Here is a 56997-nt window from a genome sequence, read left to right on the forward strand (position 1 = left end):
AGTACCGCTAGAAAAGCACCGAAAGTGGAAAAGATGTCGTTAATATTGAGTAGAAAATAAGGTGGCGTGTAAATTTTTTCGTATAACACCAAGAGCACATCACCAATGCCCCAAAGAATGACAAACACCATCAGTATCGCTAACACTCGAACCGCTTGCCGAATGATTTTGTGCAAGAAATTGATGATGGGATCCTGATTATTATAGGAAAAGTGGCCGTCATTCCCTCGCGAATCTGGGTCCAACATATTGTTCTCCTCAATGAATTTTGCTCTGATCCTCAATGGCGCCGGTTCACTTGAGCCCATTTGAGTGGTGTGTCAAAAAAGGTGGGTTTGAACCCCGAATCTTGCCTGATCAATCTGGGGCCAACATAGCAAGTTTTGCAGGTTGCGACAGTTCGCCGCGTTGGGATCGAGGTCGCAACGATTCGATGAGCCACACCGCGTGCGGATCCTAGAGAGGGTGGAAGACCGGGTTGCGAAGCGGCCGGAGTCGCTTGCGGACACGCGCGTTTCAGCGGGTCTCGACGATGGCCGTGATCCGTCACCGTACGACTCACCCGATTGCCGATTTGGTTTCCTCATGGAGGGCCGGTCGGACGGATCTTGCTACGAGGTGACCGCACGCGACGCGGCTGCGAGTGCGTGCGCGATCAGTTCCGCAACAGCCTCCTGACGAAACCGGGTCCCTGATAGATGAGACCAGTATAGACCTGCACCAGGTTTGCTCCAGCCGCGCGTTTCGCCGACACCCCCGCGGGGTCCATGATCCCGCCGACCCCGATGAGGACGGGGTCTGGCCCTACGGCCTCCCGGATGAGCGCGAGCAGGGCGGTACTGCGCGCGAGGATCGGGCGCCCCGAGAGTCCGCCGCTCATCCCCGTGGTCAGGCTGGTCAGTCCATCGAAGCGAATACTGGTATTGGTGAGGATGAACCCAGCGCAACCAGCAGCGAGGGCCGCGCGTGCGCACTCGACGGCCTCCGCGTCGGCGAGATCCGGTGCCAGCTTGATCAACAGCGGGCGTGGTTGCGTCAGGGCTTGGTTGGGTCCCTGGATGGCGTCGAGGATGCGGGTGACCTCCTCGACCCGCTGGAGATCGCGCAGCCCCGGGGTGTTCGGGCTCGAGATGTTGACCACCACATAGTCGGCCAGATGACCGACGCGCTCGAAGCTGCGCCGATAGTCCGCGGCTGCCTCGTCGGCCGGCGTCACCTTGGATTTGCCCAGATTCACCCCGAGCGGCACCTGCAGGATGGCGCGTTCGCGCAGCCGCTCTAGCCGCCGCGCCGCGACCTCCGCGCCGCTATTGTTGAAGCCCATGCGATTGATGAGGGCCTCATCCGCGGGCAGGCGAAAGAGGCGTGGTTGGGGGTTGCCGGGTTGAGGCAGGGCGGTGATGGTGCCGACCTCGATGAAGCCGAAACCGAGCGCCTGCCAAGCGGGAACGGCACGTGCATCCTTGTCCAATCCGGCGGCGAGTCCGATCGGGTTGGGGAAACGCAACCCCATCGCCTCGACCGCCAGAGCGGGGTCGCGCGCGACGTCGCCCTCTCGCAGCCCGCCGCTGAACCAGGCCGACCAGCGTGCGAGGACTCCTAACGTGAGGTCATGCGCGCGCTCCGGGTCCAAGCGGAAGAACAGCGGACGCACGACGGGCCAGAGGTCGAGGCGTGAAGGGTGAGGCATAAGGAGGTCCTATGTGCGCGAGCATGGTGGTCGAGCCTGACCAGAAGCGGTCGCCTCGCGCGCGAGGAGGCGCCGCTCCGCGCCGAGGCCATAGAGATTCCCGACCAGGATCAGTGCCGCCCCGGTCATGATCCAGGGGTCCAGCCCTTCGCCGTAGAAGAGCAGCCCCACGAGCGCGATCAGTGGCAGACGCAGGAAGTCCAGCGGCAGAACGAGTGTGGCGTCAGCATGCTGAAACGCCTTGGCGATGCCGAGATGCGCGCTGATGCCGGTCACCGCGGCGACGCCGAACCAGAGGGCATCGTCCCAGGACATGGGTTGCCACACCAGCAGGGCCGGTCCGAGACCGATCAGCAGTTGCATCACCAGCATCCAGAACAGGATGGTGAAGACTTGGTCGTGGCGCGTGAGCCCTTTGGTGGCGGTCAAGCTCACCGCGAACCCCATCGCCGCCGCCAGCCCGATCAGGATTCCGAGATCGAGGGGTTGCAGGCCGGGACGCGTCATGATCAGGACCCCGATCAGCCCCAGGATGAGCGCGGTGAGGCGACCGCGATGAAGACGCTCGCCGAGAAAGACGAGCGCCAGCAGGGCGGCCCAGACGGGTGCGGTGAACTCCAGCGCGAACACCATGGCGAGTGGCAGCATGCCGATCGCCGTGATCCAGCAGACCTGACCACCATAGTGAAAGAGGTTGCGCAACAGATGCAACGGCAACTGTTGCGTGCGATGGAAGCCGGGAGCCAACCAGAGCGCGAGCGGGATCAAGATGGGGAGTCCAAGCAGGGTGCGCACCCACAGGAATTGCACCGGCTCCATGCCCTGCAGTAACTCGCGCGCCGACACCGCCAAGAGTGCGAAGGAGATCAGGGCGACCCCCATCCATCCCGCCGCGCGCGGAAGATCCACCGAGGTGCGTGATGGCTCGGTCATCGAAAGGCCACGATCAAGGCCAGTATCAGGAGCCGCCATCATTCGCCACCGCGATGCCCCAGGTGTAGGCGGCACCCATGAGCCCGATCAGGGTCGTCGATGAGATGTTCGAGGCGAACAGCGAGAGCCCGACCGGGAGCCACCCCAGTCGGCGACCCGCTAGGAAGAGGTCATCGGCGCTGCGGATGCGGCGGGCGAGGTGGGCGCCGATCGCAAGGACGATCAGCAGATCGCCACCGATGATGGCGAGATCGAGTGGGGCGAGACGGGCGACGAAGGGATCCATGACAGGCGTGATCCGTGGGGCGCGTCGCGGTGGCGCGCGGGAACCGGGTGGGGTTCACCGGGCGCCGCGCGGGGCGCGCGATCGGTCCGAGCGGATTAGCGGGGTGCCAACTTCTCCAGCAGGAGACGGTTGACCTCTTGTGGGTTGGCCTTGCCTTGACTCGCCTTCATGGTCTGTCCGACGAAAAAGCCGAGCACCTTCTCCTTGCCGGCACGATACTGTTCGACCTGCTCGGGATTCGCCGTGATGATGCCGTCGATGATGGCCTCCAGCGCGCTGCTGTCGGTGATCTGACGCAAACCCCGATCCATGATGATGCTGTCGGCGTCGCCCTCGCCATGCCACATGGCCTCGAAGACCTGTTTGGCGAGCTTGCCCGAGATGGTGCCGTCCTGGATGCGATGAATCAGCCCCGCCAGCATCGCCGCGGAGACCGGGCTCTCGGTGATCTCCAACTCCGAGCGATTCAGCGCGGCACTGAGTTCGCCACTCACCCAGTTCGCGGCCAGCTTGGGTTCGCCGCTCGCCTGCGCCACCGCCTCGAAATACTGCGCCAACTCACGGGTCATGCTCAATTGGCTGGCATCGTATTCGGTCAGTCCGTACTGAACGTGGAAGCGCTCGCGCAAACTGTCCGGGAGTTCAGGCAGATCCGCGACCGCATCGACGATGAAGGCGACGTCCAACTCGACCGGCAGCAGGTCCGGGTCGGGGAAGTAGCGATAGTCGTTCGCCTCCTCCTTCGAACGCATGCTGCGCGTTTCATCGCGCTCGGCATCATAGAGGCGGGTCTCCTGCACCACGGTTCCGCCGCTCTCGAGGACGTCGATCTGTCGTTCGACCTCGAATTGGATCGCCCGCTCGAGGAAGCGGAATGAGTTGATGTTCTTGATTTCGGCGCGGGTACCAAAGGTCGTCTGACCCAGCGGGCGCACGGAGACGTTGGCATCGACCCGGAAGGACCCTTCCTGCATGTTGCCGTCGCTGATGCCGATCCAGCGCACCAACTGATGGATCTTGCGCGCATAGGCCACCGCCTCCTGCGCCGAGCGCAGGTCGGGCTCGGACACGATCTCGAGTAGCGGCGTTCCGGCGCGATTGAGATCGATCCCGGTGTAGCCGCCGCCGCGCAAGGATGCATCATGCAGAGACTTGCCCGCGTCCTCCTCGAGATGGGCCCGGGTCACGCCAACCGACTTCAGGGTCCCATCGTCGAGGACGATCTCGACCCACCCCTCGCCGACGATCGGTAACTCGTATTGACTGATTTGGTAGCCCTTGGGCAGATCCGGGTAGAAGTAGTTCTTGCGCGCGAATACCGAACGCGGGGCGATGGTCGCCCCGATCGCCTTGCCGAACCGTACCGCCAGCCGCACGGCCTCCTGATTCAGCACGGGCAAGACGCCGGGCAGGCCCAGGTCGATCGCGCACGCCTGGGTGTTGGGCGCGGCGCCGAAGCGGGTCGCGGCGCCCGAGAAGATCTTCGACTGGGTCGCGAGTTGGGTGTGGATCTCGAGACCAATCACGGTTTCCCATTGCATGCTACGTCACCTCTGTCGCGCGCCGGTTCGCACCGGGCGCCCTGATCGTCTGATCCGCGTGCCACGCCGGGTTGCGCGGCGCGACCTTCATTCGAAGCCCGTCGGTGCCTGTTGATGCCAATGCGTGACATGCTGGTAGCGATGCGCGACATTGAGCAGCCGGGCCTCCTGGAAGGCGTTGCCGATGATCTGTAAGCCGACCGGGAGCCCGGCGACCGGCGCGATCGGAATCGAGATCCCCGGCAGACCGGCCAGATTGGTTGCGATCGTGTAGATGTCGTTCAGATACATGGCCACCGGGTCATCCGTCTTGGCCCCGAGCGGGAAGGCGGTGGTGGGCGTGGTCGGACCCATGATGACATCGACCTGTTCGAAGGCGCGGGCGAAATCCCCCGCGATCAGTTGGCGGATGCGTTGGGCCTTCAAATAATAGGCATCGTAGTAACCCGCCGAGAGCACATAGGTCCCGATCATGATGCGACGCTGGACTTCCGTGCCGAAGCCCTCGGCGCGGCTGCGCTGGTAGAGGTCCTCGAGGTCGCGCGGCTCGGCGCAGCGATGCCCATAGCGCACGCCATCGAAGCGCGCGAGATTCGACGAACACTCGGCGGGTGCGACCACATAGTAGACCGGCACCGAGAGCGGGCTGTTGGGCAGACTGATCTCCTGCACCGTGGCGCCGAGACGCTCGTACTCCTTGATCGCATCCTGCACGGACGCGGCCACCCGGTCGTCGAGACCCGCGCCGAAGTACTCCTTTGGCAAGCCGATGCGCAGCCCCGCGATCTCATCATCGAGCGCGTCGACATAGTCCGGAACCTCCACATCCGCGCTCGTGGAGTCGCGCGGATCGAAGCCGGCCATCTCATCGAGCAGACAGGCCGCATCCGCCGCCGAGCGGGCCAGCACCCCGGCCTGATCGAGCGAGGAGGCGAAGGCGATCATCCCCCAGCGGGAGCACCGGCCATAGGTCGGCTTCAAGCCAGTGATGCCGCAGAGCGCGGCGGGTTGGCGGATCGAACCCCCCGTGTCGGTGCCGGTTGCCGCCGCGCACAGCCGCGCGGCGACCGCCGCGGCCGATCCCCCCGAGGAGCCGCCCGGAACGCGCGCCGCATCCCACGGGTTCTTCACGGGGCCATAGAAGCTCGTTTCGTTCGACGAGCCCATCGCGAATTCATCCATGTTGGTCTTGCCCAACACGATCGCACCGGCCGCGGCGAGCCGCTCGACCACCGTGGCATCGTAGGGCGCGACAAAGTTGTCGAGCATGCGCGACCCGCAGCTCGTCTTGAGCCCCTTGGTGCAAAAGATGTCCTTGTGAGCAATCGGGATTCCCGCCAAGGGTCCGGCGACACCCCGGGCGATGGCCTGATCGGCGCGCGCGGCGGCGGCCAGCGCCGATTCGCGCGCAACGCTGATGAAGCTATTCAAGCGTGGATCCAGGCGCGCGATGCGCTCCAGATAATGCTGGGTGAGTTCGACGCTGGAGTAGGTGCGCAGCCGCAACTCCGCCGCCATTTGCGCAATGGATTTGTTCTGCATCAGTCGATGACCTTCGGCACCAGATAGAGTCCATCCTCGGTCAAGGGGGCGTTCTCCTGGAACAATTCGCGCTGGTCCTGCTCGGTGACCCGGTCGGCACGCAGGCGCTGGCTCATGTGCAGCGGATGGGCCATCGGTTCGACACCCTTGGTCTCGACGGCATCCATCTGCGCGACCAGGTCGAGAATCCTCGACAGGTCCTCGGCATAGTGCTCGACGGCTTCGGGTGCAATCGCGAGCCGAGCCAAATGGGCGATCTTCTCAACGTCTGAGGCATCCAAGGACATGACCGATCCAGCTTGGGTTGACAAGCCGCGCAACATAGCACAGGCGCGCGCGGCGCGGAATGTGTGGGTTCCTGAAGGTCGGCGAGCGCATGAGTCGCGTGGCCGCATCAGCGCGCGAGAGGCAGGGCCAACAGGGATTCGATGCGGATGGTCCGACCTGCGAGGCCGCGTCGCGAACTATCCCCGCTCCCGCCCCTTTCGAGGCGTTCGGTCTTGACGTCCACACAACTTACGGATTTAATAAGCGGCCTGTCAGCCCTCGGGCTAACAGCGCTTAAGCCCAGGTAGCTCAGTTGGTAGAGCAGAGGACTGAAAATCCTCGTGTCGGTGGTTCGATTCCGCCCCTGGGCACCATCAAAACAAATAGTTAGCTCAGCCCACCCTGCCGTCCTCAAATTTGGGTCCTTTCCACTGCAGGATCCGCCCGCATCAAGCACCGGCCATTGGCCCCAGCCCGCTTGCGAGCACGGTGGGTCAAGCCGCCCCATATCTGCAGATTTCGCGGTACTATCACACCGCGACCGACCGAGACGGACTCGCGTTCCCCGAGCCAGCCATGCAGCGATGTGATGGAAGGGCTCACACCCGATGAACCCGATGACCCGCACCAGCGGAAAGCTCCGGATCCGGCACTTGAAGTACCCCGTGTCGGGACCTCGGTCAATCCGCGGCGGGTGACTCTGGACCGACTACCTCACGAGCCTGCGCGGCCAGCTGGTGTATGTGGAGACGCTGGGTTCGGCTGCAGCCTGGGTGGATCGGGGCGGGGCCGAGGCGCTGGACGCCCTCGCCGGCGACCTGCTGGCGCTCACCTACTTCGACGCCCGCCACGCTTTGCCGCTGCCCCTCTGGTACGCTCAGTCCGGGGTGGAGATCGTCAAGCGCAAGGAGCGCGGACGCGGGATCCTGGAGTTCTACAAGGCCGAGGCCCTACGCGCCATGCGCGAGGAGCAGGTCGATCAGGCCTGGCTCGCTGGCTGGGAGGAAGAGTAATGAGAACCCACACCAACTGGGTCGACGTTTCTGCCCTGGAAGGTCGTCTAGACAGCCGCTATGACTCTGCGACAGCCACTGCTTCGCGTGCGCGAGTTAGGAGCTACGGAGCGACCAAAAGACTCGGAAACCTCTGCAAACAGCTCGACTGCGGCCCGTTTGGATCGGCCCTCACCGAGGACGAGCATGACCGAGCGGGCGATGTCGTTCTAGTCCAGCCCACCGACATCACCTCGCCACTATTCACATCAGCGCCCGGCTGGCGCATATCTCGCGCGACGCAACAAGCGAAGTCTCTCAAACCGTACCCCGCCTCGACACTATTATTCGCACGAGTCGGGATCTATCCTCACACGGGCGTTCTTCCAAGTCACCTTGCGGGCTCGACGATCAGTTCGAAAATAATTGCGGCGGTTGTGAACGAGGAGAAGGTCGATCCCTACTTCCTGCACTCATTTCTCCGCAGCCAGCTTGGTCAGACCATTCTTATATCCATGCAGAAGGTCACAGCGCAGCCTACGCTTGGCACATCAGACCTGGCTCTGCTGGAGGTACCTTATCCCGACCCGGTCATCCAGCGCGCCATCGGCAACAAGGTCCGCAAGGCGGAGCGGCTGCGAGAAACGGGAGAACGAGCCCTTCGCCGTGCAGAGTCCACGATAGATGGATTGAAAGGGACATTCTCACGTTCGAAGCAGCGCACGTCCTGGCTAGACAGCGATGGCCTCCAGTTTGCGCGGTTGGACGCCGAATTCTACCAACCTCATTTCCTTGCCGCTGATGCGTGGATCGAGTCGCATCCGACGGAGTCACTCGCCAGCCTAATGCTTTCGGGTTCTTATGGTGTTCTTCCCGACAGCGCGGACTACGGTCCGGCGACCTGCGCTTCCTTCGGGCCATCGACATTAGGCATCTCTACGTTGAGGAGGAGAACGCCCTTCGAGTTCCACGGTCCTACGCCGACGCGAAGGGCATTGTGAGGACTGGTGATGTTCTATTGGAGGTGAAAGGGATGATCGCAGGCGGTGCAGTTTGCCCGGAGGAGGCTGATGGCTACCTGGTCAATGGCAGTGTCTTCCGCATTCGCCCTAAGCCGGAGATCGACCCGCACTTTCTAGCAGCGGTGCTTGTTGGACCAATCGGCGCTGTGCAAAAGAAGCGCGCTGCTTCCAACAGCGTTATTAGCTACGTCAGTCTCGACTTCGTGCGGGCACTGCAAATTCCTCGCTTCGGTGAAGAGACAGAAACTGGCATCGGCAACGACGTGCGTCGCTTTGATGCGAACCGACGGGAATCTCGCGGTCTGATCAGCGCGGCTCGCGCGGGCGTCGAGTCCCTCATCGACGGCACCCTAGACGAACCCGCCCTTCTCGCAGAGGGCGAGGCCATCGAGCAGTGGCTCTCGGAAAACCCGAGTCCGCACCCAACGGAGTAGCCATGACCACACGCGCTACCATCGACGACCTTGCCGTGAGCGTCCTGGTAACCTGATGATCCATTTCGATCAAGACAATAAGAGTACATACCATGCAAGTCATTCTCGATATACCCGATCGTTATCTTCTCGATACGACTACAGACGAATTGGCTGCACGCTTCAAGTTATATACCGCGCTGCTGATGTTTCAAATCGGGCAGTTATCCGCAGGCGGTGCCTGCGAATTTGCCGAGGTCGACCGCTACACCTTTCTGGCGGCCTGTCGGCGGCATCGCATCGATGTCATCGATTATGACGAGGATGAACTGGACGCCGATCTCGAGCATTTGAAAGACACGCGGCCTGCTGCTCATGCTGATTATCGCTGACAGTTCCGCCCTGGTTGCGCTGGTCGTTTGCGATGCTTTGCATCTGCTTGAGCAACTTTTTGATGACGTAAGCGTGCCGCAGGCGGTGTTCGACGAAGTGACGGTGGAAGGCAAGCCTGCGGCCGAGACGTTGCGGGGCTATCTTTCCGACAAAGTTCGTACCATTGACATAACGGACTTTGTAATTGCTGCCGAGGGACTCGGGCAGGGAGAGCTCGAGGCCATGGCACTGTATAAACATCTCCATGCCGATTACCTGCTCGTCGATGATAAACGCGCACGAAAAGTAGCACGTTACAATCAGATCGCAATTACCGGTAGTCAGGGCATCCTTTTGCTCGCCAAACACGCAGGAATCATTGAGCGTGTCGCACCATTTATCGCTCGCTTGCACGCTTCGGATATTCGCATCAGCGATCGTCTCACTCAACGAATGCTGGAACTGGCGGGGGAGAATGGATAAGAACCACCGGCGGCCCGTCTACCGGAGTCATCGACCATGACCACCGCCACCGACGACCTGGGCAAGCTCATCGGCAACACCGGCAGCCCGACCAACCTGCGCGTGGCCCTGCGCGGCTCCTTCTCCGCCCGCCGCGGCGAGTTCGTGCGCGTGCTCCACAGCGCGCGAGGTCATCGCCGCCGAGGTGCAATGGTATGCCCAGGAGGTCGTCTCCCAGGGCAAGGCAGCCGAACTCGCCGGGCTGAGCCGGGTGGAGTTCCTCGAGGAGTTGCCCTCCGCCGCGTTCCCGCCTGCCAGGTCACCCCCGACGAGTTGGCGGGCGAGATCCATGGCCTCTAGCCGCAGAGTCGTCCCGCAACCTTGCCGCTCCTTAGAGTGAGAATCATGCAAGGGTCATCAAGAATGTCAGGAGTCCTCGATGCAAGCCACCATCACCAGCAAAGGTCAGATCACCTTACCCAAGGCCCTGCGTGAGCAGCTGCACCTGGCCCCCGGGGACCGTGTGGAGCTCATCCTAGAGGAGAACAACGTCCTTCGCTTGGTGCCGCGGACCACGTCGGTGGTGCGCCTGAAGGGGATGCTCCCCAAGCCGGCGCGCCCGATCTCACTGGAGGAGATGTCTGAGGCCATCGCCCTGGGGGATGCGGGGACAGAGCCGTGACTGGCCCCATGATCGGATTGTCGAGATGGAGTACCACAGCGACCGGCTCCACTCGTCCCTGGGGTACATCACCCCACAGCAACATTTTTTAGCGGTTGCTGCTTAATCCGTGTCCGCTGCGACTTGACCAGAACACGGACTTCCGGAGGAGGCAAAGCCAGGGCGTGAAGGTTGACGCCGTTTCGGTTGGCCGAACTAGGCTTCTTCGGTACCGTCTATCTAGCGTCGCGCAGGCCAAGATGGCGCCCGGCTCATCGGTAAATCTCGCGCCGATGCCCGATCTCCAACACCAGGACCATACATCGGCCGTCTTCGATGCGACAGATCAACCGGTAATCGCCGACGCGGTAACGCCACAGCCCGGCCAAGGGCCCGCTCAATGGCCGACCGAGGTGTCGCGGGTCGGCTTCAGTCTCCAGGCGTTCGGACAGGAAGCGTCGAATTGGGTGCGTGCCGCCCGGTCCAGCCCGGCGAGGGTGCGGACCGCTCGCGGTGCGACTTCAACGCGCCAGGTCACGGTCGAGGTACGCGTCCAGCTCGTCCAATGTCAACGGCTTGCCCCCGCTCTCGATCTCGCGCAGGGATTCCTCGGCCGCGCGAATGTCCTCCACATCCTCCAGGTACGCCGCCACCGCTTCACGGAGAAGGTCGGTCTCCGGGCGTCCGGTCAGCGTTGCCAGGGCGTGCAGACGCGCCATCGTGGCCGGGTCAAGGCAAGCGTTGTGCATGGCGTGGCTCCTGGTTGATTGACGTGATCTTCACGTCGTGGTCCTCATGCACGGGACCGCGAGGCAGGGAGGCCGGTTGCTCGGCAGGCGCGTCGGTGCCCGAGTACAGGGTGACGACGTCGCCCTTGTTACCCTGCGCGAGCCCCTCCAATGCGTCGGAGATACGTTGAAGGTGCGGAGCAAGGTCGTTGGCGTCGAAGTTGATATAGCCGTCGTGGGCATCGCGCTGATTGACGACATGGCCGGTCAAGCGATGGACGGCCGATGTCGGCACGCTGATTGACTCGCCTTCGGTAGCGACATGGCCTCGCTGATCCGCCAGCCCGATTGACATCCTCGCCGTCGGCACTGGTCGGCGCGACCAGCTTGCGGTCTCGGTGCCACACTTTTCCTGGGTCCTTTCAGGGTCTTTTTAGGACCAGAAATACCCGCTGAGGACAGGATAGGACACGGGGACTAAAAAAACGATAAATCCTTTAAAATCTGCATCCATGAAAGGACCTTTGGGTCTCTCCGGGGCCTTTCAGGCCGGGCGGAACAGAGACTGAAAATCCTCGTGTCGGTGGTTCGATTCCGCCCCTGTGAGCATCAAAAAAAGCAGTTACACTAGCATCAACACGTCTCATTTCGGATCAAATCGCCGCTTTCGTGCCCCTTAATGGCTCCTCGATCGGTGCGGTTCGGATCCAAGATGCAAAGTTGAACGACCGCAACAACTCAACCCAACAACATCAGACATACAGCCATACAGCCATACAGCCATACAGCCATACAGCCATACAGCCATACAGCCATACAGCCATACCATCCCCTCTTCAAACAGCGCAAAATGGAGTGATCGCTGACTGAGCGGCTCCGAGGAGCTGGTATGAAGATTTCCACCATCCTTGACCATATCGACAGTGGCCACATGGCCTTGCCTGAGTTTCAACGCGGCTACGTTTGGAATCGCGACCAGGTTCGCGGGCTGTTCGACTCGCTCTACCGTCGTCACCCGGTTGGTGGGCTGCTGGTCTGGGCAACAGAGTCCAAGACCGCCGCGCATCGTGGCGATGGACCGTTGGCTGCCGGCGTGGTGAAGCTTCTGCTCGATGGTCAGCAGCGAATGACCTCGCTTTACGGCGTGGTGCGCGGCAAGCCGCCCAAATTCTTCGATGGCAACGCCCAGACCTTCACAGGCTTGCGGTTCCATCTGGAGAACGAGACCTTCGCCTTTTATCAGCCCGTGAAGATGCAGGACGATCCGCTCTGGATCGACGTGACCGAGTTGATGCAGAAAGGAACGGCCGGGCTGGGGCAGTTCATGGTCCGTTTGAACGCGCAGCCGGAGTTGGCGGCTAAGTTTGGTGATTATGTGGGGCGGCTGACTCGTCTGGTCAGTGTGACCGACATCGACCTGCATGCCGAGGAGGTGACCGGCGCCGACAAGTCACTCGACGTGGTGGTCGACATCTTCAATCGCGTCAACAGCGGCGGTACCAAACTCTCCAAGGGCGACCTAGCCCTGGCCAAGATCTGCGCCGACTGGCCCGAGGCGCGCGACACCATGAAGGCGAAGCTGAGTGAATGGGCAAAGTCCGATTATCGTTTCAGCCTCGACTGGCTTCTCCGCTCGGTCAACACGGTCCTCACGGGTGAAGCCAAGTTCCAATATCTGCATGAAAAGACGGCGGCAGAGGTCCAGGACGGTCTGAAGCGCGCGATCAAGCATATCGATACCAGCTTGAACTTGATCAGCGGGCGGCTGGGACTGGATCACGACCAAGTTTTTTTCGGTCGCTTCGGCGTGCCGGTCATGGTGCGCTACCTGGATCGACGCAGTGGGTCGATGGATGAGATCGAGCGCGACAAGCTGTTGTTCTGGTTCGTGCAAGCGGGCATGTGGGGGCGTTTTTCGGGCTCGACTGAATCCTTCATCGACCAGGATCTGGCGGCGTTGGAAGGCACGGATGGCGGTTTGGACAAGCTCTTGGAGCAATTGCGACTGTGGCACGGCGGGCTGCGCGTCGAGCCGGGCCATTTCACCGGCTGGAGCCTTGGGGCACGCTTCTATCCCGTGCTTTATTTGCTCACCCGGATGGGTCTCGCCCGCGACTGGGGCACCGGGCTGCCGCTCAAGTCGAGCTTGCTCGGCAAGATGAGCCGATTGGAGGTTCACCACATTTTTCCGAAGGCGCAGCTCTATAAGCGTGACTTCAAACGTCCGGAGGTCAATGCGCTGGGCAATTTCTGCTTCCTGACCAAGGACACCAACCTCGATATCCGTGACCAGCTGCCGGAGGTCTACTTCCCCGCAGTCGAGCAGGCGCACCCCGGCGCGCTGGCGTCGCAGTGGATTCCGGATGATCCCGAGTTGTGGAAGATCGCGAATTTCCGAGACTTCCTCGAAGCACGCAAGGCGCTGCTCGCCGCCGAGGTCAACCAGCGGATGGAAGAGCTACTGCACGGTGACACCGGCTGGTTGTCCGGTTCTTCGGTCATGGCATCCAAGCCCTCCAAGGTGCTTGGTGGGATTACCAGTGAGGAAGAAGAGACTCGACTCAATGAATTGAACAACTGGATGGAAACAATGGGACTACCGCGCGGCATGCTGCCCTATGACTTCGCGGACCCTGATACCGGAGAGCAGAAAGCCGTGCTCGATCTTGCCTGGCCGAGCGGCATTCAGGAAGAGCTGAGCCAGCCGGTCGCCTTGCTTCTTAATGAAACCGCCGACACCATCGCGATTGCGAGCCAAGCGGGTTTTCGTTGCTTTACCTGTATCACAGAGTTTCAGCGCTATGTGCACTCCGAGATACTGGCCGAGGGAACCTGAGAGTCTGTATAGAACGTAAGCATGGCAAGCCAGTACCAACACCATCAGTTCTTCCGGCGGGTGCCGATTGCCCTGCTGGCAATGTGCCCAGCATTGGGCATGGCTTACCTCCGGTCGCCCGGCGGCGAAGCGTTCGTAAGCGATATACCCATTCCAGCACCGCCTGCGCCCGCTTGATGGAGTCGCCTTAGCTGACGCCGAAGACCAGATCGAGGCGGTGGGTGTCGGAGGCGGTGACTACTGTCGTCACGCTATCAAGACAATTGAGTTGGAGCCTCGTTCTTGCCCCTGACGATGGCACCGAGCCGTTAGCCCCTGAAGCCGCCCCGGTGGCCTCTGAGCCAACGATAGCGGTGGGTGAAGCGCCCCGGACAGTTGTCGATGTGAAGCTCCAGGTGGATTCACGAACGTCTGCACGCGGGCAAGGCGATCGGCTGAGGTCTAAAGCGCGTCCAAAGCGAGATGCTCACTTTCGAGTGAGTTCGACGTTTGGTGCATTCACAGCCCTTAGCGGGGACGCGATTTTGAATGATATTTTTTAATATCTTCTCCTGCTTGAGACGGTGGCTACCACGCCATGCGCTGATCCCAGTCCCCAAGTGGCTCGACGTTGGATTCGGGCTGTTGGAGAAGGGTCGTTTCGCGAGCGTGGCCTGATGCAGGGCTACCCTGCGTCAGTAATGGCGGATGGCGTATCCGGTTCGCTGAGAGTTGCAGGCGGGCCTGTGAGCGACGGTTAGCGAATCAACGGTGTATGCCTGAAAACATCGTCCTTTCAAAGGGCGAGTCGATCAAGCGCCAAACCAATCAAACGATCATTAAAGAGGCGGCGCTTGCGCTCACCGGCATCCTCGCCCCCGGGCCAGGTATCCAGGCCCGCGATCACGCCCGGAAGCGATGGCTCGCAACCCTCGCGGCTCAGAAGCCAGTCTACGGTTGCCAAGAGCTCCATTCCGAGCGGCGACTGAAACCCGTCGATCAGGGCGACGGTCTCATCGAACGTCTCGCGATAAGGCGCCACCTCGGGGCCGGCAAGATAGGTGCTCACGTACTCCTTCCTGGCGTCGTCGAACCAGATCACATCAAGGGGGCCGGCATCCGCCAATCGCTTGTCGCAATGCAGATAACTGCCGTCGAGACCATCGAGCAGGTGGTGCAGTCGATGGGCATAAGGTCCATAGCGGTCTGCCTTGAAACGCAGGTCGAGCGGGTTGTCGAGCCCGTGACGCTCGATGGCGCGTTCCAGCAGCCAGGCTAGCTTCTGGATCTCCAGGAGCGAGCACTCGAACCCCAGGATCCAATAGCGCCTCACCAGCTCCGCAATCATCGCGCGGGCCGGGGTGAGCTTCTGAACACCCGTGCGTTTGGCGACATTCTGATACTTGCTCGTCGGTTCGAACACGACGACGCGAACCGACTCCAAGTCCTTGAGTGCGTGCTCGATGCGCGGCCTCACCTCGTGCCACTCAAGCTTGCCGTTGCCGGCACCCAAGGGTGGGAGGGCGACTGATTGCACATCGTTCGACTCGATGAACTCCCGCAGTTCTCGTAGACCCGACTCAATCCATTCCATCTTACTCGGGCGGCGCCAATGTTCTTTTGTCGCGAAGTTCACGATCCAAGTCGGACCGAGAAGATCGCTCTGCTTGGTCATAAACAGGGTTCCAGGCTTGAAGTCTCCGGTCTTGCAGTGGGCCATGTAGGCCCTGTTGTTCTCCGGATACTTCTCCTTAAACATCAATGCAATGCCCTTCCCCATCACACCAACCGTGTTAACGGTGTTCACGATCGCATCGACGTCCGCGTCCAACAGGTTGCCTTGGGTGAATTCGATCATCGGAAGTACCAGGTTGGCCGGCAGATGACTTTCAGATCCAGCCCCAGTGCGTTCACATCCGCCATCAAGCCATCCATCAGCGCCTCGGAGTGGCAGACGATTCCGAGCAAGCTATCCGCTGGCAGCCGAACATGGATCAGCGCCTCGGCCTGATAGCGCTCGAACTTATCCGGATCCTCCGGGTCGCGTTGGAAATCGCGGCGCTGGAGGATATCTCAGTCGACCCGGCCGAGGTCCGCCAGATCGTTGAAATACTCTGCGGCGGCAAGATAGGCGTGCCGGTTCGTGAAGACGAACCGCAACCCATCCTGCTCCGCACGACGCAGGCTGGACACCAGAATCACGATGTCGTCGTTCGCCACGCGCGGGATGCCGCCGTACCCAGTCTTGATGTTCAAGAGCATCGGGGAGAACGGGGTGAAATCGTCATCGACGTTGACTCAGCGGCTACCGAGCCTTCATATGTGCCACGGATATACTACGGGGAATCCGACCGACAGGGAACGTAAGCATGGCAAGCCAGTACCAACATCATCAGTTCTTCCGGCGGGTGCCGATTGCCCTGCTGGCCGAACGACCAAACCAGGATGGTGTGGGCTGGTATCTAATCTGAGCAGGACAGCGCAGCGCCGGGGCGTGCGAGCACGGCGGTCCCGAACACCGCCCACATCTTTCAGGGTCTTGGCTCGTGGTGAAAATGAAACTCGCCAAACATACCACGCGAGCCGTGAAGCAAAAGGACGTGGAACACTGGTGGATCTACAAAGCCATCCCCGGTCGTGACGACAACCTGGCATGCGCAGCGGTGATTTCGCGCCAGGCGATGATCATCAAGACCATCTCGACCCATTGGGAGGAGCTTGACGGATGAAGACCACCTATCATGGTCCATCAGGGCGCGGAGTGAATGAAAACGGGGCGTGGTTCACACCACACCCCGTTGGCGGTCGACTCGTTGTGAGCTGGTCTTGGATCAGACTTCGAGCTGGAGACGCAGCTTCTTCATGGCATTCTTCTCGATCTGACGAATCCGTTCGGCGGACACCCCGAACTGTTCGGCCAGTTCGTGCAGGGTCTGCTTTTTTTCATTCAACCACCGCTCGCGCAGGATCGTCTTGCTGCGTTCGTCGAGTCCCTGCAGCGCGGCGTGGAGACGCTCGTGTTGGTCGCGTTCGGTGTCCTGACGCTCGAGCATCTTCGCCGGTTCCATGCGCAGATCCGGGATGTAAGTCGAGGGCGCCGAGGGTGAATCGTCGTCGTCATCCTCGAGGCTGTCGAACGACATATCCTGGTTAGCAAGCCGTGACTCCATCTGCAGGACGGTTTCGGGCTTCACCCCCAAGTCGGCGGCCACGGCCTCGACCTCCTCCTTTGTGAACCAGCCGAGGCGCTTCTTGGCGCTGCGCAGGTTGAAGAAGAGTTTCCGTTGCGCCTTGGTCGTCGCGACCTTCACGATCCGCCAGTTGCGCAGGATGTACTCATGGATCTCGGCGCGGATCCAGTGCACGGCAAAGGAGACGAGACGCACGCCCATGTCGGGCTCGAAGCGACGTACCGCCTTCATCAGGCCAACGGTTCCTTCTTGAATCAGGTCGGGCAGGGGCAGCCCATAGCCTAGGTACCCGCGCGCGATCCGAATCACGAACCGCAGGTGTGAGGTCACCAAGCGCTTGGCGGCATCCATATCACCGTGATCGCGCAGGCGAATCGCCAGTGATTTCTCTTCCTCCGGCGTCAGGACCGGAATCTGATATGCGCCACTGATGTAGGAGTCGATGGTACCCGTCGGCATGAGAGCGAAATCTTTGGCCATGTTCCAATACCTGAGTCTGTGACTGTGAAATTTATCCTAGCTTAACACTCGGAATTTTACCAGCACTTTCGGCGGGGATTTGGAGTTGAGACCGCGACAAAAGTTCACCTGACTCTAGGAGAGGCGGGGCAATTCAGCAAGGTAAAATGTCAGGAAATCGAGATTGTATCTTCCGATGAGAGTGATAGGTAAGACTGATGGATAAAAATTCGACTTTAAATCAGATATTTGTGTAATTAATCCGGAATCGGGCGGGCGAGCCGAGGTTTCAGTTGACCCTAAACAATCATGGTATTTATTTTCACTGGTCTGTTCATTGTCTGGACATTGGTGATGGGCGTCGGACAAGGCTAACCCGGCAGGCCAGTTCAACGCGCGACGGTGACGCCGGCGTGGGTGTGGACCCGGGATGACCAGGGATTGGCGATCGGGATCAGGCTTAGAAATCGCCACGATCCTGCAGCAGTGTCATCGCCGCGGCGGCATCGAGCGCGGGCAGGTGTGGCAGCGGGTCGAGCCGTCTGCTCACGACATAGTCGGTGAGTTGTTCGCGCACCATCTGGCACAGCAGTTCGGGTTGCCAGGGCTTGGCGACATAGCGGTCGAGTTGCGCCTCGTTGATGGCGCGGATGGTGTCCTCCTGATCGGCCTGACCCGTGACGAGAATCGTGCGCGCCATGCTCGCCCGCTCGTCGGTCCGCAGGCTGATGAGGAAGTCGACCCCGCTGGTTCCCGGCAGGCGATGATCGGCGAGCACCAGGGCGAGCTGGTCCCCGTCGGCGTCGATCTCCGTGATGACGTCTCGCGCCGTCTCGACGTCCTCCGCCTCCTCGAGGCGGATGTGCGAGGCGAAGGGCGCGAGGTCACGTCTGAGCGCCTCGCGCACCGCCCGCTCGTCTTCCAGGATCAAGAGTGCCAGTCTCATGATGCGTCGTCCCCGCTCGTAGCCTGCACTTAGTCAGGTGGACCCGCGACCGGCAGGACCACGGTGACCTGGGTCCCGCCGGTCGCGGAGGTGAGATCGATGGTCCCGCCGTGGGCCTCGACGATCCGCCGCGCGATCGCCAGGCCCAACCCAAGGCCATAGCGCACCGCCCCCTGTTTGGTGGTGAAACGGGGTTCGAAGACGCGCGGCAGGATGGCGGGATCGATGGCGCGGCCATTGTCTTGGACACGCACGCGCACCGCTTGAGGGGTGGGGGCGTCCGTGATCAGTCGGATGCGGCCGGTCTCATCGAGCGCATCCAGGGCATTGGCCAGGAGGTTGGTCCAGAGTTCGCCCAACTCGCCGGGATGGCAGCGAATCGTTGGTAATTCGCCATAGTGGCGCTCGAGCTCGACGCGCCCGAGACGATGCGCGATCAGCCGCAGGGAGTCCTCGATCCCGGCGTGGAGGTCGATGCCGCTGACCGGTTGACCCTTGGGGCGGGAATAGGTGCGCAGACTGGTGACCAGCTCGCACATGCGGCGCGAGGCAACTTCGAGGTTGCGCAGCGCCGAGCCGATGCCGGCAGCGGCCTCGACCAACTCCAAACGCGCCGGGTCGGCAGTGAGCGCGCGTGCACGCTCGGGCTCTTCGATCCCGGCCTCGAACAGCCGCTGGGCGAGCGCCGGATCACCAAGGGCCTGTTCGAGATGTCGTCGGATGGCGCGCTCCTCCCGGGTGCTGCGCGGCGCGCGCTCACGTTCCGCCTCGAACACGCTGCGGGCCAGGGCACCCTGCGGATGGCTGGCCAGCACGCGCTCGAGATCCTCGCCGACATAGGTCGTTGCCCGCAGCATTGCGGCGACCGGGTTGTTCAGTTCGTGCGCAATCCCCGCGGCGAGTTCGCCGAGCATCGCGAAGCGGGCTTGCTCGACCAGTTCCAAACGGGCCTGCTCCAGTTGATGCAGCGTCCGCGAAAGCTCTTGGCGCTCACGTTCGAGGGCCTGATTGAGTCGCGTCTTCTCGATCTGCAGTTGATCGGCGCGTTGCAGCCGATTGGCCAGCGCACGGATCGAAACCGCGGCCATTGCCGCACCCAATGAGGGGTCGACCGCCAAGGCGCGGTCGAGTTGCTCGAAGGAGAGATGAACGACCTCGACCTCGGTGGTGGCGCGCGCCGTAAAGAAGGCCCGTTGCTGTCGGGCCAGGGACAGGAGACCGACGACCGCGCCGGTGGAATCGTGATGGAGGCGCAGATCACCGCTGGGCGCCGCGCGATCAAGGGCCACGCGGCCCTTGAGAACGACCAGCACGGCGTCGACGTCGACGCCCTCCTGGATCAAGCGGGTGCCCGCCGGGAGGCGCAGGCGCGCACAGGGTCCCAAAACGCGCTCCACCCCTGCGAGCAGTTGCGTGGCCACGTCCATGGTCTCCAGCTCGAGCAAGCGCAACAGATCGCTCTCGGGCGGCGCCATCGGGCGGCCGTCGGGCGCGACGAGCTGTTGGGTCTGGGGATCCTGAGGACGGTTGGCGCCGAGCCAGCGTGTCACTTGGGCGCGGGCGAGCCACGCCAGGGTGCCGGTCGTCCAGGGCGCGTGGATCACGGCTTGCAGACGATTCTGATCGACCGCGAGGGTGACATCCTCATGCCAGGCGCGGTCGGTCAGCAGGAGCAGGCTGGCGGTGCGCAGTGCTGGCTCCTGGTCCAGGATCCTGAGCTGATCATCGATGGGTACCTCAGTGGCTACCATGAGAATCAGCGGCACGATCCAATCGGGTGCGGCCGCGATCCGGGACACCGCCGCCTCGGCGTCGGGCGTGCAGGTGACCGCGAGGAGGCCGGACAGACCGCGCGCGAGATCTTCGGCGATGGTCGCGGCTAGCGGCGGGGGGGCGATGACGAGCGCGTGGCACCACGGCGGTCCGGCAACCTCCGCGTTACGCTCGTCGCGCCGGCCGCATCCGTCAAGAGGGGAGGCGGGAGCGGTCATAGCAGACCTAGCGCACCCCAGAGGCTGGGCATGGCCAGTGCTAGCAAGAGCGCGCCGAAGCCGCCAATCACGAAGCCACTGAGCGCCATGGCACTGGTGGGAACCTCGCCAGTAGCGTAGGCGACGGCATTCGGCGGGGTGGAAATGGGCAGGGCCATGGCGAGCGAGCAGGCGAGTGCCACCATCACGCCGACCGCGGTCGGGTCGATGGGCAAGCCGATCGCGAGGCTCAAGGCAAGGGGGACGAGGAGGTTGGCCGTTGCCGAGTTCGAGATCACCGTCGAGAGACCGACCGAGACCCCCACGAGCAGCAGCAACAAGAGCGCGAGTGGCAAGGCGTCCCAGGACAGGAGGCCGATCAGCCAGGCATCGAGACCGCTATTGCCGATACCGGCACCGAGCGCGATCCCCCCAGCGACGAGCCAGAGGACTGGCCATTGCAAACGCCGCAGATCATCGGCGCTCATCACCTGGGTGGCCAGGAGCGCAACCACCGGAATGAATCCCACGGTGGAGGAGGAGATGCCATGCAGCGGTTCGGTCAGCCAGAGCAACACCGTGGAGCCGGCAATGACATAGAAAATGATCGCGGCGGGTGACCGGTCGAAATTGGCCGAGAGTTCGAGCACCAAGGGCGTGTCCGCCTTGATGTAGCGTCGCGTCAGAAACCACCAGGCGAACAGCAGCACGACCAGCATCAGGGGCACGGCGAGGAACATCCAACCGATGAAGGAGACCCCCTGGCCTTGGGCCTCGAGCGCGCCGAGGGCGATCGCGTTAGGCGGGGAACCAACCGGAGTGCCGATCCCGCCGACATTCGCGGCGACCGGAATGGCCAAGGCGACACCGGTGCGTGCCGGTCCGGTTGGCAGGGCGGCGAGGATCGGGATGACGACCGCGAACATGGTCGCGGCGGTCGCGGTGTTGGAAACGAACATCGATAAGAGCGCGGTGATGGCCATGAGCCCGAGCACGCTGCGGCGGGCATTGCCGGCGAAGGGGCGCAGGAGAACCGCGGCTAGGTTGCGGTCGAGCCCGTACTTGTGCGCGCCATCGGCGATCAGGAAACCACCGAGGAAGAGGATGATGACCGGATTGGCAAGAGCCGCGAAGTAGCTCGCGGCCGGCGGCAGGGGCCCGATTCCGCCGACCAGGGCCTGATCCGAGAGCATCAGGACCTGCAATAGAATGACCAGGGTCGCGGTGGCATAGAGCGGAATGGCCTCCGTCACCCAGAGAAGAATGGCCAATAGAAAGATGGCCAGCATCCGCTCGCCAGCCGGCTCCAGCCCAGGGATGTCGATCGCCAAGGGGATGATAAAGGCCACCACGCCCGCCAGCAGGCCGAGACGCTGGACCAGGGTGAGAGAGGGCAAGGCGACGCGCGGCCGCACGCTTGAGGTCGTCATGGCAAACTCGGTGCTCCCGTTCGCGGTCAGGTCAGAGTGCGTCGGCGCCGCGCAGATGGCGGTTCACCGCGATCCAGCTTCCAATCAGACTGAAGGTGATACTCCCCGCCAGGATGGTCAATAGGGCCAGGGGGCCAAGCCCGGACAACGGGAATTCGCTGCGATAGAGGGTGGCCAGGCGGGAGACCGGTTGTTGCAGGAGGATCACGGCGATGGTGACGAGGAACCAGGCCATCATGCCACCGAGAAAGCCATACCAGGCGCCGGTATAGAGGAAGGGACGGCGGATGAAGGCCGCGGTGGCGCCGACCAGTTCCATGATCTCGATCTCGCTGCGGCGATTGAGGATCTCGAGCCGGATGGTGTTCCCCACGATTAAGAGGACGCCCAGCCCGAGCAACCCACCCAGGAGGATGACGGCGCGCTGTGCGAGGTCGAGGATGGCCTGGAAGCGTTGCAGCCAGAGGGTGTCCATCCGCACGAAATCGGCCTCCGGGAGCGCGATCAGTTCGGTTTGCAGCGCCTCGAGTCGCGCGGGCGAGGATTCGGATGGATGCGGATAGAGTGCCAGCACGATGGGAAGCGGGTTGTGCTGGAGTTGGGAGAGGGCGTCTTCGAAGCCGCCGAGTTCACGGAATTCGTCCAAGGCCTGATCGCGGTCGATCAGATGGACCTGGGCGAAGGCCCCGTTCGCGCGCAGCCGCTCGGCGAGGCGGTTGGCTTCCTCGTCATCGATGTCCTGACGCAGAAAGAGTGACGCGGCGGCGGCTTGTTCCCAGCCGCCGGCCATGGTGCGCAGATTCTCGGTTGCGACGAACAGCGCGGCAGGCAGTGCCAGCGAAATCCCGATGACGGCGACCGTCATACCCGTGGGCAGGGGCGTGCGCATGAGTCGGCCGAGGGTGGCTACGGCATTCTGTAGATGTCGGTTCAACCAGAGGCCAGGCAAGTCGAGCAGGCGAGGGTGTTGCTGGCGCGCGCGGGCGTGTTGCTTCTTGATCATCATCATCATCATCACCGGCTCCGCGAGTCGCTCTCGAGGCGCCCATCCGCGAGGGTCAACCTGCGGTAGGGCATGCGCGTCACCAGCCCAAGATCGTGCGTGGCGATCAGGAGGGTGACACCAACCTGATGGAAGCGTTCGAACAAGCGGAAGATCTCGAGCGAGAGATCCGGGTCGAGATTTCCCGTGGGCTCGTCCGCGACCACCAGCGGCGGGCGCCCGACGACGGCGCGGGCGATGCCGACGCGCTGTTGTTCACCGCCCGACAGGGCCACCGGGGTAGCGCGTTCGCGCGCGAGCAGTCCGACCTGATCGAGCGCGGCCCGCACGCGGCGGCCGATCTCTTTGTGCCCGAGACCGGCGACCACCAGGGGGAGCGCGACATTGTCAAAGACACTGCGGTCGGCTAACAGCCGGTGGTCCTGGAAGATCATGCCGACCTGACGGCGATGTTGGGGAATTTTGCGCCGTGGCAGGGCACCGAGATTGCGGCCGTTGACGATGACCTGCCCCCGGGTCGGTCGCTCGAGCAGGCCGATCAAGCGCAGCAGGGTACTCTTGCCCGCTCCGGAGTGCCCCGTCAGAAAGGCCATCTCACCGGCTTGTAACTCAAAGCTCAAGTCGGTCAGGGCATCGCCCCGCTCTGGATAGCGTTTATGGACGTGCTCGAACGAGATCACGGCAGGGCTCCCTCAGCTGAGCAGTGCGTCGAGGAATTCGTCGGCGTTGAAGGGGCGCAGATCGTCGATCGACTCGCCGACACCGATGAAGCGGATCGGCACCTGGAGGCGTTCGGCGATGGCGAAGAGGATGCCGCCCTTGGCGGTGCCATCGAGCTTGGTCAGGGTGATGCCGGTGAGGCCGACGGCTTGATGGAAGTGCAGGGCTTGGGTGAGCGCATTCTGTCCGGTCGTCGCATCCACCACCAGCATCACCTCATGGGGTGCGTCGGGGTCGATCTTCTTCATCACGCGCGCGACCTTGGCGAGTTCATCCATGAGATTCGACTTGGTGTGCAAACGCCCGGCGGTGTCGGCGATCAGGACATCGGCCCCGCGCGCGGTCGCGGCCTGCAGCGCGTCGAAGATCACGGAGGCGGTGTCCGCCCCGGTCTGCTGTGCGATGACTGTGACCGCGTTGCGCTCCCCCCAGGTTTGCAGTTGTTCGACCGCCGCCGCCCGGAAGGTGTCGCCAGCGGCCAGGATGACCTGATTGCCGTCCTCCTGCAGCCGTTTGGCGAGTTTGCCGATCGTTGTCGTCTTGCCGGCTCCGTTCACGCCCACCATGAGGATCACCTGCGGCCGCCCGGGCGCGGGTTGGCGGACCGGGGTGTCGCCGGCAAGCAGGATCTCGCGCAGTTGCTCCTTGAGCGCGGCGACCAGGGCCTGGGGGTCTGACAGGTCCTTGCGTTTCACGCGCGCGCTTAAATGATCCATGATCCGCGTCGTCGCCGGGACCCCGACATCGGCGGTCAGGAGCAGGGTTTCGATCTCTTCGAGGAGGTCGTCATCGATCCGTTTGCGCCCGACGAAGAGCGTGCTGATGCCGTCGCCGAGTTGCTCGCGGGTGCGCGTAAGTCGCTCGCGGAGGCGTGAGAGCATGCCGAATGGCCGGGGCGCGGATGCGGCCGGTGCTGGCGCTGGTTCCGCCGGAGCGGGGGCCGCGGGGGGCGGCGTCTCGAGCGCCACGGCCTCGGCCGGCGCTGGCTTGGGATGTTTTTTTCCAAATCCGAACATGATGGGTGACCTGCGGGCGCAAGGTGGATGGTGCGGTCGAGCGCGCTGGACTCGGGTGGCGGATGCTTGCCAAATTGGCGCGAGGCCGATCAGGAGCGGCTCTGAATGAGCGCAATGCTAACAGAAGGGGCCAACCGTCGCCCGCCGAGGACCGCGCCGCCCGCTGTTCCGGGTGGCTTGGGAACTACTAAGGTGCCTGCTCTGCCCTAATATGCCCCAGACGACACGGCCGTGTCGGCCGACATCGAAATCATGCATCAGGAGTGTCCATGCGACGAATCGTGATCAGTCTAGTCTTGCTCTGTCTCCCAGCCGTGACGCTGGGTGCGGGCGAGCCCGTGCAGGAGCGAATCCTGGAGAACGGCCTGAAGGTCCTCGTGAAGCCGGATCGTCGTGCGCCGATCCTCATCTCGCAGGTCTGGTATAAGGTCGGGTCCAGTTATGAGTTTGGCGGCGTGACCGGGATCTCACACATCCTCGAGCACATGATGTTCAAGGGTACCGAGCGGCTTGGCCCGGGCGAATTCTCCCGTATCATTGCCGAGCAGGGCGGCGAGGAGAACGCCTTCACGGGGCGCGACTACACCGCCTACTTCCAAAAGCTGGCGAACGATCGACTGGCGATCGCCTTCGAACTTGAAGCCGAGCGGATGCGCAATCTCACGCTCGACCCCGAGGAGTTCCGCAAGGAACTTGAGGTCGTCAAGGAGGAGCGGCGCACGCGCACCGACGACAATCCGCAGTCGCTGACCTTCGAGCGCTTCAATGCCGTCGCCTTCGTGGCCTCGCCCTATGGCATCCCGGTGATCGGCTGGCCCAGTGATCTGGACTCGGTGAAGGTCGAGGATGTGCGCGACTGGTACCAACTCTGGTACGCGCCCAACAATGCGACCCTGGTGGTCGCCGGCGATGTTGACCCGGAGGAGGTGTTCCGTCTGGCGGAACTCCACTTCGGATCACTCGAGCCCGAAGCGATCCGTCCGCCCAAGCCGCGGGCCGAACCGGAACAACTCGGCGAGAAGCGCCTGGTGGTGAAGGTGCCGGCGCAGGAGCCGTATCTGCTGATGGGCTATAAGGTGCCCGCCTTGATTGACGCCGAGGAGTCCTGGGAGCCCTACGCGCTGGAAGTTCTCTCGTCGATCCTTGACGGTGGCAGCAGCGCACGGTTCGCCCGGGAACTGGTGCGTGGTCAACAGGTGGCCGCCTCGGCTGGAACCAGTTATAGCGCCTTTGGACGTCTGCCCGGACTCTTCATGCTGAGCGGGGTGCCCGCGACCGGTCAGAGCGTCGAGCAACTCGAGGCCGCGCTGCTTGAGCAGATCGAACGGGTCCAGTCCGTGCTCGTTGACGAACAGGAAATGGAGCGGGTGCGCAATCAGTTGATCGCCTCCAAGGTCTACGAGCTGGATTCGCTCTTCTACCAGGCCATGGTGCTCGGACAGTTGGAAACCGTCGGCCTGGGTTGGGAACTCGCCGATACCTATGTCGATGAACTCGCCGCCGTCACGCCCGAGCAGGTGCGCGCGGTGGCCCAGAAATATCTGCGCCCCGAGCGCCTGACCGTCGGGATCCTAGACCCGCAACCACTCGGTCAAGATCACACCGCACGCGCCCCGGTCGCGCTGGAGATGCAAGGTCATGTTCACTAATTCCCGTCGATTCGTGCTCTGGTCGAGCATGCTGTTGCTGGTTGCGGCAAGCGCGCTGCACGCTGGTCCCACGATCCAGTCCTGGGAGACGCCGAATGGCGCGCGCGTGTTGTTCGTGCCCTCACCCGAACTCCCCATGGTCGATGTCTCGGTGGTCTTCGACGGCGGGAGCGCCCGCGATGGCGCGCGCTTCGGCTTGGCCTCGATGACGGCCTCCATGCTGACGCAGGGGGCGGGCGAGTGGAATGCGGATGCCATCGCTGAGCGGCTCGAGAACCTGGGCGCGAATCTCAGCGCGAGCGCGGATCGCGACACCGCGACGGTCTCGCTGCGGACGCTCACCCGTCAGCCCGCGATGGATACGGCGGTGGAGACGCTCTCGCTCCTGTTGACGGCGCCAACCTTTCCGGAGGCTGATTTCGAGCGGCAACGCAGCAATCGCTTGATTGCGCTGCGCCGCGATGAGGAGTCACCGCGTTCGGTGGGGCAAAAGGCACTCTATCGGCAGATTTTTGGTTCCCATCCTTATGCGACGGATCCCGCGGGCACGGCCGAGACCATCCGCGCGCTGACCCGCGAGGATCTGGTGGATTTTCATCGCGCGCATTATGTCGCGGCCAATGCCGTGGTCGCCATCGTTGGTGATCTCGATCGGGCTCAGGCAGAGGAATTGGCCACGCGCATCACCGCCGGCCTGCCGCGGGGTGAGGCGCCCCCGCCCCTGCCGGAGGTGCCTGCCTTGACGGCGGCCGTCTTGGAGCCGATCACCTTCCCCTCCTCCCAAACGACGCTGCTCGCCGGACAGCCGGGGATGCGCCGCGGTGACCCGGACTACTTCGTGCTCTATGTGGGCAACCACATCCTGGGCGGCAGCGGTCTGGTTTCGCTCCTGATGGAAGAGATTCGGGAGAAGCGTGGCCTGTCCTACAGCACCTACAGCTATTTTTCGCCCCTGGCCCAGCCGGGTCCCTTCCTGATGGGTTTGCAGACCAAAAATGATCAGGCCGATCAGGCGCAAGACGTGATGCTCGAGACGCTCCAGCGCTTCATCACGGAGGGCCCGAGCGACGCGGAGTTGACCGCGGCAAAGCGGAACATCACGGGCGGCTTTCCGTTACGGATCGCGAGTAACTCGGACATCGTCGGTTATTTGGCCATGATGGGCTTCTATGGCCTCCCGCTCGATTATCTCGATCGCTTTACCGACCGGATCGAGGCGGTCACGGTCGAGCAGATCCAGGAGGCCTTTGCGCGTCGCATCGACCCGGATCGCTTGGCGATCGTCCGGGTTGGGGGTGGCCAGGGCGCGGATCAGGCGGCGCCGGCCGGTGGCGAAGGCTAGCGCTCGCCTGCGCCTAGTCGGTGGACGCTGGCGCGGACGGCGTCTGTCCGTCCCGGATGCCCCGGGGCTGCGCCCAACTCCGGATCGGGTGCGCGAGACCCTGTTCAATTGGCTCGCGCCCCTGATCCCGGGGGCACGCTGTCTCGATGTCTTCGCCGGCAGCGGCGCCCTGGGCTTCGAGGCCCTCTCGCGCGGTGCGCGGGAGGTGGTGATGCTGGAGCGTGCTGGGCCGGTTGCCCGACACCTGATGGCCAGTGCCCAGGCGCTCGGCACTGACGAGGCCCAGATCATTCACACGGATGCGCTGCGCTGGCTCGAAGGCGGTGGAAAGCCGTTCGATATCGTGTTTCTCGATCCGCCGTTCGGGCAGGATCTGTGGTCCACGGCCATCGCCCGCCTGAACGCGGGCGGCTGGCTTAAGCCTGGCAGCCGGGTGTATCTCGAACTCCCCGCGCGCGGCATCCTTCCCGTGCTGCCCCCGACCTGGGATCTGGTGCGCGACAAGACCGCCGGAGAGGTGCGCTATAGCCTGTCCGTGGTGGCGGGGTGAGGGGCGCGACCCTAGGGGGTTGCGTTGCGCCGCGCGGCTTTCCTAACCAACCCCTCGCTGTGTTAAGGTGCGCACCGCAATCGCCCTCTATGTCGTCGTCTCAACGAGGTATCGTGCTTGCGTCGCGTGGTCTATCCTGGCACCTTCGATCCCGTCACCAACGGACATACCGATCTCATCCTGCGCGCCGCGCGGTTGTTCGATCGGGTCATCGTTGCGGTGGCCGTCGACACGGGGAAATCACCGCTCTTCTCGACCGAGGAGCGGGTGCACCTGATCGGCGCGGCGCTCGGCCCCCGCGAGAATGTCGAAATCATCCCCTTTCAAGGACTTTTGGTCGATTTCACCCGGCAACTCGGCGTGAGCGTGATCATGCGTGGCCTGCGCGCCGTGTCGGATTTCGAGTATGAATTTCAACTCGCGGGCATGAACCGCCGAATGGCGCCGGACATCGAGACGCTGTTCCTGACACCGGCCGAGACCTACTCCTATATCTCCTCCTCACTGGTGCGGGAAATCGCGCGACTCGGCGGTGATATCTCGACTTTTGTCGCGCCCGCGGTGCAGGCTGCACTCAAGGAACGGTTTGGATAACATTGCTCCATCCCCATACAGCCACCGAAGGGCGGCCTTCACAACCTCTTGCTCAGGAGTGATTCCATGGCTTTGCTGATTACCGACGAATGCATCAACTGCGACGTGTGCGAACCGGAGTGTCCGAATGGGGCCATCACCCAGGGTGACGAGATCTACGTGATCGAGCCGAGCCTCTGCACCGAGTGTGTCGGTCACTATGAGACGTCCCAGTGCGTCGAGGTCTGCCCGGTCGACTGCATCATCAAGGATCCCGGCAACGAGGAGACCGAAGACGAACTCAGGGCCAAGTATGAGCGGATCACGGGCGAGGGCTGACCTCGCCGTGCTGAGTGCGAGCACCGCGGCCCGCGCGCGCGGGTGGCTTGCGGTGCTGTGTTTGTTCAGCGCTGGGGCGGGGGCAAGCTGTCCGGCTCCCACCAGTGCACCCCCCGCCCAGGCGGCAGTGGCAAGTGCCCATCCATTGGCGACCACGGCGGGGCTCCAGGTCCTCGCGGACGGCGGGAATGCCTTCGATGCCGCCGTTGCGGTGTCGGCCGTCCTGGGTGTCGTCGAGCCCTATGGTTCGGGTCTTGGTGGTGGCGGTTTTTGGTTGTTGCATCGCGCCGAGGATTGTCACGAGGTGATGATCGATGGCCGTGAGCGTGCGCCACGAGCGGCTCATGCCGATCTGTACCTTGATGAGCAGGGCGAGTTCATCCCCGCGATGGCGCTCGTAGGTCCTCTGGCGGCTGGCATTCCGGGAACGCCCGCAGCGCTGGTGCAGCTGAGCGAGCAGTATGGGCGCCTGCCGCTGGCGCAGACACTGGCCCCCGCGATCACGCTGGCCCGTGAGGGCTTCGAGGTCGGAGAGATCTACCGTCGTTATGCGAGTTGGCGCCTGACCGATCTGCGGGCGTCCGCGGCGGCAACCGCGCAATTCCTGGTCGATGAGGAGGTTCCGGAGCTCGGGTATCGGCTGCGTCAACCGGACCTGGCCGTGACCCTGGAGCAGTTAGCCGCTCATGGGCACGATGGCTTCTATCGTGGCGCGGTTGCGGAGCGACTGGTGGCCGGGGTCGCTGACGCTGGCGGGATCTGGACGCTCGGGGATCTCGCCGAGTACCGTTCGATCGAGCGCGCACCCATCGTGGGTGAGTTTCGTGGCTGGCGTGTGGTTAGCGCCGCGCCGCCGTCCTCGGGCGGGGTGCTGCTTGTGCAGATGCTGAATATGCTTGACGCCATCGCGCCACCACCCGCGCCCGGTGTGGAGCAGACACATGCCCTCGTTGAGGTGATGCGGCGTGCGTATCGTGAGCGGGCGCGCGATCTCGGTGATCCCGATCAGGTGACGATACCGATCGCCCGCCTGATCGATCCAGACCATGCCGCCGGCTTGATTCGCGATTTCGATCCCGCGCGCGCGACCCCAAGCCCATTGCCCTCACCGCGCGAATCCCTGCTCGAGAGCGAGGACACGACGCATTTCTCCATCCTCGATCGCCACGGCAATCGAGTGGCCGCGACCCTGAGTCTGAACCATCCCTTCGGCGCGGGTTTCGTTCCGCCAAAGACGGGAGTGCTGCTCAACAATGAGATGGATGATTTCTCCGCGCAGCCGGGTGTACCTAATGCCTATGGTCTGATCGGCAGCGCGGCGAACGCGATCGCACCTGGGAAACGGATGCTCTCGAGCATGTCGCCGACCTTCGTGGAGTCAGCGGAGACGGTCGCGATTCTCGGCACCCCTGGTGGAAGTCGCATCATCACCATGGTGCTGCAAGGGATTCTGGGGGTGGAGGCGGGCATGCCGCTCACGGACTGGGTCGCGCAGCCGCGCATCCACCATCAGTATCTGCCCGATCGCATCGAGTTTGAATCAGGCGCCTTGAGCCACGAGGCGCAATCGCAGCTTGCGGCAATGGGGCACCGGCTTGAGCCGCTCGAACGGCCGATCGGCGGCATGCAAGCGATTCTCTGGGATCGTGCGAGTGGAGTGGTCGAGGCGGCATCCGATCCGCGCCAGCAGGGTCTCGCCGAGGTTCGATGAAGATGTGGTGAAGGGCGACGAGGTTCGAATGGTTTTTCGGGTTAAAACCCTGGATCCTATTGGGCTATGCGTTGTGGCCAAGACGCGAAGGTCCGGTCGTCGGATGATTCCGTTGTGTCTCCCACATTGGGACGTGTCCGCGGCGATGACCATCACCGCTGTCGGGGCTATCCCGAAGCCGAAGATTCAGACATCATGACATTCAGATCACTGTATTCAGGAGTTCAGATCCAAATGAGACTCAAGATGTTATTGAGCGCAGCGATGGTCACGCTCGCCGTGGGGATGATGGTCATACCGGTCGATGCGGAGGCAAGACGCGCGGGCGGCGGGATGAACCTCGGCAAACAGTCGAGCAGCGTCCAGCAGCGCCAGGCGCAACAACCGGCGCAGGCACAGCGTTCGAATCAGCAGCAGAGTTCGGCACAGCAAGGCCAGTCGCAAGCCGCGGCCGGACAGCAACGCCCGGCCAGTGGCGCCAGTCGCTGGCTCGGCCCACTCGCTGGACTCGCGGCCGGGGGGCTCCTAGCCGCGATGCTGTTCGGTGATGGTTTCGAAGGCTTCCAGATCATGGACTTCCTGCTGATCATTCTGCTCGCCGTCGGCGCCTTCATGCTCTTTCGGATGTGGCGACGCAATCAGGCACGGCCGGCGATGGCCGGCGCGGGACCGGGCGGTTATCCGCAGGCCGGTGCCGCGTATGAGCGGCGCGGAGCGGCCGTGACGTCGCCGTTTGGCAACCGCTCCGGCAGTCAAAGCATCCTGCATCCTGGTTTGGGCACTCAGTCCGGCCCGGTGGCGGGAGACGATGAGGCCCCAACCTGGTTCGATGGACCGGCCTTCGCGGAAGGCGCTAAAGCCCATTTCATCCGGCTCCAGGCCTCATGGGATCAGTCGGATTTCGAGGATCTCCAGGAATACACCACGCCTGAACTCTTCGCGGAACTGAAGCGCGAACGGCAGAAAACCGAAGGCGAGCAGGTGACCGAGGTGGTGCGTCTGAACAGCCAACTCGTTGGGATTCGACGCGAGGGCGACCTCGTCGTGGCGAGCATCCTCTTCTCCGGGTTGATTCGTGAAGATGCGCAGGGGGTTGCCGAGGACTTCCAAGAGATTTGGAATGTTCAGCATCCGTGGGCGGCTGCGGAGGGCAACTGGCTCATCGCGGGCATTCAGCAGGTCACCAACTGAGCCTGTGCCGATTGGTGCGGAGGGTGCCCGTCGACGACGCGGCACCCACCGACCGGCGGACTGGGTTGGGTGCGTAGGACGTTTCGGGTGGTGGCAGCTCTTAAGTGGCGCCGAGCGGGTTAACCCACCAGCAGACCAAGCCCTGTCGTAGGTGCGATCCGTCCTCGATGCGGACCGACCGTCGTTCCCTTCAGACCATCCGCCAGGTCGGCATTTCAGCGAGCGGGATGCGGACGGGGCAGGTCGCACTGATTGGGTTACCCCGAGGCCAGTCATCCATCCATTCGCGCGCGATCGCCAGACTCACATTGATGGCCACCAGGCTCGTGCCGATGAATGCGATGCCAAGCAGCCAGTAAAGACTGCGTGAGATTCGACGCTTGAGACGTTTCCAACGCCCCCAGCTCGGTTCCGGAGCGGCCGGAATCCGCGCGAAGACATCAACGAAAATCACGCCGAGTGTTGCCCACAAGAGGATGAGGACGGCGGGCAACAGGATCCGGTTGCCGGTCGATGCCTCGAAGGCAAGAACCGTGGCACCAACAACGAGAATGCCAACTGCCCCGAGCATGATCAAGATGTGTCGCGCGGGTGCCATGCGGGTTGCGAGTCGCTGCATCAGATCGAGCATCGTTATCCTACCGGTCGAGTCAATGAAGGAGTCGCGATGATGCGAGGTCACCATGCTGGCGCGCTTGAGTACCGGCCGGAGGTCGACGGTCTCCGTGCGTTGGCTGTCATCGGTGTCATCATCACCCATTTCAACAGTCATCTGCTGCCCGGCGGATTTCTGGGTGTCGACATGTTTTTCGTGATCTCGGGCTACGTCATCACGGGGTCGCTCTATAAGAGCAGCAGTGTGAGCCTGGGCGACTTCTTGCTCGATTTCTATAAACGTCGAGTCAAACGCCTGATCCCGGCCCTTGTCCTCTGTGTGCTCGTCACCAGTGTCCTCCTCACCCTGTTTAACCCGAACCCAGGCACCTCACTCAAGACCGGGGTGGCGGCCTTATTCGGCGTCTCGAACCTCTATTTGTTTTTCCAGGCCACCGACTATTTCGGTGCCTCTGCCCAGTTGAATGCCTTTACACACACTTGGTCACTGGGTGTCGAGGAGCAATTCTACCTGATCTTTCCCTTGCTGCTCTGGCTGGCCGGCATTGGGGGGCGCGAGGCACCGCGCCGCTTGAACGCGATCATCCTGCTTTCGGTGTTGGCTCTGATCTCGCTGTGGATCTTCATCTCATTGCACGCGTCCAATCCGCCCGCGGCCTACTATCTCACGCCCGCGCGATTCTGGGAGTTGAGTGCTGGCGCCCTGCTCTTTCTGGCGCTGCGTCCACGCCAGGCGCAGCAGCGCCGTCTGTCCAATGCGCTGAGCGAAGCGCTTTCGATCATCGCGTTGGCGGGCATCGCCATCACGTTCCTCGTTCCGGTCGAGGCCTCGGTCTACTCGACCCCCGCGATCGTGCTCTTCACGATGTTGTTGATCGCATCACTCCAGCCCAAGACTGTTTCCTTCGCCGTCTTCGCGCATCCTGTAACGGTCCATATCGGATTGCTGTCCTATTCCCTCTATCTCTGGCATTGGGCCGTGATTTCGTTGAGTCGTTGGACGATCGGAATCGAGTGGTGGACCTTTCCCTTTCAATTGGCCCTGATCGTCTTGTTGGCGGAGGTTTCGTATCGTTACGTTGAAAACCCCTTGCGCCGCGCTGAGTGGTCCCCGTCACGCCTGCGGACCATGGGGTTCGGAGTGAGTTCACTGGTCGGTGCCGCGTTGGTGGTCGTGATGCTCGGCAGCGTATTGAATGAGCGTCTCTATGCCGGAACGCACCCAGAGTTAGCGGCAGTGGGCAACCGTTCGCTAATGGACCCCTATGTGATGCAGGACACGCATTCTGGTTGGGGCGGCGAACCCTGTCTGATCGAAAGTAATGCCGATATTGGCAAGGACATCTCGCTCGAAGCATGCACGCTTGGCCGGTTCGACACAGCTCAGCGTCGTGTCCTGGTTATTGGCAACTCGCATGCCGCTGCCTTCGTCCAGGCTTTCGATCCATTGGTGCGCGAGGAAGGGTATGCCGTCACCATCACGGCCGCTTGGGCTGCGCCTGCCGTGCCCGAAATCCCGCATGTTGGGTTGCGTGAAAAGGCGATCGACTACTATTGGGAGGAGGTGGTGCCGACCTTGGTCGACCAACTCCAGGAGGACGATTGGGTCTTTCTGATCACTGACCTCAATCGGCTGACACCGAGATCGCCCAGTTCCGCGGCACAAGACCGATTGCAACAACTCGAGGCTGGTCTGACGCGCTTGTCGGAGACCTTGGCCTCACGTGGGATCAAATTCGCTGTCTTGCATGGGAAGCCCTTCGCCCGCGAGGCGATGTGCGAGCCCATCATGGCGGCTTCCCAGTGGTTTGCGCCCTTTGGCGGACCCTGCACCTATTTCAGCAAGGAAGATACGCTCAAGCGGCTCACTCCACTCAATGATCTGCTGCGTGGACTCGAGATGCGCAATGGGATCAAGGTTGTGGATCTGCTCGAGGTGTTCTGTCCCGATGAGGTGTGTACCTACTTCGGCGCCAATGGTGAGATGCTCTATCGCGACGACATGGGTCATGCGTCGGTGGAGGCCGCACGTCTCGCGGCCCCCGCAATCCGTGATCTCTTCCTCGCGGCCGACCAAGCCGACGTGGTCGCACGGCGAGGTCAAACGCATGGCCCAGGGGCGGTGCCAACCACGGCTTCGTTACCCGCGGTTCCTGACCGACCCGGACGGTAAGCCGCATTGAGGATGTGAAGAACTGGATTGCAGGAAACGAAAGCTGGATCATCGAAGGCTGTTACGCCGACATTATAGAGGCCGTACTGGAGATCTGTGAGGAACTGATCTTCCTCAACCCTACCCTGGCGTAGATGCATGCATTGCACACTGCCGCTCACGACCGTGGGAGCCCGAAAAGTTTGGATCAAGCCAAGAACAAGATGAAAATCTAGAAAACCTGCTCCAATGGGTGAAGTCCTACGAGAGTCGTACGGACGAATATGGGCTCTCAAGGCATCGGGAACTCTACGAATCGTTTCATGGCAAGAAGCGTGAGTTCAAGGATCCGAGCGAGTATGAAGTGGTATAGCTTCTGAGTCGGAGAGAGATATCGTTTTGTGTCACGACGGGAGAGGAGTGTCTTTGAAAACGATGTTTCCACCCGATGCAGTGGCCCACTTAGACTCTGAATATCACCAAATCCTTCGGAGTCGGATTAGCCTGCAAAGGACGACCTGATTCTTGTTTCAGGCAAATAATCGCGTTGAAAAGGCGGAATCCGCGCAGTATCAGCGCTGGCTGGCGGCACTCCGGTTCAAAGCACTCGGAGCCATGCTCCTGACGCCGACTCAGCCCCCGTCGAAGTGCCTACGCGGGCGGATTTTGAAAACTTACCCGAGCGGCGGATGCACTGGATACTCGGCTCCATGTTCCCTGCCTCGACGAGGCTAATCCCAGCTCCGCCCCGCGAGCGCCGACGCGCGCCGAAAGCCGAGTTTGTCATCGCCAGCGCAATGCTCTAGCCTCCCCGAGACAGCGGCTATCGCGCCACGCCAGACAGCGTGTCTGACCCGTCTGATGCCGAAGCGGCAGCGCGCGGGGCGACGCAGGACTTCAGCACCCATCGTCAGGAGACATACATGGGGCACCCGTTCTTCGACCGACCGATTCTCAACTCGCCCTACGCCTATCCAGCGCGCCACTGGGAGCTGGATAAGACCGGTCAGCCGACACACCGGATCCTCGAAGCCCGGCGTCGCGCCGAGTTCATCACGCCCATCCCCAAGCCGAAGAAGCAGAAGGGTGCACCCAAGCAGGACACGCTCGCCTTCGACGAAGGCAAGGGGCTCAGTACCGAGGATCAGCGCTACGATCACACCGCCGTCATCAACGCGGTCCGCCAAGAAGTCGACCGCTGGCGGCTCGATCCCGACCCCAATCACTGGCGCGTCACCCCGGAGACCGCGCGCCTGCTGCAGCACTGGCGCCACCATCCCTTCAGCAGTTTGCGTCCCTTCTTCTGTCAGATCGAAGCCGTCGAAACGGCCATCTGGCTGACCGAGGTCGCGCCCCAGATCGGCAAGACCGGCGAACGCTTCCTGACCCACTTGAGCGACGCCAACCACGACGCCAACCCCGAGTTGATGCGCCTCGCCCTCAAGCTCGCGACCGGCGCCGGCAAGACCACGGTGATGGCCATGTTGATTGCCTGGCAGACCATCAATGCCGTACGGCGGCCCAGCAGCAAGCGCTTCAGCCGTGGCTTTCTCATCGTCGCGCCGGGTCTGACCATCAAGGATCGCCTGCGCGTCCTGCAACCCAACGACCCGGACAGCTACTACGCCAGCCGCGAGCTGGTGCCCACGGACCTGCTCGACGAGGTCAACCGCGCCAAAATCGTCATCACCAACTACCACGCCTTCAAGCGGCGCGAGCGTGTCGAGCTGTCGAAGGGCGGACGGCTGTTGCTCCAGGGCCGTGGTGGCGAGGCCCTGAACACGCTGGAGACCGAAGGCCAGATGCTCCAGCGCGTCATGCCGGACCTGATGGGCCTGAAGAACATCCTCGCCATCAACGACGAGGCCCATCACTGCTACCGCGAGAAACCGAATGCGTCCACGGGGGACGCCCCCGAAGGCGTGCTGAAGGGCGACGACAAGAAGGAGGCCGAGAAGAACAACGAGGCCGCCCGGCTCTGGATCTCCGGACTGGAGGCCGTCAATCGGACAGTCGGGCTGGCGCGTGTCCTCGACCTCTCCGCCACCCCCTTCTTTCTGCGCGGCTCGGGCTATGCCGAAGGCACGCTCTTCCCCTGGACCATGAGCGATTTCTCGCTGATGGATGCCATCGAGTGCGGCATCGTCAAGCTCCCGCGCGTGCCGATCGCGGACAACATCCCCGGCGGCGAGATGCCCATGTTCCGCAACCTCTGGGAGCACATCCGCGCCAAGATGCCCAAAAAGGGACGCGGCAAGGCGGCTTCGCTGAATCCGCTCGACCTTCCGCCTCAGCTACAAACCGCGCTGGAAGCGCTCTACGGCCACTACGAAAAGACCCATGCCCTCTGGACGGCGGCCGGGGTTACGGTCCCGCCCTGCTTCATCGTGGTCTGCAACAACACCGCCACGTCCAAGCTGGTCTATGACTACATCTCCGGATTTCAGCGCGAGCAACAGGACGGCAGCACCAAGCCGGAGCCCGGTCGCCTGCCCCTGTTTCGCAATCACGACGAGCACGGCAACCCGCTGCCGCGCCCCCGCACCATTTTGATCGACAGCGAGCAACTGGAGTCGGGCGAGGCGCTGGATGCCAACTTCCGCGCCATGGCCTCGGACGAAATCGAGCGCTTCCGCCGTGAGATCATCGAGCGTACCAATGACGCCCGTCAGGCCGAGAACCTGACCGACCAAGACCTCCTGCGCGAGGTCATGAACACCGTCGGCAAGCCCGGTCGACTCGGGGCCGAGATCCGCTGCGTCGTCTCCGTCTCCATGCTCACCGAGGGCTGGGACGTCAGCACCGTGACCCACGTCCTCGGCGTGCGCGCCTTCGGCACTCAGCTCCTGTGCGAGCAGGTCATCGGCCGGGCGCTGCGCCGCCAATCCTACGATCTCAACGAAGAGGGGCTCTTCAACGTCGAGTATGCCGACGTGCTCGGCATCCCCTTCGACTTCAACGCCACGCCCACGGTCGCCCCGCATCAGCGGCCGCGCGAGACCATCCAGGTCAAGGCGATACGACCCGAGCGCGACGCCCTGGAGATCCGCTTCCCCCGCGTCGCCGGCTATCGCACCGAGCTGCCGCAGGACCGCCTGACCGCCGCGTTCGACGCCGACTCCATCCTGGTCATCTCCCCCGAGCTGGTCGGCGCCGCCGAGACCCGCAATTCCGGCATCATCGGCGCGACCGTGGATCTCAACCTGGTGCACACGGGCGACGTGCGCCAATCCCAGGTCCTCTATGAGCTGACCTCGCATCTCTTGCTGAGTCGCTTCCGCGACGCCAACGGCGAGCCGCAACTCCATCTGTTCGGCCAGCTCAAGCGCATCGCGCGTCAATGGCTCGATGCCTATCTGCAATGCAAGGGCGGCACCTATCCGGCTCAGCTCAAATACAAGACCCTCGCGGACATGGCCTGCGAGCGCATCACCGCTGGCATCACCCGCGCCCAGATCGGCGAGCGCCCCATCATGGCGCTGCTCGACCCCTACAACCCGGTCGGCTCGACCGCCCACGTCAACTTCAACACCTCCAAGACCGAGCGTTGGGAGACCGACGCGCGCCGCTGTCACCTCAACTGGGTGATCCTCGACAGCGACTGGGAGGCCGAATTCTGCCGTGTCGCCGAGGCCCATCCGCGCGTCAGGGCCTATGTTAAAAACCACAACCTGGGCTTCGAGGTCCCCTACCGCTATGGCTCCGAGATGCGCCGCTACCGTCCTGATTTCATCGTGCGGGTCGACGACGGCCACGGCGAGGCCGATCTGCTGAATCTCACGGTCGAGATCAAGGGCTATCGCGGCGAGGATGCCAAGGAGAAGAAGACCACCATGGATGTCTACTGGGTGCCCGGCGTGAACAACCTCGGCACGCACGGCCGCTGGGCCTTCGCCGAATTCGCCGATGTCTACCAGATCGAGGCCGACTTCAAGGCCAAGGTCGAGAGCGCGTTCAATACGATGATCGCGGCGGTCGTTGGGGGATAGTGGTTAGTGGTTAGTGGTTAGTGGTTAGTGGTTAGTGGTTAGTGGTTAGTGGCTAGTGGCTAGTGAGTTCTCGTTCCCACGCTCCGCGTGGGAATGCAGTCTTGGCCGCTCCAGCGGCCCGGACATGACAGAGGAGACCATATCGTTATGCGTACAACCGTAACCCTGGATGACAATCTGCTCGAGGAAGCCCAACGGCTGACCGGATTGACCCACCGGAAGGATCTCATCCAGGAAGGCTTGAGGACATTGATTGCCCGTGAGAGCGCCCGCCGTCTCGCGCGTTTAGGGGGCAGCGAGCCGCGTTCCGGCGCCGAATTCGGCGATGTGCCCATCGCGGGTGAAGATCCCGCGCGCGCAGCCCAGTGGCAGCATCTGTTGAGCCTGCGTGATGACGCCATCGCGGATGGCATGCATCTGATGGATTGGGACGAGATCAATGCCGAGGTGCGTCGACGTCAAGGTGGCACGGCCGATGAATAGCGTCGTACGACCAAGGCATAGCTCGTGACACCCGCTCTGCGGTGTCACGCATGAACCGTGGCGCTCTGCGCCACGTGCCACGATGGCAGGATCCAAGATCAAGGCCCATTGAGGATAACCATCCAGAGGCTCAAGACCATGACGAAGAGCATCACCTTCAACATCGAAGAAGGGCTGATCGAAGCCGCGACCCGACGCGCCGCGTCGGAGCACACGACACTCGATGATCTGTTGCGCCGTTGGGTGACGGATTACGCCGAGCGGCAGGAGGCGGTGCGAGCATTCGATGCCTTAACACAAGAGCTGAGTGGAAAGGTCCGCATTGGACGAAAGCTGACGCGCGAGCAAATGAATGAGCGTTGAATGCTTTCTCGACACCAATGTCCTGCTCTATCACGTCGACGATGGAGACGTTCGGAAGCATTCGATCGCGACCGGCATCGTTCGTGACGCCTTGCGAACGGGAGAGAGCTGTATCAGTTGGCAGGTCGTTCAGGAATTTCTGAATGCTGCCGTCCATAAAGCAGCCATCCCCTTGGATCACGCAGGAGCGGAAGCCTATTGCAACACAGTCCTGATACCACTCTGGGCCGTGATCCCAAGCCACTCGCTTTATATTCGCGCGCTCGGTATCCGCGCCCGTTATGGATTCCACTTCTACGACTCGCTCATCGTTGCTGCTGCCCTCGAAGCAGGCTGTACTCGGCTGCTGACCGAAGATCTGCAGCATGGGCAACGCATCGAGACATTGATCGTTGAGAATCCGTTCATCTAAGGACTCAAGATGGCCCGCACACCCAAGACCCCATCGCTGAACGTCGAGACCATCACTCACGACGAGGCCACCCGCAAGAACATCCCGACGGCCGAATATCAGTCGATCATGCGCAAGGACGAGCAGGCCCCGGTCCGGGTGACCTATGCGCGCGGACCCGCCGAGCAGCCCGATGCGCTCGCCGACGAGAAGGCGCAGCGCAACCGCGACCTCGACCCTCAGCTCATCTGGCGCGGCAAGGATCAACAGGATTGGAGCGACCTCGTCGTCCATGCCCCGCCGCTCTATATCCAAGAGAAGGTCCACCCCAAGGCGTTGATCGACGACTTGCGGAGAGTGGATAGGGAAAAGTGGCGAGTGGATAGTCAGAACGGCTCATCTTCTCTATCCACTCATCACTCTACACGATCCACTCAACTCGACCTTTTCGCCGACTTCAACGGCATTCCCAAGGACGCCGACAAGACCGAGTTCTATCGACACGACCAGAACTGGTCGAACCGCATGATCCTGGGCGACTCGCTTCAGGTCATGGCCAGCCTCGCCGAGCGCGAGGGTCTACGCGGCAAGGTCCAGTGCATCTACATCGACCCGCCCTACGGCATCAAATTCAACAGCAACTTCCAATGGAGCACCACCAGCCGCGATGTGAAGGACGGCAACGTCGCGCACATCACCCGCGAGCCGGAGCAGGTGAAGGCGTTTCGGGATACCTGGCGGGATGGCATTCATTCCTATCTGACGTATTTGCGTGATCGCCTGACGGTTGCGCGTGATTTGCTCACCGATTCGGGGTCGGTGTTTGTGCAGATTGGGGATGAGAATGTGCACCGCGTTCGGGCACTAATGGATGAGGTCTTCGGCGAAACGAATTTTGCTGCGCAAATTGCCTTCATCAAGACATCTGCGGTAAGCAGCCCCGAAGCAAAAACCAACGTGATTGGCGACCTCTTCGATTATGTCGTGTGGTATAGCAAAGACCTTTCGAAGGTTAAATACCGACAACCGATGAAACCCAAAGCGCTCGGTGGAAAGAGCGAATACAAGCGTATTGAACTTCCCGATGGAACACGCCTCTCTTCTTCAGCAAATCATGAAATCGCAGCCAAGACTAATAATGAAATCACAACTGCCCGCTTCTATCGGCAAGACAACATTATCTCAACTGGATATTCCCAAAGCCTATCCGTAGCTTTTAGAGCATTTGGCGCTTCATACCAACCCAATCCCAGTTCTCACTGGAAAACCACGATCTCTGGAATGGAGAAGCTGCTTAAAGCCGCCCGACTAGAGCCACGGGGTAAACAGCTCTCTTATGTCCGATTCTTCGACGACTTCTCGGTTACTCCAATCGGTAATTCTTGGGATGATGTTTTGTTGAGCAGTCGAGCTGAGGAAAAGGTTTACGTTGTCCAGACTAGCTCAAAAGTTGTTCAGCGATGCATCCTCATGGCCACCGACCCCGGCGACCTCGTCCTCGACCCCACCTGCGGCTCCGGCACCACCGCCTACGTCGCCGAACAATGGGGCCGCCGTTGGATCACGATCGACACCTCCCGCGTGGCACTCGCACTGGCCCGCGCCCGCATCATGGGCGCCCGCTATCCCTACTACCTGCTCGCCGACTCGCCCGCGGGCCAGCTCAAAGAGGCCGAGATCACCCGCGGCGTCCCCTCGTCTCAGCCCACCCGAGGCGATATCCGCCATGGCTTCGTCTACGAACGCGTTCCGCACATCACGCTGAAGTCCATCGCCAACAATGCCGAGATCGATGTCATCTGGGGCAAATGGGAAGAGACGCTGGCGCCACTTCGTGATCGGTTGTCCGTGGCCATTGGCCAGGACAAGACCCTTGAGGAATGGGAGATCCCGCGCGAGGCGCCCTCCCACTGGCCACTCTCCACTCATCCACTCATCACTGCCTACTGGCAGGCCCGCATCGCGCGCCAACAGGACATCGACGCTTCCATCGCCGCCAAGGCCGACTCCGAGTCTCTCTACGACAAACCTTACACCGACAAGAAGACCGTCCGCGTCTCCGGCCCGTTCACCGTCGAGAGTCTGTCGCCCCACCGGGTGCTCGGTGTCGACGAGAACGACGAACTGATTGATCCGGCCAACAGCGTCGCCAACCCGGATGCCGGGTACGGAGATAAGCCGACCTTCTCCCAGATGATCCTGGACAACCTCAAGGTTGCCGGCGTGCAGCAGGCGCACAAGGACGGCAAGATCATCTTCACCTCGCTGACCCCGTGGCCAGGCGATCTCATCTGTGCCGAAGGCCGCATAGACAGTGATCAGTGGCGAGTGGAGAGTGGCGAGCAAAACCCCACACTCACCCCTGACCACTCGCCACTCACCACTGAAAATCGCGCAGCGATTTTCATCGGTCCCGAGTTCGGCACCGTCACCCGCCCGGATCTGGTGAGCGCCGCACGCGAGGCGGGCGAAGCCGATTTCGATGTCTTGATCGCCTGTGCCTTCAACTACGAGGCCCACGCCACGGAGTTCAACAAGCTCGGACGCATCCCGGTGCTCAAGGCGCGCATGAATGCCGACCTGCACATGGCCGAGGATCTGAAGACCACCAGCAAGGGCAACCTCTTCGTCATCTTCGGCGAGCCGGATATGACAGTGGCGAGTGAAGAGTGGTTAGTGGATAGCACTGGAGAGCGGGTGGCGCCTTATGACATCTATCAATTCATATCGGGACTTGATCGTCTGGAAGAAATCAATGGACTTGGCCGTGATGATCTATGCCGAAACGCGGCAATTGCCCGCCGAAGAGAGATATGGGATTTCCTCGCAGATGCGTCGCGCGGCCTCGTCGGTGGCAGCGAACATCGCCGAGGGTCAGGCGCGAAGGACGACGGGGGAGTTTCTCCAGTCGCTTGGTATGGCGCGCGGCTCGCTGGCGGAGCTCGAGACCTTTATCGAACTCTGCGCGAGGCTGGAGTACATCGCTCTGGCGAATTCCGAAGCCTTATTGAACGTCTGCGCCGAGATCAACAAAATGCTCGCGGCGTTGATGCGCTCGCTTGCCACGCGCCACTAACCACTCGCCACTATTCACAAGTCACTATTTTCGGCGTGGATGTCTTCCATCCCGGCACCGGCGAGGTGCGCAGCGACGGCCCCGAGGGCATCGCCTGTTGGTTCATCGACACCGACTACAACGAAGAGAGCTTCTTCGTCCGCCACGCCTATTTCCTCGGCGCGGAGGATCCCTACAAGGCGCTCAAGACCACCCTCAAGGCGGAAATCGACGAAGACGCCTGGGCGAGCCTCAACAGCGACACCTCCCGGCCCTTCCCCAAACCCGCATCCGGACGCATCGCGGTGAAGGTGATCAACCACCTGGGGGACGAGGTGATGAAGGTCTTTCGGGTGGGTTGAGATACACTTCTCCCGTTTATTATCCAGTGACGACGTTGACTAACTCCATGTCTGAGCTTTCTCTTTCGCGCCTTGGCATCAACGGATTCCGTGGGCTCCGTTCGCTCGACCTGCACGGACTTGGATGGGTCAACATCCTGATCGGCGCCAATAATTCAGGAAAGACCAGCGTCCTTGAGGCCCTGTCGCTTATCTGCCAACCAAGTAACCCGGACCAATGGTTGGCGATGGTACGGCGGCGCGATTTTGGCGGTCTTGACGAGACCCGGCTTCAATCCTTGCGTTGGTGCTTTCGACGCGATTTGGTGTCGCCGGACTCCGACGAATTAGTGGAAGCGGGGTGCGAATTCGAGTGCGATGGACGCTTCCCGCTACGGACCCTGCGCGTTCGCTATGGAGAGTTCCTTGGCGTGCCCAGCCCCGAGGAGTGGCTGCGTTGGCGCAGTCCTTATCGTCGCGCCCCTGATACGGCTCCGGAGACGATGCGCGGCGCGGAGCTGGTACATTATCCAGACTGGACCACCCTGCCGGGCCCTACGGAGTTCCACGGGAGGCAGCCTGCTGGCCCGGAACAGCCCACGTTTAAGCTGTGGGAGAACGGACCTGCGCAATTCCCCAGGCCGGCGAGGGGCGCCCGGATCGATTGCGAGACCCTCACACCCTATTCCTACCAAACCAATCGCAATCAGGTTCGATCTCAATCGATGAGAATCTTCCAGGATGACTCGCCATCCGTGCTGGAACTGCTTCGGGATTTCGACCCTGATATCGAAGGTATTGATCTGGCGTCCTTCGCTGGTGACCGTCCAGCCATTTACATCAAGCACCGCAGGCTCGGTATCGCACCTCTGTCGATCTTCGGCGACGCCATGCGCCGGTCCGTGCTCTTGGCCGCCACACTCCCCACGCTGAAGCAAGGCGGGGTCCTGTTGATCGACGAGGTGGAGACGGGGATTCACGTCCAGGTCTTGGGCCGGGTATTCGGTTGGCTGGCCGCGTCGGCGCGCAGGTTAGGCGTTCAGTTGTTTGTGACGACACACAGTCTGGAAGCCCTCGACGCCCTGGTTGCGGGTCGCTCGGTAGGCGCGAGTGAGGACGTCGTCGCATTTCATCTGGCGCAAACGGAAGACCAGACGCAATGCAAGCGGTTCTCCGGCGATCTATTGCAGAGGCTGCGCGTCGAGCGTGGCTTGGACCTGAGATAGACCATGCGCAAGTATGGCTATCTGGTGGTAGAGGGTCCCCATGACGTCGAGTTTGTTTATCGGCTACTGAGTCCGTTCGGCCTGAAGCGGGTCAGGTTTGAGAGTGACCTTGATGACACCCTTCGTCCGCTGATTCCCCGGGAGTACCCGCCGGGTGGTGACCTTCAGAAGCGAATGCCGGTCCCGCTGTTTCTAATCAGCGATTCCCACGCCATCGCGGTCCACAGCGCCATCGGCGATACGCGCCTGGTTGAGACCATCGAAGAGAATCTCGCACTGCTGGATCGGAGTACGGTCACCAGTATTGGCCTGATCCTCGACTCCGACAAGCAGACCGCGGCTTCGGAGCGGTATGCCCGTATTCGGGATCGCATGGGGAAGATTGGGTTGTTGCTGGATGAGAAGCCCGGCGCCCTGACCCTGGGCGCACCGAGACTCGGGGCCTTTGTCCTGCCGGACAACGCCGCTGCGGGAACGCTTGAGGACTTGCTTCTGGAGAGCGCTGCCTTGGTCTACCCTTGCCTATTGGATACTGCCAGGCACCATGTGGATGCCGAGGGGAAGGCAAGCTGCTGCCTCCCGGAGGATCTTGAAGATCTGGCGAAGCCGGCCGGCAGGAACAAGGCTATTATTGGCGCCATGGCAAGCATCCTGCGGCCAGGAAAGGCAGTACAGGTCTCAATCCAAGATAACCGTTGGCTGCGGGATCAAGCACTCTCTGTGCCCCGGATCAAGGCAGTTCAGGACTTTCTGCGCAATCTGTTCGATCTGCCCTGATCTCGGAACACCTATCATTGAGTGTGTGCCGGCCTTGACTAGCGCCCCGTCGCGTTGAGGTCTTGAGATAATCTAACGAAATTATGGACTTCCGCATCGCCGACACCTTCACCGACAGTCTTGCCCGTCTGGCGGGCGACGAGCAGAAGGCCGTCAAGACCACCGCGTTTGACTTGCAGATCAACCCGGCCAACCCCGGCTTGTCGTTCCATAAACTCGACAAGGCGCGGGATAAGGCCTTCTGGTCGGTCCGGGTCAGCGGCGATATCCGCTTGATCGTCCATCGGGCGGCGGGGAGCCTCCTGCTGTGCTACGTGGATCATCACGACCGCGCCTACGCCTGGGCCGAGCGCCGCAAACTGGAGGTCCATCCGCAAACCGGTGCCGCACAGTTGGTCGAGATTCGCGAGCGCATCGAAGAGATTGCCGTGCCGGTCTACGTCGAGGTCGTACAACCCGCACCCGCCAGGCCGCTTCTGTTTGCCCAGCGCGCGGACTCGGAACTGCTCGGGTACGGCGTCCCGCCGGAATGGCTGGCCGATGTCCGGCTCGCGAACGAGGACACTTTGCTCGAACTGGCGGATCATCTGCCCGCCGAAGCCGCCGAAGCCTTGCTGCAACTGGCTACCGGCGAGCAGCCGCCCGTCTCCCGCCCCGTCGCGACGCCCGATGCGGACCCCTTCGCGCATCCGGACGCCCAGCGGCGTTTCCGCATCATGGGCGATCTTCAGGAGCTTGAGCGGGCCTTGGCCTTCCCCTGGGACAAGTGGACCATCTTTCTCCATCCCGCCCAGCGCCAATGGGTCGAGCGCGAGTTCAACGGCCCGGCGCGTGTCTGCGGGTCCGCCGGGACCGGAAAGACCATCGTCGCGCTGCATCGCGCGGTCGTTCTCGCGCGTCGACATCCGGAGAGTCGCGTCCTGCTGACGACCCTCTCCGAGACGCTCGCGAATGCGCTGCGTACCCAGCTCAGACGCCTGATCAGCACCGAGCCACGACTCGCCGAGCGGCTGGACGTCGACGCCATCGATGCCGTCGGCAGCCGGCTGTCTGCGAGGCATCTCGGGCCGGCACGATTGGCCACGGATGAGCAGATCAGCCGCTTGATCGCCGAGGCAAGCGCGGCGGCTGGGAATCAGACGTTCGGTCTCGGTTTCCTGCGTTCGGAATGGACGGATCTGGTCGACGCCTGGCAGTTGAAGACGTGGGATGCCTATCGGGATGTGAAGCGCCTGGGTCGCAAGACACGTCTGCCGGAGTCCCGGCGAGCCGTGCTCTGGACCATCTTCGAGTCCGTCCGAGCCGCACTGACCGAGAGTGGATTGACCACACGCGCAGCCCTATTGACCAACCTCGCAACGCAGTTGGGCGAACGCCGACAGCGCCCGTTCGACTTCGTGGTCGTGGATGAGGCCCAGGATCTCAGCGTGCCTCAACTGCGTTTCCTCGCCGCGTTGGCCGCCGGGCGTCCGAGCGGACTCTTCTTCGCGGGCGACCTCGGTCAACGCATTCTGCAACCGCCGTTCTCCTGGCTGTCCCTGGGCGTCGACATCCGCGGCCGCGCCCGCACGCTTCAGATCAACTATCGCACCTCGCATCAGATCCGAAGCCAAGCGGACCGTCTTCTCGGTCCGGAGACATCCGATGTCGACGGCAACACCGAAGACCGACGCGGCACCATCTCGGTCTTCAACGGCCCCGCCCCGACCGTCGCCAGCTTCAAGACGCCCACAGAGGAGGCCGGCGCGGTTGCCGCCTGGATCAAAGAGCGCATCGCCGAATCCGTCGAACCCCATGAGATCGCCATCTTCGTCCGCTCCGAGGACGAGCTGGAGCGTGCGCGTACCGCGGCAACCGAAACAGGACTACCCGCCAAGGTCCTAGACGAGCATGTTGAGACCGACCAGGGACATCTCTCCATTGCCACCATGCACCTCGCAAAGGGGCTGGAGTTTCGCGCGGTCGCCGTCATGGCCTGCGACGACGAGGTCATCCCCTCGCAGTCGCGCATCGAAACCGTGACCGACGACAGCGATCTCGCGGAGGTCTACAACACCGAGCGCCACCTGCTCTACGTCGCCTGCACACGGGCACGGGATCACCTCTTCGTCAGCGGCGTTGCCCCGGCATCCGAGTTCCTGGACGACTTGCTGATTGCGCCGCGTGGGTGAAGGATGCTGAAAACAAAGGCTCACAGATCTCGAATGTCTCGCTGACGCGTCAACCGAGGCATCGGCATGAAGGACGGGGATATAAGGAACACGAGAAGGCTTATGCTCTATTTCCTCGCACACATCACGGAGGATAGCGAGTGTCCTGGAGTCAACGACGATAGATCAAGCCGGAATCGCCTGGAATGAACAATCCGCGAGAGGTTCGGCTTTTCTATGGTCGCTTCGAGCATGCTTGCGATGGGTGGCTGATCGTCACGCACATTCGCTTGTGAGCGCGCCACACACCTGCCCCTAGCCGTCACAGCCTGCCCGACCAGGTGCACGCCCTAGCGTCCTGCTTGCGATGTCCAGGTGGAACCGCCTTTCCCGTTACGCCACGAGAAACCCCTCGCACCAGGACCTAGACCGGAGTGCAACGCGGCAAGCTCGGGACAAACGGCAGCCAGACGGCAACCGGAAGCCTGAAACGCAAAAGGCGCTACCGCATGACTACGGTAACGCCTTGATTTTATTGGCTCCCTGGGACGGGCTCGAACCGCCGACCTAGTGATTAACAGTCACCCGCTCTACCGACTGAGCTACCAGGGATCAATGTGAGCGCAGAACGATAGCCTGATGTCGCCTTTGAGTCAAGTCACCCGCCACCCGGTCGGGGCGCTTTGCCTCACGCGTGCGGCCATCAGGCGACGGCGCGTGCGATGCGCTCGAGGGCTTGTTCCAGGTTCTGATCGCTGGTGGCGATGGAGATGCGCGCATGGCCGTTGAGTCCGAAGGCGGAGCCTGGGACGAGGGCGACGCCGGCGCGTTCGATCAGGTATTCGGCGAATTCGAGATCGTTCGTGATGCCGGGAAGGGCGTCGATGGCCCCTTGGACCCGTGGAAACACATAAAAAGTCCCGTCGGTCGGAAGACAGTCGATGCCCGGGATCTGATTGAGCCTCGTGACGACGAGATCGTGGCGTCGGCGGAATGCCTCGAGCATGACGCCGATGCACTCTTGCGGCCCTTCCAAGGCGGCTTGCGCGGCCACCTGCGAGATGGAAGTGGGGTTCGAGGTGCTTTGGCCCTGGATCTTCTTCATGGCCTTGATGACCTCGGCGGGGCCGCCGGCGTAACCGATGCGCCAGCCGGTCATGGAATAGGCTTTGGACACACCGTTCAGGACGAGGGTGCGCGGATTGAGATCCGGACAGGCATTGAGAATGTTGACGAAGGGCTCGGTGCGCCAGCGGATGTGTTCGTACATGTCATCGGTCGCGATGAGCACCCGGGGGTGTTCGCGCAGCACCGCGCCCAGCGCCTCAAGCTCGTCGTGACTGTAGGCCATCCCCGTCGGGTTCGAGGGGCTGTTGATGACGACCAAGCGAGTTTGGGGGGTGATCGCGGCATTCAATTGGCTGGGCGTCATCTTGAAGCCTTGTTCCGCCCCGGCATGTACAAAGACAGGGACCCCGCCCGCGAGGAGGACCATGTCCGGGTAGGAGACCCAATAGGGCGCGGGGATCACGACCTCGTCGCCCGGATCGAGGACCGCTTGGGCAAGATTGAAGAAGCTCTGCTTGCCGCCGCAAGAGACGAGGATCTGATCCTGTTCATAGCTGAAGCCGTTCTCGCGCTGAAACTTGTCGATTACGGCTTGTTTGAGTTCAGGGGTGCCATCGACCGCGGTGTATTTGGTGAAGCCATCGCGGATGGCCTGCATCGCGGCCTCCTTGATGTGCTCAGGCGTGTCGAAGTCAGGTTCGCCAGCACCGAGTCCGATGACGTCCTGTCCGGCGGCGCGCAGGGCCTTGGCGCGGGCGGTGATGGCCAGGGTGGCGGATGGTTTAACGGCCTGAACGCGCGCGGCGAGCTTGATGGTCATCTGCGGATGGTCTCTCGGGTAGCTGGGGTGACTGGACAAGCGGGTCATCGCTCCCAATCATAGCGAAACGTCAGCCACCCGGCATCTGTCTCGCTCGTCGTGCCCCCGGCAGGTCTGAACGAGGTTGATCAACGTCTCACTGCCATTGGGTCACCCATGTCCGAACGCGCCTTTCAGTTGGTCTCCAAGTTTGCCCCCGCGGGCGATCAGCCCGAGGCCATCACCCGTCTTGTCACAGGGTTTCGCGACGGTGAGGCCGCCATGACACTGCTGGGTGTGACCGGCTCGGGCAAGACCTTCACCATTGCCAATGTCATCGCGACGCTGCAGCGTCCGGCGTTGATCCTGGCGCCAAACAAAACGCTGGCGGCGCAACTCTATGGGGAGATGAAAGACTTCTTCCCGCACAATGCGGTGGAGTATTTTGTCTCCTACTACGACTACTACCAACCCGAGGCCTACGTCCCCTCGACCGACACCTATATCGAGAAGGATGCCTCGATCAACGAGCACATCGAGCAGATGCGGCTCTCAGCGACGAAGGCGTTGCTGGAGCGCCCGGATGTCATCATTGTCGCGACCGTGTCTTCGATCTATGGACTCGGTGATCCGGACGCCTATCTGAAGATGGTGCTGCATCTCAACCGCGGTGACCTCATCGATCAGCGGGCGTTGCTGCGCCGCCTCGCCGATCTGCAATATCGGCGCAACGAGATCGAACTTGCGCGCGGCACCTATCGGGTCCGTGGCGACGTGATCGATATCTACCCGGCCGAGTCCGATGACGAGGCGGTGCGGGTCGAACTCTTCGATGAGGAGATCGAGTCGCTGTCGCTGTTCGACCCGCTCACCGGTCAGCTCTTGCGCAAGGTGCCGCGCTACACCGTCTTTCCGAAGACTCACTATGCCACACCGCGCGAGACCATCCTGGGCGCGATCGAGCAGATCAAGACGGAACTGAAGGAGCGTTTGAACTGGTTGCGTGAGCACGACAAGCTCGTCGAGGCGCAACGGTTGGAGCAACGCACGCTCTTCGACCTGGAGATGATGTTGGAGGTAGGCTACTGCTCGGGGATCGAGAATTACAGCCGTTATCTCTCGGGGCGGGAGGCGGGTGAGCCACCACCGACCCTTTACGACTATCTCCCCGCGGAGGCCATCGTCGTCATCGATGAGAGCCACGTGACGGTGCCGCAGCTCGGCGGTATGTATCGGGGCGATCGCTCGCGCAAGGAGAATTTGGTGGACTATGGCTTTCGCCTCCCCTCGGCGCTGGACAATCGCCCCCTGCGGTTCGAGGAGTTCCAGGCCCGTCAGCCTCAGACCATCTATGTCTCGGCCACGCCACGCGAGTTCGAGATCAAGACCTCGGGGGCGGTGGTCGAGCAGGTCGTGCGCCCCACGGGTCTAGTCGATCCCGAGGTCGAGGTCCGTCCAGCCCTGACGCAGGTCGATGATCTGCTCTCGGAGGTCGAGCTGCGCATCGCCGCCGGCGAGCGCGTGTTGGTGACGACCCTGACCAAGCGCATGGCTGAGGATCTAACCGATTATCTCAACGAGCACGGGGTGAAGGTCCGTTATCTGCACTCGGATATCGATACGGTCGAGCGCGTCGAAATCATTCGGGATCTGCGGTTAGGCGAGTTCGACGTCCTGGTGGGGATCAACCTGCTACGCGAGGGTCTCGATCTGCCTGAGGTGTCCTTGGTCGCCATCCTTGATGCCGACAAGGAAGGCTTCCTCCGCTCTGAAGGATCCTTGATCCAGACCATTGGCCGCGCCGCGCGCAATGCCAACGGGAAGGCCATCCTCTACGCCGACCGCATCACGGGCTCGATGCAGCGGGCGATCGAGGAGACCGAGCGGCGACGGGCCAAGCAGATCGCCCACAATGCGGCCGCGGGGATCACGCCCCAAACGATTCGCAAAGCGATTGCGGATATCCTCGAGGGCGCCATTCCGGGTCGTCCCACGAAGGGGCATGACAATGCGAAAGTTGCCGAGGACCTCACTGAATACACTCACTTGACTCCGCAGCAGCTCGCTAAGAAACTCAAGTCACTCGAGAAGGCCATGTACGAACATGCCAAGAATCTGGAGTTCGAGCAGGCCGCAGCCATCCGCGACCAGCTCAAGTTACTGCAATCAAGGCGCTTCGCGGCCTGATTCCGCACCCACCTCTTCGCCGGGCATGCCCACACTCGGGGGCCATGGTCGCTCTGGAACGGTGCTCGATGGCAGCGCGTCGCACCCTATTCGCATCATGCCGATGGGTGCGGGTCGCACGCCGATGGGACGTCTTGGCCGTTTCTTATTCAAGATTTTGAGCAGCGTGCTGCTCGCATCGGTTGTTCTGGTCTTGACTCTACGCTGGATGGATCCGCCGGCATCGGCCTTCATGCTCCAACACGCTTATAACCTATGGCGGCTTGATCGTGCTCCGCCCTTTTATCATCATGTTTGGGTTCCACTGGAGCAGATCTCGCCCGCGGCGCGTCTCGCCGCGATCGCTGGCGAGGATCAGCGCTTCCCCACTCATCAGGGGTTCGACTTCATCGAGATCCGGGCGGCCTGGGACGCTTATCGACAGGGCGAGCGGCTGCGCGGCGCGAGCACCATCACGCAACAAACGGCGAAGAACCTCTTTCTTTGGCCACGCTCGGACTGGACGCGAAAAATCCTCGAGGCCTGGTTTGCCTTCTTGATGGAACGTCTCTGGTCGAAGGAACGCATCCTGGAGGTGTATCTCAACATCGTGCAGTTCAGCCCGAGTACTTACGGAATCGAGGCTGCGAGCCAGCGCTATCTGGAGCAACCGGCATCCCAACTGACCTTGGAGCAGGCATCACTGCTGATTGGTGCGCTGCCCTCGCCGAGCACCTATCGCTTGGCCCGACCGTCGCCGCATCTGCGCCGGCGCGCGGCGTGGATCAGTGATCAGGCGAGTCGTCTCGGTGGAACGCGTTATCTGGATCGGCTGTGACGGGCCAAGGCGCAGGGTCCCTCGCGCAGATGACACCAGGCATCAAGAGACCAGGTATCGCGGTCATCATGGGTTCAAGGCATGGCCTCAGTGGTTCGTTGCGGCGGCCTTCGTCACGAGGGCAGGCGCCGACCAGAGCCGCTCAAGGTTGTAGAAGTCGCGCACCTTGGGCAGCATGATATGGACCACGACGCCATTGAGGTCGACCAGCGCCCATTCGCCCTCGGTCACGCCCTCCATCCCCAGCGGTGCTTCGCCGGCCTCCTTGGCGCGATAAGCGAGCGTCTCGGCGATGGATTTCACATGTCGATCCGAGGTGCCGGAGGCCACGACCATGTAGTCGGTGATCGCGGTCTTGCCGCGGACGTCCATGACCTCGACATCGCGGGCCTTCATGTCGGCGAGGGTGTCGACGACCAATTGCCGAAGTGTTTCAAGCTGCATGCGATCTCCTCTGCATTGGGGATAGGGGGTGCGACGCGGCAGCGCCGTCGGGGTCTGCGTCGTGCGCCGCGCAGCGGTGACGACGACTCTTTCCTTGGTGGGGTCCGTGGGCGACGGTGCAAACGTGTCCCAACGGAGCGATGTGCCTCCGGCTCACCGATAAAGCTGTTCGGATTCGATCATGGAGATGACGGCGTCCGGTAGCAGATAACGTGGACTCCGACCACTGCGGATCAGTTCGCGCACCTGCGTGGCGGAGATCTCCAGGCGCGTCACGTCCTGGAACAGGATGCGGCCGGCGCCTTGCTCGCGCAGGTCGTTGGCATTGTTGCAGCCATATCGCGCATAGAGTGCGCCGAGACCCGAATTCAGCCAGGATGATTGGCTTGGGCGCTGCATCACGATGAGATGCGCGAGCTTGAGGATCTCAACCGGCCGATGCCACCGCAGGAAGCCCGCAAAGGCATCCGCGCCAATCAAGAGACAGAGCGGTTGCTCCGGTGCTAACTCGGCGCGTATGGAGAGCAGGGTGTCGTAGGTATAGGATTGCCCTGGACGCTCGAGTTCCCGCGCATCGGCCACGAGTCCGGGTTGCCCCGCGATCGCGGCCTTGAGCATGGCCAGGCGTTGAGCGCCGGTGGCGACGGGCTGCGCACGATGGACAGCGACGTTCAGCGGGATCATCCGCACCTGATCGAGCGCGAGCATCTCGAGACAATCGAGCGCCGGGCGCAGATGCCCGAAGTGGATGGGGTCGAAGGTACCGCCGAGGACGCCGATCATCGACATGGACGACGCCGCATCGGAGTCAGGTCCATCATGGCGTCTCTAATCGGTCTCACGTACGGATCTCGCCGTTGCCCAGGACCACGAATTTCACCGAGGTGAGTCCCTCGAGTCCAACCGGCCCCCGAGCATGAAATTTGTCGGTGCTGATGCCGATCTCCGCGCCAAGTCCATACTCGAAGCCATCGGCGAAGCGGGTCGAGGCGTTGACCATCACGGAACTCGAATCGACCTCGCGCAGGAAACGACGGGCGTGGCTGTAATCCTCGGTGACGATGCTGTCGGTATGCGCCGAACCATGCCGCGCGATATGGTCGATCGCCACATCCAGGCCTGGGACAATCCGGATGGAGAGGATCGGGGCCAGATATTCCGTATCCCAATCGGCATCCGTGGCCGGGTGGGCCTCGGTGATGAGCTCACAGGTGCGGGGGCAGCCGCGCAGCTCGACCGCCTGCTCGACATAGGCAGTGGCCAGACGTGGCAGGATCCGCGGCGCGATTGCCTCATCGACCAGGAGCGTCTCCATGGTATTGCAGGTGCCATAGCGTTGGGTCTTGGCATTCAGGGCGATCGCGAACGCCTTCTCGAGATCGGCATGGGCGTCGATGAAGACGTGGCAGATGCCGTCGAGGTGCTTGATGACCGGGACGCGTGCCTCGCGGCTGATGCGTTCGATGAGCCCCTTCCCCCCGCGCGGAATGATGACGTCAACGAACTCTGGCATGGTGATCATGGATCCGACCGCCGCACGATCCGTGGTGGCGACCACCTGGACCGCATCGCTCGGTAAATCCGCCGCGGTCAATCCCTGGTGAATCGAGTCGGCAATCGCCTGATTGGACTCGAAGGCCTCCGAGCCACCGCGCAGCAGGGTTGCATTACCCGCTTTCAGGCAGAGACCGGCGGCATCCGCGGTGACGTTCGGTCGCGACTCGTAGATGATTCCGACGACTCCCAGCGGAACGCGCATGCGCCCGACCTGGATGCCGGAGGGGCGATAATCAAGATCGGTGATGGCCCCGACAGGGTCTGGCAAGGCGGCGATTTGGCGCAGCCCCTCGATCATGGAATCGAGTCGTCCCGGGGTCAGCTCAAGCCGATCGAGCAGCGCGGCATCCAGGCCCTTGGCACGACCCAGCTCCAGATCCACCTGATTGGCGGTGGTGATGAGCTCGCGTTGCTGATCGATCGCGTCGGCGATCGCCGTCAAGGCGGCATTTTTCTGCCGGGTGCTCGCACGCGCCAATGCCCGCGAGGACTCGCGTGCGCGGCGCCCGAGATCCTGCATGTAGGCTTCGATGTTGGTAATCGGTCGCTCGCTCATTTTCAACCAGACTCTTGATCAAACGTGTTGAGTGTAAGGCGAGTGCGCAGGCCTGTATAGCCGCTCGGTCCTGTCAGTAGCGCTCGAGCAACTGGTCATAGTCATCGAAGCCGACCAGCGTGCGCAGTGTCGCGAAGTCGACGCGGCGCTCGGGGATACGGCCTGCGGCGAGTGCTTCAAGGGCCTCGTGCATGGCGTGGACCGCAGTGCTGAGCAGGGTCAGTGGGTAGGCCGCGAGACCATAACCGAGTTCGGCGAGCCGGGCGGGTGGGAGGATGGGCGTGATGCCTTCCTCGAGCATATTGGCCATTTTGATGCCAGGAACCGCATCGCAGAAGGACCGCATCTCGGTCTCATCGCGCGGGGCTTCGAGAAAGAGGATGTCGGCACCGAGCTCAGCGAAGGCTTGGAGTCGCCAAATGGCCTCCTTGAGCCCCAACGCACTGCGGGCATCGGTCCGGGCGACGATCAGCAGGTCGCTACCGGCATCGCGGGCATCGACCGCGGCGCGGATGCGTCGAAGTGCCTCGGCGCGCTCGACCACTTCACGGACGCCCGTGTGGCCGCACCGTTTGGGCGCGAGTTGATCCTCGATCATGAGGCCAGCGAAGCCGGCGCGCGCGAACTGATGCACTGTCCGTTGCACATTGGCCGGATTGCCATGGCCGGTGTCGCCGTCGCCGATCACCGGGATGCGCACCGCCTCGCAAATGTGGCGGCCCTGCTCGAGCATCTCGGTGACCGTGATCAGTCCCGTATCAGGAACCGCGAGCCGGCTGGCCGCGACGGCGAACCCGCTCATGAAGGTGACGGGAAAACCCGCCTGTTCGATCAAGCGTGCCGAGAGGGCATCGAAACAGCAGGGCATGAGGATGAGTTCGCCCTGAGCGAGACAGGCACGCAGTCGCGCGGCGGGCGTCTGTGCGGGGCTGCCTCCCAGGGTGGCTTGGGGGGGTGCTTGGACGGTCATCTCAGCTTGGCATCTCACAGCATTCAGGGCTGGCGCGCCGCCATCTTGCGCGTCACGCCGACCGGAGCCACTTGGTCAGTCCCAGTTTCCCCCGCCTACGAACCGAGACGGCTCGATTCGAGGACAGGCTTGCGACCGAGGCGACCGGGTCCCACATGACAAGGCAATCACCACGCGCTCGAGCACGAGGGAACATGTCCACTCTTGTAGCCTATTTTGATGGCGGCTGCCCACTCTGCAGCAAGGAAATCGCACATTATCGTCGGCTTGATCGGCAGTCTGCGATTCACTGGGTCGATATCCTCAACGATGGCGGTGAACTGGCCGCTGTTGGGATCGAACCAAGCACGGCGATGCGCCGGATCCATGCGCGTGAAGCGGATGGAACTATCCTGACCGGGGTGCCGGCCTTCGTCGCGATCTGGCGGCGTTTGCCAGGATATCGCCATGCTGCCGCCCTGGTCACCGGATTGCGCCTGGTGGGGCCGCTCGACTGGGCCTACGGACACTTTGCACGGTGGCGGTTTGAGCGCCGTTGCGCCGAGGGTGCCTGCAGCGTCACGGGCGCAGCACCGCCTGCTGCCGAGCCGCGTCGGCCCACCGAGCACTGACTGCTTGCAGATCACGCGCATGCTGGACGCCGTGCGGGCGCTCCCCTGGGCCATCGTCTCCGCAGATGAGGCAAACAGAGGGCGTCGGGGCGGCGACGTGCGCCACTCGCTGTCTGCACTCTGATCAGAGCAAGCCACGTTCGGCGAGCGACGTGCCCGCACCATCGCCGATGATGACATGGTCGAGTACGCGCACATCGATCAGTCCTAGGGCCTCCTTGAGGCGCTGGGTGATCCGTAGGTCGGCCTGACTGGGTTCGGCGATCCCCGAGGGATGATTGTGGGCGAAGATGACGGCGGCGGCATTGGTCTGGATGACCCGCCGCACGACCTCCCGTGGATGCACGCTGGCGCCGTCAATGGTGCCAAAGAAGAGTTCGTCATACCGAATGACACGATGACGGTTGTCGAGAAAAAGGCAGGCGAAGATCTCGTGCGGTGAGCCATAGAGTCGCAGCTTTAAATAGTCACGGGTTGCCTCGGGGCTGGTCAGCACGTCCTGGCCACGGAGTCGTGTCATGAGATAGCGGTGGCTGAGTTCGAGCACGGCCTGGAGTTCAGCATACTTGGCGGTCCCGAGGCCCTTCCCTTGACAAAATCGACGCATGTCCGCGGCAAGGAGTTCAGCGAGT

General features: G+C 62.4%; 53 protein-coding genes, 2 tRNA genes and 1 pseudogene (2 of these 56 cut by a window edge). 29 read left to right on the top strand and 27 right to left on the bottom strand.

The window, feature by feature from the left end:
• From CKO25_RS00745 to gatC, 7 genes are all read right to left on the bottom strand, one after another.
• Positions 1 to 248 carry the 5' portion of a phosphate-starvation-inducible PsiE family protein gene (locus CKO25_RS00745; protein WP_242467243.1) on the bottom strand. 217 nt of this gene lie to the left of the window's left edge, so only the first 248 of its 465 coding nucleotides appear in the window; its start codon is at positions 246 to 248; its stop codon lies beyond the left edge, outside the window.
• A gap of 407 nt (positions 249 to 655) precedes the next feature.
• The gene (locus CKO25_RS00750; RefSeq protein ID WP_200385996.1) at positions 656 to 1690 is read right to left on the bottom strand and encodes a quinone-dependent dihydroorotate dehydrogenase; all 1035 of its coding nucleotides are present in this window, start codon (positions 1688 to 1690) and stop codon (positions 656 to 658) included.
• Between the two features lie 9 nt (positions 1691 to 1699).
• Positions 1700 to 2623, bottom strand: a complete 924-nt coding sequence (locus tag CKO25_RS00755; protein ID WP_200385997.1) for a DMT family transporter — start codon at positions 2621 to 2623, stop codon at positions 1700 to 1702.
• 25 nt (positions 2624 to 2648) lie between these two features.
• Positions 2649 to 2909 carry a sodium:solute symporter family transporter gene (locus tag CKO25_RS00760; RefSeq protein ID WP_200385998.1) on the bottom strand — a complete coding sequence of 87 codons (261 nt, stop codon included), beginning with the start codon at positions 2907 to 2909 and terminating at the stop codon, positions 2649 to 2651.
• 95 nt (positions 2910 to 3004) lie between these two features.
• Entirely contained in the window at positions 3005 to 4450 is a 1446-nt protein-coding gene (gene gatB, locus CKO25_RS00765; protein WP_200385999.1) for an Asp-tRNA(Asn)/Glu-tRNA(Gln) amidotransferase subunit GatB, read from the bottom strand.
• 87 nt (positions 4451 to 4537) lie between these two features.
• Positions 4538 to 5992 carry an Asp-tRNA(Asn)/Glu-tRNA(Gln) amidotransferase subunit GatA gene (gatA, locus tag CKO25_RS00770; protein WP_200386000.1) on the bottom strand — a complete coding sequence of 485 codons (1455 nt, stop codon included), beginning with the start codon at positions 5990 to 5992 and terminating at the stop codon, positions 4538 to 4540.
• Entirely contained in the window at positions 5992 to 6279 is a 288-nt protein-coding gene (gene gatC / locus CKO25_RS00775; protein WP_200386001.1) for an Asp-tRNA(Asn)/Glu-tRNA(Gln) amidotransferase subunit GatC, read from the bottom strand. The genes gatA and gatC overlap by 1 nt, the downstream gene beginning before the upstream one ends.
• 278 nt (positions 6280 to 6557) lie before the next feature.
• Here gatC and CKO25_RS00780 point away from each other — a divergent pair.
• The 8 genes from CKO25_RS00780 to CKO25_RS00815 all read left to right on the top strand — a co-directional run bounded on the left by CKO25_RS00780 (position 6558) and on the right by CKO25_RS00815 (position 10202).
• Positions 6558 to 6633, top strand: a tRNA-Phe gene (locus CKO25_RS00780).
• A gap of 363 nt (positions 6634 to 6996) precedes the next feature.
• Positions 6997 to 7272, top strand: coding sequence for a hypothetical protein (locus tag CKO25_RS00785; protein ID WP_200386002.1), 276 nt, complete (start codon positions 6997 to 6999; stop codon positions 7270 to 7272).
• A gap of 416 nt (positions 7273 to 7688) precedes the next feature.
• Complete coding sequence (locus CKO25_RS00790) at positions 7689 to 8252, top strand: restriction endonuclease subunit S domain-containing protein (protein WP_200386003.1); 564 nt, start codon at positions 7689 to 7691, stop codon at positions 8250 to 8252.
• Between the two features lie 32 nt (positions 8253 to 8284).
• On the top strand, positions 8285 to 8707 hold the full coding sequence (locus tag CKO25_RS00795) for a restriction endonuclease subunit S domain-containing protein (RefSeq protein WP_200386004.1): 423 nt from the start codon (positions 8285 to 8287) through the stop codon (positions 8705 to 8707).
• 92 nt (positions 8708 to 8799) lie between these two features.
• On the top strand, positions 8800 to 9078 hold the full coding sequence (locus CKO25_RS00800; RefSeq protein ID WP_200386005.1) for a UPF0175 family protein: 279 nt from the start codon (positions 8800 to 8802) through the stop codon (positions 9076 to 9078).
• A complete protein-coding gene (locus CKO25_RS00805) occupies positions 9062 to 9541 on the top strand; it encodes a PIN domain-containing protein (protein WP_200386006.1) in 480 nt (159 codons plus the stop codon). The genes CKO25_RS00800 and CKO25_RS00805 overlap by 17 nt, the downstream gene beginning before the upstream one ends.
• A 184-nt stretch (positions 9542 to 9725) precedes the next feature.
• The gene (locus CKO25_RS00810) at positions 9726 to 9920 is read left to right on the top strand and encodes a UPF0175 family protein (RefSeq protein WP_338115036.1); all 195 of its coding nucleotides are present in this window, start codon (positions 9726 to 9728) and stop codon (positions 9918 to 9920) included.
• Between the two features lie 39 nt (positions 9921 to 9959).
• Positions 9960 to 10202 carry an AbrB/MazE/SpoVT family DNA-binding domain-containing protein gene (locus tag CKO25_RS00815; RefSeq protein WP_200386007.1) on the top strand — a complete coding sequence of 81 codons (243 nt, stop codon included), beginning with the start codon at positions 9960 to 9962 and terminating at the stop codon, positions 10200 to 10202.
• Positions 10203 to 10453: 251 nt separating this feature from the next.
• On the opposite strand, the gene CKO25_RS00820 is transcribed toward CKO25_RS00815, so the two are convergent.
• Genes CKO25_RS00820 through CKO25_RS00830 form a run of 3 tightly spaced genes read right to left on the bottom strand, consistent with a single transcriptional unit; the run spans position 10454 to position 11264 of the window.
• On the bottom strand, positions 10454 to 10645 hold the full coding sequence (locus tag CKO25_RS00820) for a type II toxin-antitoxin system mRNA interferase toxin, RelE/StbE family (protein ID WP_200386312.1): 192 nt from the start codon (positions 10643 to 10645) through the stop codon (positions 10454 to 10456).
• Positions 10646 to 10702: 57 nt separating this feature from the next.
• Positions 10703 to 10930 (bottom strand): type II toxin-antitoxin system RelB family antitoxin, encoded by a 228-nt coding sequence (relB, locus tag CKO25_RS00825; RefSeq protein WP_200386008.1) that lies wholly within the window; start codon positions 10928 to 10930, stop codon positions 10703 to 10705.
• The gene (locus CKO25_RS00830) at positions 10911 to 11264 is read right to left on the bottom strand and encodes a hypothetical protein (protein ID WP_200386009.1); all 354 of its coding nucleotides are present in this window, start codon (positions 11262 to 11264) and stop codon (positions 10911 to 10913) included. The genes relB and CKO25_RS00830 overlap by 20 nt, the downstream gene beginning before the upstream one ends.
• 534 nt (positions 11265 to 11798) lie before the next feature.
• Here CKO25_RS00830 and CKO25_RS00835 point away from each other — a divergent pair.
• The gene (locus CKO25_RS00835) at positions 11799 to 13745 is read left to right on the top strand and encodes a GmrSD restriction endonuclease domain-containing protein (RefSeq protein ID WP_200386010.1); all 1947 of its coding nucleotides are present in this window, start codon (positions 11799 to 11801) and stop codon (positions 13743 to 13745) included.
• A gap of 775 nt (positions 13746 to 14520) precedes the next feature.
• On the opposite strand, the gene darG is transcribed toward CKO25_RS00835, so the two are convergent.
• Positions 14521 to 15582 carry a type II toxin-antitoxin system antitoxin DNA ADP-ribosyl glycohydrolase DarG gene (gene darG / locus CKO25_RS00840; protein WP_200386011.1) on the bottom strand — a complete coding sequence of 354 codons (1062 nt, stop codon included), beginning with the start codon at positions 15580 to 15582 and terminating at the stop codon, positions 14521 to 14523.
• A pseudogene (locus tag CKO25_RS20955) lies at positions 15579 to 15992 on the bottom strand (DUF4433 domain-containing protein); the annotation flags it as partial. The gene darG and the pseudogene CKO25_RS20955, both read right to left, overlap by 4 nt.
• A 287-nt stretch (positions 15993 to 16279) precedes the next feature.
• Here CKO25_RS20955 and CKO25_RS00855 point away from each other — a divergent pair.
• A complete protein-coding gene (locus CKO25_RS00855) occupies positions 16280 to 16453 on the top strand; it encodes a DUF4258 domain-containing protein (protein ID WP_200386013.1) in 174 nt (57 codons plus the stop codon).
• A gap of 102 nt (positions 16454 to 16555) precedes the next feature.
• Here the strand turns inward: CKO25_RS00855 and rpoH are convergent, their stop codons facing one another.
• From rpoH to ftsY, 7 genes are all read right to left on the bottom strand, one after another.
• Complete coding sequence (rpoH, locus tag CKO25_RS00860; protein WP_200386014.1) at positions 16556 to 17395, bottom strand: RNA polymerase sigma factor RpoH; 840 nt, start codon at positions 17393 to 17395, stop codon at positions 16556 to 16558.
• A gap of 439 nt (positions 17396 to 17834) precedes the next feature.
• Positions 17835 to 18320: a response regulator gene (locus CKO25_RS00865; protein WP_200386015.1), complete on the bottom strand. Its 486-nt coding sequence runs from the start codon at positions 18318 to 18320 to the stop codon at positions 17835 to 17837.
• Between the two features lie 29 nt (positions 18321 to 18349).
• A complete protein-coding gene (locus CKO25_RS00870) occupies positions 18350 to 20311 on the bottom strand; it encodes an ATP-binding protein (RefSeq protein ID WP_200386016.1) in 1962 nt (653 codons plus the stop codon).
• Positions 20308 to 21720: an SLC13 family permease gene (locus tag CKO25_RS00875; RefSeq protein ID WP_200386017.1), complete on the bottom strand. Its 1413-nt coding sequence runs from the start codon at positions 21718 to 21720 to the stop codon at positions 20308 to 20310. The genes CKO25_RS00870 and CKO25_RS00875 overlap by 4 nt, the downstream gene beginning before the upstream one ends.
• 31 nt (positions 21721 to 21751) lie before the next feature.
• Positions 21752 to 22735 (bottom strand): permease-like cell division protein FtsX, encoded by a 984-nt coding sequence (ftsX, locus tag CKO25_RS00880; RefSeq protein WP_338115037.1) that lies wholly within the window; start codon positions 22733 to 22735, stop codon positions 21752 to 21754.
• Positions 22735 to 23403: a cell division ATP-binding protein FtsE gene (ftsE, locus tag CKO25_RS00885; protein ID WP_200386018.1), complete on the bottom strand. Its 669-nt coding sequence runs from the start codon at positions 23401 to 23403 to the stop codon at positions 22735 to 22737. Before ftsE ends, ftsX begins: the two co-directional genes overlap by 1 nt.
• A 12-nt stretch (positions 23404 to 23415) precedes the next feature.
• On the bottom strand, positions 23416 to 24459 hold the full coding sequence (gene ftsY / locus CKO25_RS00890; protein ID WP_200386019.1) for a signal recognition particle-docking protein FtsY: 1044 nt from the start codon (positions 24457 to 24459) through the stop codon (positions 23416 to 23418).
• A 269-nt stretch (positions 24460 to 24728) separates the two neighbouring features.
• Here ftsY and CKO25_RS00895 point away from each other — a divergent pair, with 269 nt between their 5' ends.
• The 7 genes from CKO25_RS00895 to CKO25_RS00925 all read left to right on the top strand — a co-directional run bounded on the left by CKO25_RS00895 (position 24729) and on the right by CKO25_RS00925 (position 31814).
• The gene (locus tag CKO25_RS00895; protein ID WP_200386020.1) at positions 24729 to 26108 is read left to right on the top strand and encodes a M16 family metallopeptidase; all 1380 of its coding nucleotides are present in this window, start codon (positions 24729 to 24731) and stop codon (positions 26106 to 26108) included.
• On the top strand, positions 26098 to 27450 hold the full coding sequence (locus CKO25_RS00900) for a M16 family metallopeptidase (protein WP_242467245.1): 1353 nt from the start codon (positions 26098 to 26100) through the stop codon (positions 27448 to 27450). The genes CKO25_RS00895 and CKO25_RS00900 overlap by 11 nt, the downstream gene beginning before the upstream one ends.
• Positions 27437 to 28000 carry a 16S rRNA (guanine(966)-N(2))-methyltransferase RsmD gene (gene rsmD, locus CKO25_RS00905; protein ID WP_338115038.1) on the top strand — a complete coding sequence of 188 codons (564 nt, stop codon included), beginning with the start codon at positions 27437 to 27439 and terminating at the stop codon, positions 27998 to 28000. The genes CKO25_RS00900 and rsmD overlap by 14 nt, the downstream gene beginning before the upstream one ends.
• A gap of 117 nt (positions 28001 to 28117) precedes the next feature.
• The gene (coaD, locus tag CKO25_RS00910) at positions 28118 to 28594 is read left to right on the top strand and encodes a pantetheine-phosphate adenylyltransferase (protein WP_200386022.1); all 477 of its coding nucleotides are present in this window, start codon (positions 28118 to 28120) and stop codon (positions 28592 to 28594) included.
• Positions 28595 to 28660: 66 nt separating this feature from the next.
• On the top strand, positions 28661 to 28912 hold the full coding sequence (locus tag CKO25_RS00915) for a YfhL family 4Fe-4S dicluster ferredoxin (RefSeq protein WP_200386023.1): 252 nt from the start codon (positions 28661 to 28663) through the stop codon (positions 28910 to 28912).
• Positions 28887 to 30623, top strand: a complete 1737-nt coding sequence (ggt, locus tag CKO25_RS00920; protein WP_200386024.1) for a gamma-glutamyltransferase — start codon at positions 28887 to 28889, stop codon at positions 30621 to 30623. The genes CKO25_RS00915 and ggt overlap by 26 nt, the downstream gene beginning before the upstream one ends.
• 246 nt (positions 30624 to 30869) lie before the next feature.
• Positions 30870 to 31814 (top strand): Tim44 domain-containing protein, encoded by a 945-nt coding sequence (locus CKO25_RS00925; protein WP_242467247.1) that lies wholly within the window; start codon positions 30870 to 30872, stop codon positions 31812 to 31814.
• Positions 31815 to 32004: 190 nt separating this feature from the next.
• On the opposite strand, the gene CKO25_RS00930 is transcribed toward CKO25_RS00925, so the two are convergent.
• Complete coding sequence (locus CKO25_RS00930; protein ID WP_200386026.1) at positions 32005 to 32445, bottom strand: hypothetical protein; 441 nt, start codon at positions 32443 to 32445, stop codon at positions 32005 to 32007.
• 36 nt (positions 32446 to 32481) lie between these two features.
• Between CKO25_RS00930 and CKO25_RS00935 the strand changes: the two genes are divergently transcribed.
• The 9 genes from CKO25_RS00935 (at position 32482) to CKO25_RS00985 (ending at position 47377) form a co-directional block, all read left to right on the top strand.
• Positions 32482 to 34602: an acyltransferase family protein gene (locus tag CKO25_RS00935; protein ID WP_200386027.1), complete on the top strand. Its 2121-nt coding sequence runs from the start codon at positions 32482 to 32484 to the stop codon at positions 34600 to 34602.
• 902 nt (positions 34603 to 35504) lie between these two features.
• Positions 35505 to 38570 (top strand): BPTD_3080 family restriction endonuclease, encoded by a 3066-nt coding sequence (locus tag CKO25_RS00940; RefSeq protein WP_200386028.1) that lies wholly within the window; start codon positions 35505 to 35507, stop codon positions 38568 to 38570.
• A 147-nt stretch (positions 38571 to 38717) separates the two neighbouring features.
• Positions 38718 to 39053: a type II toxin-antitoxin system VapB family antitoxin gene (locus tag CKO25_RS00945; protein ID WP_200386029.1), complete on the top strand. Its 336-nt coding sequence runs from the start codon at positions 38718 to 38720 to the stop codon at positions 39051 to 39053.
• A gap of 138 nt (positions 39054 to 39191) precedes the next feature.
• Positions 39192 to 39416, top strand: coding sequence for a hypothetical protein (locus tag CKO25_RS00950; protein WP_200386030.1), 225 nt, complete (start codon positions 39192 to 39194; stop codon positions 39414 to 39416).
• Positions 39406 to 39828 (top strand): PIN domain-containing protein, encoded by a 423-nt coding sequence (locus CKO25_RS00955; RefSeq protein ID WP_200386031.1) that lies wholly within the window; start codon positions 39406 to 39408, stop codon positions 39826 to 39828. Before CKO25_RS00950 ends, CKO25_RS00955 begins: the two co-directional genes overlap by 11 nt.
• Before the next feature lie 9 nt (positions 39829 to 39837).
• Positions 39838 to 43224 carry a site-specific DNA-methyltransferase gene (locus CKO25_RS22120; protein ID WP_242467249.1) on the top strand — a complete coding sequence of 1129 codons (3387 nt, stop codon included), beginning with the start codon at positions 39838 to 39840 and terminating at the stop codon, positions 43222 to 43224.
• A 47-nt stretch (positions 43225 to 43271) separates the two neighbouring features.
• Positions 43272 to 44429: an AAA family ATPase gene (locus tag CKO25_RS00975; RefSeq protein WP_200386032.1), complete on the top strand. Its 1158-nt coding sequence runs from the start codon at positions 43272 to 43274 to the stop codon at positions 44427 to 44429.
• A gap of 3 nt (positions 44430 to 44432) precedes the next feature.
• Entirely contained in the window at positions 44433 to 45206 is a 774-nt protein-coding gene (locus CKO25_RS00980; RefSeq protein WP_200386033.1) for a DUF3226 domain-containing protein, read from the top strand.
• 83 nt (positions 45207 to 45289) lie between these two features.
• Complete coding sequence (locus CKO25_RS00985; protein WP_200386034.1) at positions 45290 to 47377, top strand: 3'-5' exonuclease; 2088 nt, start codon at positions 45290 to 45292, stop codon at positions 47375 to 47377.
• A gap of 515 nt (positions 47378 to 47892) precedes the next feature.
• Here the strand turns inward: CKO25_RS00985 and CKO25_RS00990 are convergent.
• Both CKO25_RS00990 and CKO25_RS00995 read right to left on the bottom strand, forming a co-directional pair.
• Positions 47893 to 47968: transfer RNA gene (locus tag CKO25_RS00990), tRNA-Asn, on the bottom strand.
• Positions 47969 to 48059: 91 nt separating this feature from the next.
• Complete coding sequence (locus CKO25_RS00995; RefSeq protein ID WP_207161879.1) at positions 48060 to 49244, bottom strand: pyridoxal phosphate-dependent aminotransferase; 1185 nt, start codon at positions 49242 to 49244, stop codon at positions 48060 to 48062.
• Positions 49245 to 49400: 156 nt separating this feature from the next.
• On the opposite strand from CKO25_RS00995, the gene uvrB reads away from it, so the two are divergent.
• Positions 49401 to 51410: an excinuclease ABC subunit UvrB gene (gene uvrB, locus CKO25_RS01000; protein ID WP_200386035.1), complete on the top strand. Its 2010-nt coding sequence runs from the start codon at positions 49401 to 49403 to the stop codon at positions 51408 to 51410.
• Positions 51411 to 51435: 25 nt separating this feature from the next.
• A complete protein-coding gene (gene mtgA, locus CKO25_RS01005; protein ID WP_200386036.1) occupies positions 51436 to 52227 on the top strand; it encodes a monofunctional biosynthetic peptidoglycan transglycosylase in 792 nt (263 codons plus the stop codon).
• A gap of 87 nt (positions 52228 to 52314) precedes the next feature.
• On the opposite strand, the gene rsfS is transcribed toward mtgA, so the two are convergent.
• From rsfS to CKO25_RS01025, 4 genes are all read right to left on the bottom strand, one after another.
• Positions 52315 to 52671, bottom strand: coding sequence for a ribosome silencing factor (rsfS, locus tag CKO25_RS01010; protein WP_200386037.1), 357 nt, complete (start codon positions 52669 to 52671; stop codon positions 52315 to 52317).
• Positions 52672 to 52824: 153 nt separating this feature from the next.
• The gene (gene nadD, locus CKO25_RS01015) at positions 52825 to 53454 is read right to left on the bottom strand and encodes a nicotinate-nucleotide adenylyltransferase (protein WP_200386317.1); all 630 of its coding nucleotides are present in this window, start codon (positions 53452 to 53454) and stop codon (positions 52825 to 52827) included.
• A 55-nt stretch (positions 53455 to 53509) separates the two neighbouring features.
• Positions 53510 to 54784, bottom strand: coding sequence for a glutamate-5-semialdehyde dehydrogenase (locus CKO25_RS01020; RefSeq protein ID WP_200386038.1), 1275 nt, complete (start codon positions 54782 to 54784; stop codon positions 53510 to 53512).
• Between the two features lie 73 nt (positions 54785 to 54857).
• Positions 54858 to 55754 (bottom strand): isocitrate lyase/PEP mutase family protein, encoded by an 897-nt coding sequence (locus CKO25_RS01025; RefSeq protein WP_200386039.1) that lies wholly within the window; start codon positions 55752 to 55754, stop codon positions 54858 to 54860.
• 194 nt (positions 55755 to 55948) lie between these two features.
• On the opposite strand from CKO25_RS01025, the gene CKO25_RS01030 reads away from it, so the two are divergent.
• Entirely contained in the window at positions 55949 to 56365 is a 417-nt protein-coding gene (locus CKO25_RS01030) for a thiol-disulfide oxidoreductase DCC family protein (RefSeq protein WP_200386040.1), read from the top strand.
• Between the two features lie 124 nt (positions 56366 to 56489).
• Here the strand turns inward: CKO25_RS01030 and radC are convergent, their stop codons facing one another.
• Positions 56490 to 56997 carry the 3' portion of a RadC family protein gene (gene radC / locus CKO25_RS01035; protein WP_200386041.1) on the bottom strand. The gene runs 167 nt beyond the window's last position, so 508 of the gene's 675 nt are visible here — the last part of the coding sequence; the start codon falls outside the window, past its right edge; its stop codon occupies positions 56490 to 56492.

This window comes from Thiocapsa imhoffii (assembly GCF_016583985.1).
GTDB classification, from domain to species: Bacteria; Pseudomonadota; Gammaproteobacteria; order Chromatiales; family Chromatiaceae; genus Thiocapsa; species Thiocapsa imhoffii.

Coding starts and splice junctions, on each gene's coding strand:
- CKO25_RS00750 (WP_200385996.1), bottom strand. CDS start 1,690: ATGCCTCACCCTTCACGCCTCGACCTCTGGCCCGTCGTGCGTCCGCTG.
- CKO25_RS00755 (WP_200385997.1), bottom strand. CDS start 2,623: ATGACCGAGCCATCACGCACCTCGGTGGATCTTCCGCGCGCGGCGGGA.
- CKO25_RS00760 (WP_200385998.1), bottom strand. CDS start 2,909: ATGGATCCCTTCGTCGCCCGTCTCGCCCCACTCGATCTCGCCATCATC.
- gatB (WP_200385999.1), bottom strand. CDS start 4,450: ATGCAATGGGAAACCGTGATTGGTCTCGAGATCCACACCCAACTCGCG.
- gatA (WP_200386000.1), bottom strand. CDS start 5,992: ATGCAGAACAAATCCATTGCGCAAATGGCGGCGGAGTTGCGGCTGCGC.
- gatC (WP_200386001.1), bottom strand. CDS start 6,279: ATGTCCTTGGATGCCTCAGACGTTGAGAAGATCGCCCATTTGGCTCGG.
- CKO25_RS00795 (WP_200386004.1), top strand. CDS start 8,285: ATGATCGCAGGCGGTGCAGTTTGCCCGGAGGAGGCTGATGGCTACCTG.
- CKO25_RS00800 (WP_200386005.1), top strand. CDS start 8,800: ATGCAAGTCATTCTCGATATACCCGATCGTTATCTTCTCGATACGACT.
- CKO25_RS00805 (WP_200386006.1), top strand. CDS start 9,062: ATGCTGATTATCGCTGACAGTTCCGCCCTGGTTGCGCTGGTCGTTTGC.
- CKO25_RS00815 (WP_200386007.1), top strand. CDS start 9,960: ATGCAAGCCACCATCACCAGCAAAGGTCAGATCACCTTACCCAAGGCC.
- relB (WP_200386008.1), bottom strand. CDS start 10,930: ATGCACAACGCTTGCCTTGACCCGGCCACGATGGCGCGTCTGCACGCC.
- CKO25_RS00830 (WP_200386009.1), bottom strand. CDS start 11,264: ATGTCAATCGGGCTGGCGGATCAGCGAGGCCATGTCGCTACCGAAGGC.
- CKO25_RS00835 (WP_200386010.1), top strand. CDS start 11,799: ATGAAGATTTCCACCATCCTTGACCATATCGACAGTGGCCACATGGCC.
- darG (WP_200386011.1), bottom strand. CDS start 15,582: ATGATCGAATTCACCCAAGGCAACCTGTTGGACGCGGACGTCGATGCG.
- CKO25_RS00855 (WP_200386013.1), top strand. CDS start 16,280: ATGAAACTCGCCAAACATACCACGCGAGCCGTGAAGCAAAAGGACGTG.
- rpoH (WP_200386014.1), bottom strand. CDS start 17,395: ATGGCCAAAGATTTCGCTCTCATGCCGACGGGTACCATCGACTCCTAC.
- CKO25_RS00865 (WP_200386015.1), bottom strand. CDS start 18,320: ATGAGACTGGCACTCTTGATCCTGGAAGACGAGCGGGCGGTGCGCGAG.
- CKO25_RS00870 (WP_200386016.1), bottom strand. CDS start 20,311: ATGACCGCTCCCGCCTCCCCTCTTGACGGATGCGGCCGGCGCGACGAG.
- CKO25_RS00875 (WP_200386017.1), bottom strand. CDS start 21,720: ATGACGACCTCAAGCGTGCGGCCGCGCGTCGCCTTGCCCTCTCTCACC.
- ftsX (WP_338115037.1), bottom strand. CDS start 22,735: ATGATGATGATGATGATCAAGAAGCAACACGCCCGCGCGCGCCAGCAA.
- ftsY (WP_200386019.1), bottom strand. CDS start 24,459: ATGTTCGGATTTGGAAAAAAACATCCCAAGCCAGCGCCGGCCGAGGCC.
- CKO25_RS00895 (WP_200386020.1), top strand. CDS start 24,729: ATGCGACGAATCGTGATCAGTCTAGTCTTGCTCTGTCTCCCAGCCGTG.
- CKO25_RS00900 (WP_242467245.1), top strand. CDS start 26,098: ATGTTCACTAATTCCCGTCGATTCGTGCTCTGGTCGAGCATGCTGTTG.
- CKO25_RS00915 (WP_200386023.1), top strand. CDS start 28,661: ATGGCTTTGCTGATTACCGACGAATGCATCAACTGCGACGTGTGCGAA.
- ggt (WP_200386024.1), top strand. CDS start 28,887: ATGAGCGGATCACGGGCGAGGGCTGACCTCGCCGTGCTGAGTGCGAGC.
- CKO25_RS00925 (WP_242467247.1), top strand. CDS start 30,870: ATGTTATTGAGCGCAGCGATGGTCACGCTCGCCGTGGGGATGATGGTC.
- CKO25_RS00930 (WP_200386026.1), bottom strand. CDS start 32,445: ATGCTCGATCTGATGCAGCGACTCGCAACCCGCATGGCACCCGCGCGA.
- CKO25_RS00935 (WP_200386027.1), top strand. CDS start 32,482: ATGATGCGAGGTCACCATGCTGGCGCGCTTGAGTACCGGCCGGAGGTC.
- CKO25_RS00940 (WP_200386028.1), top strand. CDS start 35,505: ATGGGGCACCCGTTCTTCGACCGACCGATTCTCAACTCGCCCTACGCC.
- CKO25_RS00945 (WP_200386029.1), top strand. CDS start 38,718: ATGCGTACAACCGTAACCCTGGATGACAATCTGCTCGAGGAAGCCCAA.
- CKO25_RS00950 (WP_200386030.1), top strand. CDS start 39,192: ATGACGAAGAGCATCACCTTCAACATCGAAGAAGGGCTGATCGAAGCC.
- CKO25_RS00955 (WP_200386031.1), top strand. CDS start 39,406: ATGAGCGTTGAATGCTTTCTCGACACCAATGTCCTGCTCTATCACGTC.
- CKO25_RS22120 (WP_242467249.1), top strand. CDS start 39,838: ATGGCCCGCACACCCAAGACCCCATCGCTGAACGTCGAGACCATCACT.
- CKO25_RS00975 (WP_200386032.1), top strand. CDS start 43,272: ATGTCTGAGCTTTCTCTTTCGCGCCTTGGCATCAACGGATTCCGTGGG.
- CKO25_RS00980 (WP_200386033.1), top strand. CDS start 44,433: ATGCGCAAGTATGGCTATCTGGTGGTAGAGGGTCCCCATGACGTCGAG.
- CKO25_RS00985 (WP_200386034.1), top strand. CDS start 45,290: ATGGACTTCCGCATCGCCGACACCTTCACCGACAGTCTTGCCCGTCTG.
- CKO25_RS00995 (WP_207161879.1), bottom strand. CDS start 49,244: ATGACCATCAAGCTCGCCGCGCGCGTTCAGGCCGTTAAACCATCCGCC.
- uvrB (WP_200386035.1), top strand. CDS start 49,401: ATGTCCGAACGCGCCTTTCAGTTGGTCTCCAAGTTTGCCCCCGCGGGC.
- mtgA (WP_200386036.1), top strand. CDS start 51,436: ATGCCCACACTCGGGGGCCATGGTCGCTCTGGAACGGTGCTCGATGGC.
- rsfS (WP_200386037.1), bottom strand. CDS start 52,671: ATGCAGCTTGAAACACTTCGGCAATTGGTCGTCGACACCCTCGCCGAC.
- nadD (WP_200386317.1), bottom strand. CDS start 53,454: ATGATCGGCGTCCTCGGCGGTACCTTCGACCCCATCCACTTCGGGCAT.
- CKO25_RS01020 (WP_200386038.1), bottom strand. CDS start 54,784: ATGAGCGAGCGACCGATTACCAACATCGAAGCCTACATGCAGGATCTC.
- CKO25_RS01025 (WP_200386039.1), bottom strand. CDS start 55,754: ATGACCGTCCAAGCACCCCCCCAAGCCACCCTGGGAGGCAGCCCCGCA.
- CKO25_RS01030 (WP_200386040.1), top strand. CDS start 55,949: ATGTCCACTCTTGTAGCCTATTTTGATGGCGGCTGCCCACTCTGCAGC.